Raw genomic sequence first — 57,671 nt, forward strand, 5'->3', positions numbered from 1 at the left:
CCAACGAATACCTCACCTCTCATGCCATTCAGGAGATATATGAGGTGTCTAACCCAGCTAAAATCAGCATCCGCGAAACAAAGCTGCGCATACTGGACGAGGACATGAAAGCCTCCGACGCCGTGCGTATTAAATATGCAGCCAAATATGCCAGCATCGCCAATTACTGGAAAAAGTGGATTGGGGAGAACCGGGGCCTGCGCAAAGCCAATACCATAGAAAAGAAAAAGGAGCTGGAGAAGCAGTTTGAGCAATGGGTTAACGCAGATGCCACAAGAAAACAACAGTATGGAAACCTGCTTCACCAGTTTGAGCAGAGCTACCAACAGCTAGATGGCATTACCATTGCCCGCGACTACGTAACGGAGGCAGCCATGGGGGTAGAACTGATCAAGCATGCCGTTGATTACATCCGGCTGGTAGAACTGGTGGAGAGCAAAGCCCCTGCCTCCGAGATCAATGCCTTAGCCGACAGGCTGGAAAAGGCAGCTCCCGGCTTTTACAAGAACTATAATGCCCCTACCGATAAAAAAGTGTTTGCCGCCCTGTTAGACATGTACTACCAGAACATAAATCCCAGCTATCATCCGGAGGCATTTACAAACATTGCCAAACAAAAATACCAAGGCAACTTCGGCAAATACGCCGAAGACGTGTACAGCAAATCGTTTTTCACGAAAGAAGCAGGTCTGAAAGAGGCTATGGCAGAACTTCGGGCAGGTAAAACCCAGGTTTTCCGCAACGATCCTGCTTTTGTACTTGCTAACAGTATTTTCGCTCACTACCGCTCCCAGGTGCTGCCCGTGTATACCAAGGTTAACGACAACCTGAACCTATTGTACCGCACTTACCTCACCGCCCTGCGCGACATGCAAAAAGACCGCAAGTTTTACCCGGATGCTAACTCAACACTTCGGGTAGCTTATGGCAATGTAGCCACCTACGAGCCGGTAGACGGGGTAAAATATAAGCACTACACTACATTGGAGGGTGTAATAGAAAAAGCTGCCATGGGTGGTGTAGAAGATTATGTGCTGCTACCTAAATTAAAAGAGTTATACGAACAGAAAGATTACGGACCTTATGCCGTAGATGGACAGATGCCGGTTTGCTTTATCGCCTCTAACCACACGACTGGCGGTAACTCCGGTAGCCCGGTTATAAATGCCAATGGTCAATTAATCGGCCTCAATTTCGACAGGAACTGGGAAGGCACCATGAGCGATATCTCCTATAACCCGGATCAGGTACGTAACATTTCAATGGATGTTCGCTACATGCTTTTCATAGTTGATAAGTTTGCCGGAGCCGGCCATTTGGTAAAAGAAATGACCTTGGTTACAGATGATACTTCTGGTTTATCGCACGTAGATAGCAAGTCAGTAGCACCTGCCAGGAAGAGCAAGCGGCAGAAGAAAAGAGAGGCTGCTAAGCAGTAATAACACACACTAAAGCAAAACGCCCCCCTGGTTAGGTGGGGCGTTTTGCTTTAGTGTGTGTTTCCTAATCAGACTTCGTGAAAGACTCAAGATTTCACCTACCAAACCATTAATAACCGTATCTGCCAGCCGCAGAATGGACTGAAAAGTTGTACTGTTTATATCACAGAATAAATATTCACCTATCCATTCTTATTGCCCTCAATCACCCAAGCAGTATGGAGGCTGGAGCTATTATTCCGGATTCAATTTTCCTCACCGCCATCATGCTAATTAATATAAATATGAATGCGACGAGAACAATTGCATTAGTAATTGGTTTAGGGTTTACAACAGTTAAACCTTTCCAAAACTAAATCTACGCATGGTTGAAAGGCAAAGGTTGTAGCAGAGATATTTGGAAGCATCAAAACCTAAGGGTTCGGTTTCTCCTTTGTGCCCTTTTAAATCTCTCACCAATGTTGGTTTATTCAACATTAGCCTGGACAGGGAACACCGAGAAGCAGATGCCACTATGGAAGCAGCCTATGAATGATTGCTTTGCCCTTTTTTAATGATACACCGGACAAGAGAACATTTGCGGGTCAGGCTCTTGAGCGAAAGAGGTTCAGAACAGCTCCAGAAGGCCATTTTTATTAGCAAAATTGGCTGACTCCCCTCTATATATTAGACCAAATGTTAGGGTAATACTTCTTCAGCTAAAGGCTGGTAAAAAATTTGTTTATCGAAACATTCCGAAATATTGATGTATTAAATCAAAACATTACTTAACTTTGAAACAATGTTGTAACATGTATTTAATGTTATAACATGCTATTCATCACATTTACTTCTTATTTATCACTTTAATGAAGTGAAAAATAAGATTTTACACAAAAAAAGCACAACGAATTCCATGAAATTACCCACACGTTTAAGGCCTATTCTTCTGGGGGTACTGCTCTTCCCTACCCTCCTGTTGGCCCAACAAAATAATACCGGCTCCACTCAACCGCTCACCTTGCAGCAGTGCCTGGACTATGCCTTGGCTAACGAGCCAAACGTTAAACAGGCTGCCATAGACGAGGCGATCGGGGATCGTGAGATTGCCGTCAACCTTTCAGGATGGTTACCTCAGATCTCTGCCCAGTTTGCAGCAACACACAATATTCAGCGGCCTGTCTTTGTAATAGACAACAATGTGAATCGTGTTGGCCAGAACTATACTTCCAATGTGCTGTTGCAGGCGGAGCAAACGCTGTATAGCAATAACCTGCTCCTGTCCTCCCGTGCGGCCCGCTACACCCGGCTGCAGCTAGACCAGAACACGGTTGACAATAAGATTACCACAGTTGTGCAGGTAAGCAAGGCGTTTTACGATATTCTGCTGACCCAGGAGCAGCTGCGCATTCTGGATGAGAACATATCACGGCAGGAAAAGCAGTATAACGATGCCCGCAGCCGTTTTGAGGTAGGCCTGGTAGATAAAACCGATTACCAGCGAGCCAGCATTTCGCTTTCTAACTCTCGCAGCGATCGCAAACGCACGCAAGAGTCAATAAAAGCTAAAACGGCTTTGCTGAAGCAGCTCATGGGCTATAACGTGGAATCAGACCTGCAAATAACCTCCGACTACGAACAGATGGAACTGGAGGCGCTTCTGGATACAACCCAGCAACTGAACATAGCCACCCGCATTGAATTCCAGCAGCTACAAACCCAAAAGCAGTTCCTGAAACTAAATACCAGTTTCTACAAATGGAATTTCATACCGAATGTTTCGGCTTTTATTAACTATAACCCTCAGTTTTTCAGCAGTAACCTGGGCGACCTTTATAATCAGAAATTTCCGACCTCTGCAGTAGGTTTGCAGGCTTCTATTCCTATTTTCCAGGGAACACAGCGACTTCAGAATCTGAAAATTGCTAGGCTCCAGGAAGAACGGCTGGAGGTAGATGAAGAAAACATCCGCAAGGTCATTAACACAGAATACCAAACAGCCCTTGCTAATTACAAAAGCGAGTACACCGATTGGATCACGCTAAGGCAAAATGCGGCTGTGGCAGAAGAAGTCTATAATATTATAAAGCTACAATACGATGAAGGCGTGAAAGCCTATGTAGATCTTGTAGTGGCAGAAACCGATCTTAAATCGGCTCAACTAAATTATTACAATGCGCTATTTCGGGTACTTGCCAGCAAGCTGGACTACCAGAGAGCCCTTGGAACCATTAATATCAATCAATAATCAATTCGCATAGCAATAGCATGAAGCGTCCCATATCTTGGCTTTTAACAGCCACACTTTGCCCCGGCTTACTCATCTCCTGCGGAGGCAACCAAAACGCCCAGCAGCCGGCAGGCCCTGCTGCTGTTCCGGTTAACACCCTTCAGGTAACCCAAGAGAGTGTAACCGGCGTTGATGCTTACCCAGGCACCGTAGTACCTCTAAACGAAGTAGAGCTACGGCCGCAGGTGTCGGGCTACATCACCAATATTTATGTGCAAGATGGCCAGCAGGTAACAAAAGGCCAGCGCCTTTACGAAATCGACCAGAGCAAGTACCAAGCATCTTTTCAGCAGGCACAAGCTAACCTGCAAAGCGCTAAAGCCAATTTGCAGCGCGTACAGCAGGATGTAAAGCGCTATGAGCGCCTGAGCGAACAGGAAGCAATAGCCCGGCAGCAGGTAGACTATGCCCGCGCCGACCTGGCCACAGCACAGGCCCAGGTGGCAGCTGCTGAGGCACAGGTAAGAAGTGCATCCACCGACTTAGGTTATGCCATTATTACGGCTCCTTTTGCCGGTACCATCGGTATTTCTCAGGTGCGAATCGGAACGCAGGTATCGCCAGGCCAACCCTTGTTGAACACCATCTCCTCGGTAGATCCCATTGCCGTAGATTTTGTAATAAATGAGCGTGAGATTGGTCGTTTCAACCAACTGCAGCGTGGCAACCAGCCTGATTCGCTGTTCACAATCAGGCTGAACAATGCAACCACCTATTCTAAACCAGGCAAAATCATAGCCATAGACCGTGCCATTGGTCGGCAAACTGGTACCACCACAGTAAGAGTACAGTTCCCGAACCAGGAGCGACAGCTGGTACCTGGCATGACAGTAGATCTGCAGGTTCTGAACCAGGATATAGGCGAGCAGCTGGTTATTCCTTATAAAGCCGTTACAGAACAGCTCGGAGAGTACTACGTGTATGTGGTGCAGGCCGACTCTGTAGTACAGCAAAACGTGCAGCTCGGAACCCGGTTTGGCAGCAACATTGTGGTGCGAGATGGGCTTCAGGAAGGCAGCACGATAGTGGTAGATGGCATCCAGAAGCTGCGTCAGGGAGCCAAAGTGCAGGTTGGCACTCCTCAGGCCTCACAGGCTCAACCTGCTGCTATAAGATAATTTAAAAATTGACTTTCTAGTAGAAACATGATATCAGATGTATTTATAAGACGGCCCGTCACCGCCATTGTGGTCTCTATTGTGATCGTACTGGTAGGGGTGCTGGCCATGATGAACCTGCCCGTTACACAATACCCGGATATTTCTCCTCCTGTGGTATCTGTTTCGGCAACCTACACCGGTGCCGATGCGCAAACCGTAGAGCAAACGGTGGCTACTCCCGTGGAAACACAAATAAACGGTACTCCGGGCATGGCCTACATTACGTCCACCAACACGAGTACCGGGCAAATGAACATGAGCGTGACCTTTGAAGTAGGGACCGACATAGACATTGCCACCCTGGATGTGCAGAACCGTGCCAGCATTGCCGAGCCAAGCTTGCCGGAAGAGGTAAGAAGGCTGGGGGTAACGGTGCGTAAGCGTAACCCAAGTATTATGATGGTTGTCGGCATTTACTCACCGAACAGAACTCATAATATCCAGTACCTCGACAACTACACCAACATATTCGTGCGCGATGCCTTGCTTCGTGTAAACGGTGTAGGCGACATTAACGCCCTCGGGCAGGACTTCAGTATGCGTGTGTGGCTGAAGCCGGATAAACTGGCCCAGTACAGCATCAGCACAAACGAGGTTACGGCCGCCATTCAGGAGCAGAACCTGCAGGTGGCACCGGGTACAGTAGGTGCTATGCCACAGTACGATACGCAGGCGTTCCAGTACCCGATTACAGTACAAGGCCGCTTACAAAATCAGGAAGAATTTGGGAACATTGTGGTGCGCACCAACCCTGCCGATGGTTCGCTGGTGTACCTCCGCGACGTTGCCAGACTTGAATTTGGAAGGTTCGACTACGGACGTTCGTCTACTATCAACGGAAATCCTTCGGCCATGCTCCTGCTCTACCAGGCACCAGGCTCCAATGCCCTCGCAACAGCCGATGGTATTTATGCCACCCTGGATGAGCTCAAAAAATCTTTCCCGGCTGACGTGGATTATATCGTTTCTTTTGAGTCGGTATCGGTAGTAGAGGTATCCATAGGTGAGGTAGTGAGCACTCTTATTGAAGCACTTATTCTGGTTATTCTGGTAGTGTTCCTTTTCCTGCAGAGCTGGCGAGCTACATTGGTTTGTATCCTGGCTATTCCGGTTTCGATCATTGGTACCTTTGTATTCTTTATTCCACTCGATTTCACGATCAACACACTTACCTTGTTTGGTTTCGTACTTGCCATTGGTATTGTGGTGGATGATGCCATTGTGGTAGTGGAGGCAGTGCAGCATTATATAGACCACGAGCGCTTATCAGCGAAGGAAGCAACCCGCAAGGCCATGAAAGAGATAACAGCTCCGGTTATTGCCATTGCCCTTATTCTGGCGGCGGTATTTATTCCGGTAGGCTTTATTCCAGGAATCGTGGGTCGCTTGTATCAGCAGTTTGCTATTACCATAGCCATTTCGGTGCTCATTTCTGCTTTTGTGGCCCTTACCCTTACCCCTGCCCTCTGCTCTATCATGCTCCGGCCAATGAACGTGAATGAGAACTCCAGAGGTTTGAATAAGTTCTTTTTCCACTTCAATAATTGGTTTGGAAGAACAACCAACTCTTACTCCCGTGGTGTTCGCAGCAGCATCCGGTATGCGCCGCTGGTGCTTATTATATTGGCTTGTATATATGCCGGCACCATCGGTTTGTTTAGCGCTAAACCTACAGGCTTTATTCCTACCGAAGACGAAGGCCGTGTATTCGTATCGATTGAGCTTCCGGAAGGATCCTCCGCTAACCGAACCAAAGCAGTGTTGGAAAAAATGGGTAAAATCATGTCTGAAGAACCGGCTATCAAGAACTACACCGCCATTGCCGGCCTTAACGCGATTAACTTCTCCTTTAAGTCTAACAGCGGTACTTTCTTCGTGCAGATGAAGCCCTGGAAAGAGCGTAAAGACCCTGCCCTGCAACTACAAGGTGTTATGGCATCGCTAAACCAAAAGTTTGCGGCCATTAAAGAAGCCAATGTTATTGTAGTAGCGCCGCCTGCTATACCTGGTCTGGGCCAATCTGGTGGTTTCAGCTTTATGCTGGAGCAACGTGCCGGTGGTGGCAACCTGAAGGAATTTGAAGGAGTAATGCAGCAGTTTTTAGGAGCCGCAAACCAACGCCCTGAAATTGCCATGGCCTATAGCTTCTTTAACACCCGAACTCCTGGTTACCATGTAGACGTAGATCGTGAAAAAGCCAAACAATTAGGCGTGTCTATTTCGGATGTGTACAATACCATGTCTTCGCTGATGGGTAGCCGATATGTGAATGATTTCACGCGTTACGGACGAAACTTTAGGGTTGTTGCCCAGGCGGACACAGCTTATCGGATGGATATCGAAAGTCTGAAACAATACTACGTGATGAACCGCCAGGGGCAGTCTGTGCCGCTAAGTGCGCTGGTAACCTCGCGTGTTGTGGAGAACGCTTCTGTTATATCGCACTACAACCTGTTCCGCTCGGCCGAGATAAGCGGCAGTGCCGCCCCTGGCTATAGCTCCGGGCAGGCCCTGCAGGCGCTGCAAGAGGTTGCCGCCGAGGTGCTGCCAACAGGTTATGGTTACGACTTCTCAGGCCTCAGCCGCGAAGAGCTTGCCGCTGGCGACAGCACCATTTACATTTTCTCGCTTTCTATTTTGCTGGTGCTCTTATTGCTGGCCGCACTTTACGAAAGCTGGTCGGTACCATTCTCTATTCTGTTTGCCATTCCGTTGGGTATGTTCGGTGCTATTCTGGCGCTTACTTTCCTGCCGAAACTCGACAACAACGTGTACGCGCAAATTGGTATGATTACCCTGATCGGTTTGGCCGCTAAAAACGCTATTCTGATTGTAGAATTTGCCAAAGAAAGGGTAGACTCGGGAATGGAATTGATTGCGGCTACCATTGAAGCTGTAAAACTACGCCTCCGCCCTATTATCATGACTTCGGCTGCTTTCATTCTGGGTGTGGTACCGTTAGCCATGGCCTCTGGTGCAGGTGCGGTTTCGAGGCAGACTATTGGCTGGACTGTAATAGGCGGTATGTTAGCGGCTACTTTCCTGGCCATATTTGCTGTGCCCGTACTGTATGTGGTTATTACAAAGCTTGCTTATGGTAAAAAGAAGCTGGCAGAACTCGAAGATCTTCGTAGAGTAGATGACGGTGAAGGTTTAGACCCCACTGCGGTCGGCCATCATTAAAATATAAGTCATTTAAAGTAAAAAGCGACCTGGCTCTTAGAGTCAGGTCGCTTTTTTATTGGTGGGTAGGGCAATTTATTTTTTTATGTAAATTCTACTACCTTTCGTGAATGAATGAATAGCCATCATCTTCGGCGTTCAGTTTACACACCCCTACTGTAAATTCTGATGTTCTGGAAAAGTAAAAGATTAGAAGAAGCCTTACAGAACCTAATGGTTCCACTACCTGCCGGTACGGTTGAGTTAAGAGATGATCGCATAAAACAGCAATGGGAAGAAATCATTCAGCCTTTCTGGCTAGCCAAATTTCCGGTAACGCAGGAATTGTTCAAAATGGTGACGGATTCAAACCCAAGCACTTTTTTGGGAGACCAGCGGCCAGTGGAAACACTCAGCTGGAAAGAAGCTGCTGACTTCTGTAACCTCTTGTCGGAACAAGCTGGCTTAGCGTCTTACTATGTAGTTAGTAAGACCAGCGAAGCCATAAAGTTTGATGCAAAGGCAAATGGATTCAGACTGCCAACAGAAGCAGAGTGGGTATACGCCTGCAAAGCCGGAACAACCGGCATCAGATACGGAGAGCTAAACGATATTGGCTGGTATAAACAAAACTCCCAAAAACAGACACAGCCCGTAGGGCTAAAAGAGCCGAACTCGTGGGGGCTCTACGATATGTTAGGCAATGTGTGGGAATGGTGCTCCGATGTTTACGACCAGACCGTTTACGGCTCCTACCGAATAATAAAAGGAGGAGGCTGGTGCGACGAAGAAAGAGGCTGTATGGCAACTAACCGGAGAAGGAGCCATCCGACCTCCTTTAGAATTGACGACCTTGGTTTTAGACTTGCCAGAAATAGAGAAGAGAATGAAAATGCCGGAACAAATTCTGCCAAAACATTTTCATTTTAGGGAAGCAGCGGCAAAAGAAAGAAAGCAGTTTTAACTGTTAAAATCACTTGGATATAAAAGAGCAGGAGGTTAGAAGTTATTCCTTTAGCCACTTGTGGTAACATTTAGGAGCGTTTTCAGTATTAGAGTTAGCTGCAGAAAAAAGGTTTATCGCCTTGCTTTCCGACTTCACCTATTTCTCCTGATGCAGCGCTACCATTCTCAGGATTAAAAACCTATATGAACCCTTACCTAAGCTATAAACTAAAGATTCTTTCTTTATTTGCCATTCTGCTGGTTGTCTATATTCATGCCTACACCTTCGACCTAGCACTCGACACAGGCGCTCTAACCGACCAGAAGAACTACAACAGCTTCATACAAGATTTTATTTCGCAAGGAGTGGCACGCATTGCGGTTCCGCTTTTTTTTGCCATCTCGGGCTATCTGTTCTTCCTTAATTTTAAGCCTACAGTAGCAGATTTTTTAAAGAAATACAGGAAGCGGTTTCAGTCTTTGGTTATTCCATTTCTGCTTTGGTCGCTGTACGGGATAGTACTTTATTTTGTGCTGCAGTTGGCACCGAACAGTGAGCTGTTTTTCAAGAACCGCCTCATCCGGAACTTCGACCTGTCGCAGTTTTTCTCGACCTTACTAAACCACCCCATTCCCTACCAGCTCTGGTTTCTTCACGACCTGATTTTTCTGGTGCTGCTCTCGCCCCTGGTGTGGTTATATGTGCGGTACCTGCGGGTACCTGGCATTTTGTTACTGGTGGGGCTGTGGGTATGGCTGTTCAATGTCAATTTATTTCAGACAGAGTCTCTGCTCTTTTTTTCGGTGGGCGCTTATCTTTCGCTTAAACCGGAGGTGCTGCTAAAGGTGCATCAGGGACCTGCTGCATCCATTATATTTTTGGGCTGGCTGCTCCTGATCCTCCTGAAAACCTATTTAAGCCACATCGATTTTGAACCAGTACTGGCAGTGCAGCTGCTGCATAAAGCAGTAATTCTATTCGGATTGGTAGCTAGCTGGATGGCTTTCGACAAGGTATTTGTGCACCAGGAAAAAACGCAGGAAAGTAGGCTTCTTACCTTGGCTTCTTTCTCCTTTTTTATCTACGCCTTCCACGAGCCGGTGCTTACCATTTTCAAAAAAGGCTTGTTTTACCTTTTAGGTACAAGCGATTTCCTGACTCTGCTTGTTTACCTTATAGCTCCTATTTTTATAATAGCTTTAAGTGTGACAGTAGGCATGTTGCTGAAAAAAATACTGCCTGGCTTGTTTGCCTTGTTGACTGGGGGAAGATAACAATTCGCCACTGTAGGAAAGTACCTTCTTCTTTCTTTATTAAGAGGACACACAGGGTGGTCATTCCGAGCTTGTCGAGGAACTATATAGTATATAGCGGTAATAAGTAGTTTCCTCGACTGGCTCGGAATAACAATATATCTTTTGTTTATATATTTAGTCTCCTGCCGCATTTCATTATGAAATGCAGCTACCTAATTATTCTAATGAATTTGGCCTTCCGGAGGCGAAAAAGAAATGCGGAACCTAAGGCTTTCGTAGTGAAGTGCTCCTGCACCACATTATCCATAATTTCAAATTTTGAATTGGGCGAAGCTTACTCCTTCCCTCTCATCTTCTTTTCCATGGCATCCCACAGCTCCTTCGGCACCTGGTCAAAAGAATTAAACTCTCCGGCTCCATACAACCATTCACCACCGTCGATAGTGATAACCTCTCCATTTACAAACCCGGCGTAATCCGATACCAGGTAAGCTGCCAGGTTCGCCAGCTCCTGATGCTCCCCAAACCGACCCACCGGGATACGCTTTAAGGGATCTATCTGCTCCGCCAGTTGCTTTGGAAATAACCGGGTCCACGCACCTTCTGTAGGAAACGGACCTGGTGCAATGGCATTAGAACGAATTCCGTATTTCGCCCACTCAGAAGCAAGCGAGCGGGTAAGGGCAAGCACTCCGGCTTTGGCACAGGCCGAAGGCACCACATAGCCGGAGCCGGTCCAGGCGTAGGTGGTTACAATGTTGAGCACGGAGGCGGGCTGTTGTTTCTCAATCCAGTGTTTACCTAAGGCCAGCGTGCAGTTGTAGCTGCCTTTCAGCACAATGTCGGTTACTACATCAAAAGCCTTGTTGGTGAGCCTTTCGGTAGGGCTTACAAAATTACCTGCAGCGTTGTTTACCAGTACATCCACCTGCCCAAACTGGGCCAAGCTTTTTTCCAGCATCGCCTCTACCTCCAGGTATTTCCGCACATCGCAGGCAACGGGCAGTACTTTGCCTCCAGTTTCCTGCATCAGCTCCGCTGCAGCCTGCTCCAGCACTTCCTGTTTGCGGCTGGCGATAACGGCATTAGCACCCAATTCCAAAAAGTATTTTACCATGGAGCGGCCCAAACCTGTGCCTCCACCGGTTACCAGAATTGTTTTACCTGCGAGGGCACCCTCTTTTAACATTGGTTCTGCTTTCATCGTACGGTTTGTTTATGTAACTTTTGCTGCCGGAAACTTCTTTGGCCTGTTCCTGTACACATACCTAATTCCTACTGAAACTGTTGTCATATTCAATTCATGAATCTAATGTAGCTTGTATGGACAAATCTCAATACGAAAAAGAGCTGAAAGATGCAGCTGATGGCCTTTTAATGTTAAGCGAAACCGAGACGCCTCTCGAATTTTTCTGGCAGGAGCTCCCTGATAATGAGGTCTCTGACACCGCAATGGTTGCCCGATGGGGCGGAAAGGCATCTGGGAAGGATGTACACGTGGAGGAACTTGATTATTTCTTCCGAAACATGACCAACCCGCACCCCGATGCAGGAGATGCCATGCACCAAATTTCGGCAAGATACAAGCAACTTGTTGCCAAGCTGAAAGACTTGCTGGAAGACGTGAAAGTATATAAAATGGAAAACCAGGGATTTGATGTTTTTATTATCGGAAAAACGCCCAGTGGGGAATATGCCGGCTACAGAACGCTTGTGGTGGAAACCTGAAGCAAACCACAACTGCTTTCTTTCAGGAAGTAATTCTTCTAATGAAAAAGACCTTCCGGAGGTAAAAACCTAGGATTAAGACTTAGGGTATTGCAAATGGTAAGCGTCTATCATCCCATTAATCAACCTTAATATTAAAAAAGAACCGCCCCCTAGCTAAATGCCAGGAGGGCGGTTCTTTTTTATAGTAACCAGCGGTTATTGCGTTGGCCCTTCATCTACCCGGGCTTCTATAACTGCCTGCACTGCTACCGAAACATTGGAGAGCAGGTCGTAGCCTGTTTTTGCCTCTATAGCATCTACGGTAGTGCGGTAGTTGGCCCAGGAGGAGTTCACAGTATTAAAATTTGGTGTATCTACGGCAATTACACGCGTTTCGGTGGTGACACGGTTTACATCGTCTATGCCTATTGGTAGCACCACTATCACCTTCCAGATTCGGTTTGGCACTGTAATTTTACCATTGGCAATGGTTTGTTTAAAGCCATTGCTACCTTCTCCGCCCTTGCCATAACTTCCCATAATGATGTAAAGCTCATTCCCCTCATCCACTAGCTTTCGGCAGTAGCTCTCGAGGCTGGCCCAGGTCCGTTGGTTGTTATTAGGTGCCTGAGGCATCATGTTCGTCATCAGGAAGGTGCTGGAATTATCTTCGGCAGTTAAGGTACGGTCGGCAGACGGACAGTTATGCCCCCTGTCGAAGCCACTCCCAGTGTAATCGGTAGTAACAACTTTATAGAAATTGGCGGGCAAGGTATTGTCTGCTCTGAAATTATCTTGTCGGGGGGCATCGCCAATCCAGGCACTGCTCAAATGCCAGCTTACCCAGTTTGGAGTGCCCCGGTAGTTGTTGTAAGACAGGCTGTACTGTGGCTTCTCAAGAAGGTAATTCTCAAAGGAGGTACCTGCGCCACTGGGATTTCCGAGTGCCAGGTGTGCATCCTGGGTAGGCTTATTAGGTGCGGTGGCAATCTTTTCGGCGCAACCAGACAGCACCGTAAGTACCACAAAAAAGAGTTTGACGAACTGTAATTTTGGAAACATAAAGTAAGCTAAAAATGAATTTTAACCGAAACTACGGTATCTGCGGCACCAAAACAAAAAAACCTTGCTGCGCTATTGCGGCACCATGCGGGCTAAAACTCTAAATCTCCACAAGTTCCTCCACAACAAGCAGTCTTTGCTGTTTCTGACTTTTTTACCGCACTAAAAATTTTCAGACAAAGCAGAAGCCACCAAATGGTTTAAAAAACTCAGGGGATTTGTTCCCAAGTCCACCATAAGTTCAAAAGGTAATATACTTCAGGAAAGTTAAAACCTTAGAAATGGTCCTGCAACAGCTTATGCGCCGCCAGAATACCACTCAGGCAGGTACCCGAAATTCCCTGGCCCGGATACACCGTATCCCCGCAAACATAGGCACCTTTCTGATCCAGGCGGGCGTCTTTCATTTGCCAGGGCTTAATGTTGCGGTACTGCGGGTAACCACCTACCATGCCAAAAGCCCGCTCCGTCCAAAACTGCCAGGCACCTGGCGTAGCGGATTGCCTGTACACAATGTTCTCCGCTTTAATCAAGCCTGCTGCAACAAGCACCTCAATAATGGCATCCTCCAGCACCTTTTTATCGCGGATTATCTGGCGCTCCGGGTCCTGAATATGAGTACTAATTGAGGCAACGATTTGCTTCTCCGGCGCCCTTAGCGTGTCTTTCGGGTGACTGAAACTAACAAAAACGCTTTTGCTTTTTATTTGTGGCAGCCCCTCCGGCACATGTACCTGGTGGTGCAGCACTTGCTGGGGCGGAAGGCCTTGTAATACAAGTCCCATGGTAAAGGCCCCATTCAGTTTAGCCGAAGGAAGCAGGTACGGCGCCAGCTTTTGCTGCACCTTTGAGTCGCTGAACAAAGCCTGCGTGTTGTTCAGCGGCAGCCCACTAATTATAAAGCGGCTTCTGAAGCTTTTGGTGTTAGTTTGTACTTGGTAGCCATCCTGATCTGGCAGCACCTGGCGCACGGTTTGGCGGTAGAGCACTGCAGAACCCTCTCCAGTAATATAATTTACGAGCGGAGTCACAAGGTTAATTAAGCCGCCATCCAGGTAATAATTTCCAAACAAAGTATAGCATAAGGCGGTGGCACCAAAGAGCACATTCACCTCCCCCATATAATTTTGCGCCGTTATCAGCAATTGCTCGTTCACAAAATCGACAAAGAGCTGGTTCTCGAGCAAACCATACTGCTTTAGCAACTGCTCCACCGTCTGGAAAGCAACAGGTAACAACCGGACCTGGCCAGGCCGGATGTGCGGCAGGGAATGCCATACATCGCGGAAGTTAGAAAACGGGAAGCTTTTTTGCTGCAACGAGACCTGCCACACCTGCTTGCTAATACGGAGGCAGTGTTCCCAGAACGCACGCTGCTGGTGCTTGCCAAAGACTCTCTCCGCCTCCCGTACCCACTCTGGCAACGACTGGTACCGCATTAGCGTCTGCCCATTGGGTAAGTGCACCTGCATCGGAATGTCTAACTTACGCACCGGTATTTCCAGCTCCAGCTTATCGAGGAGGTAACGCAGCGGCATGTGCTCATCTAACCCCACCAACGTGGTAGCTCCTGTTTCAAACATGTAACCCTTGCGGTAGTAGGAACTGGCACAGCCACCCGGGTAATTGGCCTGCTCCAGCACACATACCTGTAGCCCTTGCTTTACCAACAGCGCCGCCGCCGACAACGAACCAAATCCAGAACCAATTAGAATTACATCATAAGTCATGTTTATTCCTTTTGATAGGTAGAACCGAATTCTACTGGTTTTGTTACCATTTGCGGCCCTTCCACCAGCTTACGAATAAATTTCAGCAATTTTAGCCTGTTCATTTTTAGAAGGATAACCGCAAAGGGCAGTGAAGCAGATAAATTCTGGTAATTTTGCAATAGATTGAAGAAAGCACTTTATTTCTTCGCTTAATTGAAAATGAGAACAACGGCTGATATAAGTATAATGGGGTGTGGCTGGCTTGGCTTGCCTCTGGCTGAACGAATGGTGCAAAGTGGCTATCGGGTAAACGGCTCTACCACCACGCCTGCTAAAGTGCAAGTGCTAGAAGAAAAACAAATTGCGCCCTTCCTGCTCAACTTAGACGAAGAGCCGCTACCGCAGGATGCATTAGCTAGTTTTCTGAACACTAAGGTTCTGGTTATAAATATTCCGCCTCGCATACGTGCCGGCCAGGGCGACCAGCTACTACCGAAGCTTCATGTACTGCGTAGGGCCATGCTTCAGTCTCCTGTAAGCCGGGTTTTATTTATTAGTTCTACAGCAGTGTACCCTGACCTGAACCGCATTGTAACCGAAGAAGATATTTTGCATACCGAAACACAGGAACCGGAAAACGTATTGCTGCAGGCGGAGAAGTTGTTTCAGGACCGGGAAGACTGGGTTACTACCATCGTGCGCTTTGGCGGACTGGTTGGTGGCTCCAGGCAGCCGGGCCGCTTTATGGCTGGCAAAGAAAATCTGCCAGATGGCGATGCTCCTGTGAACCTGATTCACCAGGAGGATTGTGTAGCTGTGTTGCATCGCATTGTAGCACAGGACAAATGGGGAGCCGTTTACAACGCCTGTGCCGATGAGCATCCAAGCCGGCAGGATTTTTATACAGCCGCAGCACTGGCCATAGGGGCCATCCCTCCTACTTTCCAGGCCATGCAGAAAACAAAGTTCAAGCGCATTAACAGCGAGAAATTAAAAAAGGACCTGGCTTATCACTTTCTGCACCCAGACCCCATGCAGTTCTTTTAAATGTGGCCATAGGAGAAAATTAGAAAATTTACCTCCAGAAGGCAATTTTTATTAGAATAATTGGGTAGTGATAGTAAGATTGAAGTTAAACTAAAGCAAGTAATTGGGAATGAACATAGTGGTGATAGGCGGAGGAGCTGCCGGTTTTTTTGGAGCAATAGCCTGTGCTGAGGCAAATAAAGGGGCCCATGTAGTCTTGCTCGAAAAAACGCAGAAGTTACTCTCCAAGGTGCGGGTATCGGGTGGTGGGCGTTGCAATGTAACACATAACTGTTTTGTGCCCTCTCTCTTCTCGCAGCACTATCCTCGCGGGGCCAAGCCACTGAAAGAAACTTTTAAAACTTTTGGAGCAAAAGAAACAATAGCCTGGTTTGAGCAGCGTGGCGTAAAACTGAAAACCGAATCGGACGGCCGCATGTTCCCCACAACAGATAATTCTGAAACAATTGTGGAGTGCCTGCAACAGGCAGCCCAGGACGCAGGAGTAAAAATTAAGACTGGCGCTGGCGTAGAGAAAATTGAGGTGCTACCAGACCAGCCGCCCAACAAACCTCAATTTGAGTTGCACCTAGGTAATGGTCACAAAATGCAGGTTCATAAGGTATTGGTGTGCACTGGTGGCAGTCCTAAAGAAACCAGTTATGACTGGCTAAAAGCCTTGGGGCATACTATACAGCACCCGGTGCCTTCGCTGTTTACATTCAATGTGCCGACTTCTCCGCTTAAAGATCTGCAAGGTATATCTGTGCCAAAGGCAAAGGTTCGGGTGGCAGGGCAAAAGCTAGAGTACGAGGGACCACTCCTGATTACCCACTGGGGCTATAGTGGCCCGGCAGTCCTCAAACTCTCGGCATGGGGGGCACGGCTTTTTCATGAGCAGCAATATCATTTCACGGTGCTCATCAACTGGATTCCGGAGTTTACTGAAGAAACACTGCGCGAGCACCTGGCGCAGTACCGGCAGGCGCATCCTAAAAAAGTGGTCGCCACCAATCCGCTTTTTGGTCTGCCGCAGCGCCTCTGGAAAGCCCTAATTGTATTGGCTGATATTCCTGCTGAAGTAAGGTGGGCCGAGCTTCCGGCAAAAAATACGAATAAACTGGTGGAGGCACTGCTTCGGGCAGAGTTCGAAGTGAAAGGCAAAACCACTTTTAAGGAAGAGTTTGTAACCTGCGGCGGCATAGACCTGAGCCAGGTAAACATGCGTACTATGGAGAGTCGCCTGCAGCCTGGTTTGTTTTTCGCAGGCGAGGTGCTGGACATTGATGGCATTACAGGAGGCTTTAATTTTCAGGCTGCCTGGACCACCGGTTACCTGGCCGGAACAGCCATGGCGAAGGATACAATTTCAGCAAAATAGCACTGCTCCTGGTGGAAACAAAAAGTTTGTAATACGAGTACAACAGGTTTACAAACTATTAATGTAAACAAAACTATGGAAATCAATAAAGAAATTGTTTCGACAGTACACCACCTTATAGAGCGATGCAAAGACGGAGCAAAAGGCTTTAAAACAGCATCTGAAGATATAGAAGATAAAAATTTAAAGGACCTTTTCAGAAAATATGCTGTACAACGCGACAGCATGATTACTGAGCTTCAGGACCAGCTCCACAAGTTCGGCAAATCCGATGATGAGTCCAGCTCCATTGAAGGAACCATTCACCGTGCCTGGATTGATTTGAAATCTGCCTTAACTTCTAAAGACACCAAACGTGTGCTGGAAGAGTGCGAGCGCGGCGAAGATTACGCCCTCAAAGCTTACCAGGAAGCGCTGAACGCAGATCTGCCAACGGAGCTAAAAGCTGTGGTAGAGCAACAGTACAAAGATGTTAAAAATGCCCACGACCACATCCGCGATCTGCGCGATAATGCTTAATTTTGTGGCGCATAAATTAGTGAAAGAGAGGAGCTTCGGCTCCTTTTTTATTTTCTGCCTGCCACGCCCTCTTGTACCAGGCCTCAAATGGACAAGACCTCGAAACTCATTTTTTGCCTCTGGAAGGCCTTTTTCATTAGAATAATTTAATTTATTAGCCCCTAAAATGCGAGAAGCCTGGTATCCGTCTGATACCAAGCTTCTCATTTAACTGCGTAAACAGTTAAAAATCTTCCAACCTTTTTATTATACTTTCTTTACGCCTGCTACCTGAATAAAGTTAAGTCTAGGGCTAAAAAAAGAGGCCAGGAAATAACCTGGCCTCTAACTTATTGATTTATAAAGCTATTTATTGTAGCCTTAGAATCTTTTTCTTCTGAAGCCACGGCTGTCGCCATCTCTGTCGCCACCACTACGTTCGTTGCGGCCACCTTTGCCACCGAAACGGCTACCGCCGCCGCCACCATAGTTGCCACGGCTGCCACGGTCTCTGTCGCCACCGAAGCCACCGCGGTCACCACCGCTAAATCCGCCTCGGCCACCTTCAGCGGCACCGGAACCTTTTTTCTGGGCTTTCTCGATGCTCACCATGCGGCCTTCTACTTCTATGCGGCCCATGCTTTGCACGATATCGGCTGTGTACTCACTAGGTACTTCCACAAAGCTGAACTTATCGTACAGGTCGATGTCGCCAACTTTACCGGCTGGTATGCTGCTGTTGTTGGAAAGAAGCTCGATGAGGTCGCGTGGGTGCACACGATCTTTTTTACCAATGGTGATAAATAAACGATCGAAGCCATCTTTCGATTTGCCAAGACCTTTTTCAGCTTCCATGCCCTGTTCTTTTGTTTTGGCTTCTTTCATGCTCATTTTAAGCAAAGCAGCTGCCACCTCAAGAGAAGTAAATTCTTCGTTCTCAGCAATAAAGCGCTCTATACGGCTCAGGTGTTTAGTAAGTGAGCCTTTGGCAAGTACTTCTTTTACTTTACCGAAAAATACGTTGGTGCGAATTTCGTTTACGTCTTCATAAGTAGGCACCTGCTGCATCACGATTTTAGCTTTCGTGTAGCGCATGATGTCCTTCAGTTTATAAACGTCTGTTCTACCGCCTACAAAAGAGAAGGCTTTACCTGATTTACCGGCACGGCCTGTACGGCCAATACGGTGCACATAAGCTTCTTCGTCTTGCGGCAGATCGTAGTTAAATACAGCTTCTACGTTGTCAACGTCCAGTCCACGGGCAGCCACGTCGGTAGCTACCAGTATCTCAAGGGTGGTGTTGCGGAATTTTTGCATCACGTTAGAACGCTGGTTCTGGTTCATGTCGCCATGCAAACCATCGGCAAAGTAGCCACGAGCCTGCAGGTTCGATACCAGTTCATCCACCATGCGTTTGGTATTACAAAACACAATGGCAGATTTCAGGTTGTACATATCGAGCAAGCGAGAAAGCACTTCACCTTTCATGCTGCTGCGCACTTCAAAGTAAACCTGCTCAATATTCTCTACTGTCAGCTCCGTGTGTACTACCTTTACTACCACCGGGTCGGTCTGGTAAGCTTTGGTAAGCTCCATGATCGGCTTAGACATGGTAGCAGAGAAGAATATCGTCTGGCGATCTTCTGGGATCTGCTTCAGCACAAACTCAATGTCTTCACGGAAACCCATGTCGAGCATTTCGTCTGCTTCATCCAGAATTATTTTTTTAACATTGTCCAGTACCAGGGTACCGCGCTCGATATGGTCCATTACACGACCTGGCGTTCCGATTACAATTTGTACACCCTGCTTAAGGGCACGCAACTGGCGCTCGTATGGCTGACCACCGTAGATCGGCACCACGCTAATGCCTGGCTTGTACTTGGCTAATTTCTGAATTTCGCCCGAAACTTGGATAGCAAGTTCGCGGGTAGGGCACAAAATAAGCGCCTGCACACTGCGATTGCTTTCATCTATTCCCTCAATAGTCGGGATGCCAAAGGCGGCAGTTTTACCGGTTCCTGTTTGAGCCTGCCCAATAATATCGCGGCCTTCTAAAACAATGGGAATGGCTTGTGTCTGAATGGGAGAGGCTTCTTCGAAGCCCATGTCAGCGACAGCGCGCTGTACTTCCGGCGAAAGCGGAAGCTCATCAAATCTGATTTTGTTCATCTGGTTTATTTTACCTTTTTTAACTATCTGGAGGCAGCCTGCTTTTAACCTTTCTCTTACGTAAAATTATAAGAGCGAAACGAAGAAATAAAAACAACTAGTCATGCCAAACAGTGGGTATTCCAGTTATACAGTACTTTCAGACCGAATCCAAATCTGGCGCAAAGGTACGGATTTAATCTGAGCAAAGCTAATAACACGTTTTAATATATCAGTTTGGGCATTTGAAGAATATCTAACTTAATATTTTTCACTTAATAAGTTGTATTTTAATTATAGTTCCAACATCAATAAAGTTTTGTTTCTTTTTCACCACCTAAAAGCTTCTTTTCACCCAACCTATTCAGAATCTGGCGTTTTATTTTCGAATCATAACATATTTTTAGAATAGGCTACGTAATACTAAGCAGGGAAGCCCGCTATATAGTGGTCTGTTAATGATGGATACTGCGCACTGAGATTTCTTAAAGAAAAGCAAAATAATCTTCAGACTGGCTTACCTGCTATCCTCTCTGGTACAACGCGTGCAGGAGGCTAGATAGCACCCTGGATGTGCAGTACTTTCCCGACAGTACTGTTTCACTGATTCCATTTTATGTAGAACCCTTTTTACTAACTATACTCATGTTACATTTCTCTAAAATTTCGTTCAAGGGTAAAGATTTTAATATCATCGCGTCTGGTGCGCTGGCTTTTAAGATTCATAATAAAATTTTGAAAGAAGATTGCTTTCAGCAGGACACACAAATAAGCCGCCACATGTTGCTAGGCAACAGTTCTATGCCAGCTTCTACCCCAGGTCAGAAAAAGATTTTTTACGTTATCATCTCCGATTTAGACAAAATTAACACAGCATCGCTTTGCCGCATGATAGCCAAAGAGCGTGCAAATGGCGGATACGCTGTGTGCCAGATTATTCCTATGCTCTACAACGAGCCCTCGTTCAGAGCCCTTAAAATGCTTCGGCAGACTTTCGACGAAGTGCTTGAGCTGAGCAAGTTTAACATAAACACCAGCAAAGCGCTTATAAACACCGAACAGCAGAATTGCATCATTACCGACTACAGCCTCTCCATGGCACGCATTATGTACCAGGTTTGTGTGAAAGATTTTTCTTCCGCTGCCACAGAAGCCTCTCCTAAAGAAAGCGTGTATGTAGGTGTGTAACGTCATCTTAATTTACAGGGCCTTATGCTCCAAAAGCTGATTCTGGCTCCCGGAGCCCGTTTTCATTAGCATAATTTCTGAATTAGTTTGTGGCGTTAAAATAAACAGTCACAACAGCTTTGCCACGATGTAAAAAGTGGTGATCGAAAGCTGTGCAAATAAATTATGCTAATGAAAAGAGGCTCCCGGAGCTGTAGAATCAGTTTGTAACCTTTGCCTTTTTCCAGCAAAGAAAAGAGCTCTTGGCTTGCCCGAGCCGCTGATTCGCTTGTATCTTTAGGGTACAAATGAACCAGATGCTTCACAATGCCTTCTACTTTTAAAATTTACTCTTCCTCTGCAGGGTCCGGTAAAACCTACCACCTGACAATGGAATACCTGAAGCTGGCGCTCCACACGCCGGACCCTGATTACTATCGCTCCATTTTGGCTATCACGTTTACCAACGATGCGGCAGCCGAAATGAAAGACCGTATTCTGGCGGCACTGCGCGGGTTTAACGATGCATCGGCTTCAGAAAAAGAGATGGCAAAAAGTGAGTTTTTACTGGAGGCGATAACAACAGACCTCCAGCAAGAAAGCCCGGAAGAAAGGCTGGATAAGGAAGAGGTGCGCCTGCGCGCAGCCAAAGTATTTCGGCAAATTCTCTACAACTACAGCGACTTTAGTGTAAGCACCATCGATAGTTTTGTGAACAAGATTGTGCAGGCTTTTACGCGCGAGCTTAATATTCCGCACAACTTCGAAGTAGACCTCGATTCGCAAACGCTCGTGGACACTGCTGTGCAGCTCCTGCTCGACAAGGTAACCAGCAATAAAGGCGACCTGCTATCGGAGACGCTGGAGCAGTATGCCCTCGAAAAAGCGCGCGAAGGCCGCAGCTGGAACACACTGCCCGACGACCTGTCTGATTTCGCTAAAAACCTGCTGAACGAGCAGGTATACGAAGCCGTAACAGACCTGCAGGAACTGACGCTGGAAGACTTTAAAACAATTCGGGGAGAACTGCTCCAGACAAAACAACAAATAGAAGAAGCTGTGCAGGAAGCAGCTAGTCAAGGCTTGGCCGCCATAGAACAAGCTGGCCTTACTCCTGCCAATTTTTACCAGAGCACCCGTGGCATAGTGGGGTACTTCAGCAAATTTGCGAGGGAGGCAGACCTGAGCTACGGCAACAACTACGCCCGGCAAACCGTGGAAGACAACAAATGGTATGCAGGTAAAGCCACAACCGCCACAAAAGCCCAAATCGATAGCATAAGTGGGCAACTGACGGAGCTGTACGAGCACATTGAGGGAATAAAAGAAAATTTTGCCGGCACTGCCGCCCTAATCAAAGCCGTAGTGCCGCACCTCTACAAAATCTCGGTGCTAAACGAGCTGGAGAAGTGTCTGCAGGAAATAAAGCTCGATAAAAACACAGTGCACATCTCGGAGTTTAACAAGCGAATAATCGACATTGTGCTGCAGGAGCCGGTACCGTTTATTTATGAGCGACTAGGGGAGAAATACAATCACATTCTGATAGATGAATTTCAGGACACCTCTGTTTTACAGTGGAACAACCTGCTGCCCCTCGTAGACAATGCACTGGCATCAGGGCACTTCAGTATGGTGGTAGGTGATGCCAAGCAGGCGATTTACCGTTGGCGAGGAGGCGAAATGGAGCAGATTCTGCACCTGTATAAAGGTAGCACCGAGCGCCTGTACCAGAACCGCAGGCACGGCCAACTGGTGCGGGAGCGGTATGAGTCCGTCAACCATTCGCTCGCTCCTGCCGACCTAAACACCAATTACCGGAGCCGCGCCGAAATCATCGACTTCAACAACGAGCTGTTTACCTTTGTAAGCCGGGAGCACAAAGAGTACCAGATGTTCGGGGCCATTTACGACGACAACTTTCGGCAGCAAGTGCCGGTGGGCAGCGATAAAAAAGGTGGGCACATTCAGGTCATGTTTACCTATCCGGAAGATTCGAATTACAAATACGACCTGGGCTCCTGCTCCCGTACCGAAGAATTGTATGAAGGCTACACCCGGCCGGAGATACTAAGTTATGATGAGAGCATGCTCAACATGGTGCTACAGCTTGTGCAGCAGGGCCTGCACGATGGGTATAACCTGAAGGACATGGCCATTTTGTGCCGCACCAACAGCAAAAGCAAGCTCATTGCTAATTTTTTGAAAGAACGGCGCTACGACATTATTTCACAAGACTCGCTCTCGCTGCAGTTTGCCGAAGTCGTGAACCTGATCATTGCCCTGTTCCGGGTTTTTAACCGCCCTAACGATTCGCTGGCGAAGTCGGAGGCACTGTACCTGGTTTGTGCCGTGGCTTTGGAGGTTATTCCGGACACCTCTATGACGCAGCGTATTGCTGAAATTGCTAAAAAACCAGACCCGCAGGCATTCTTCGACCAGCTACGCGTGTTTGGTTTTGATGTAAAGGAACGGGAAACAGGCAACCTGTCTATCTACGAACTTACCGAGCAGCTGATCCGCATTTTTAGGCTGCTCGACTACAACAACGAGTGCGAATACCTGTTCCGCTTCCTGGACCTGGTGCTGGAGTACAGCCTCAAAAACAGTAACAACCTGAACAACTTTCTTGGTTATTGGGAGGTGCAGAAAGAGAGGCTAAGTATTAACACCCCTAAAGACCGCAATGCCATCACCATTACCAGCATTCATAAGTCAAAGGGCCTCGCCTACCCTATCGTTATCATTCCGTTTGCCGACTGGAGTACAGAACCTATGACGCGTGCCCTCATGTGGAGCCAGTTGCCGGAGGAGGTAAGCGTAACCGGCAAGTTGCGCAGTGTGGCAGTTAACATAAGTTCTAAACTGGAGACAACAGTGCTGGGGTCGCAGTACCAAACAGAAATAGAAAAGACCTTTATCGAAAACCTGAACATGCTCTACGTGGCCCTCACCCGCCCCATAGACCGCCTCTACCTGATTGGCAATGGCAAAGACCTGCTGGACAATAAGAAGGCCGCCAGAGCCCTGGAAGGTTCAGTTAAAAACATTAGCCACCTGCTTTACCGGTTCCTGGTGCACAAGGAGTTGTGGCAACCAGAGCAGTTCTGTTACCAATTGGCCCGCGGCAACCAGTCGCAACAGCCGCACTCGGCATCCGGAGAGGATCAAACCTTTCAGTTGGTGCACCTGGTTACCTCCGACTGGGCTTCCAGGCTACAGCTAAAGCAGCACGCCAACAACGTCTTCGACTTTGAGACACAGACAAAGCAGCGCGCGCTGAACAAGAAACTACATTACGCGCTCTCCCGCCTGCTAACAGCAAAACAACTAGACCAGGTGCTGCGGCAAATGGTGTACGAAGGCCTTATAAGCGAACGCGAAAAACCAAACCTTCTCAAACGCCTGAAACCTATTATTCAGCACCCTAAACTGCAGCACTATTTTTCGGAGAAAGTAGTGGTAGAGCACGAAAAGGAGCTGCTCGATGCGCGAGCTTATCTTTACAAGCCGGATCGTGTGGTGTTTGATGGGGCACAGGTAGTGCTAGTCGAGTTTAAGTTGCCCCCACCGGAGCCGGAGCACCGGAACAAGCTTGATCATTATGCCGTGCGGTTCAAGCAGCTTGGCTACGAAAAGGTACATTGCGTGCTGTATTACTTCGATACGGAGCAGGTGCTGGAGTGGGGCTATGGCAGCAAATCGAACCAGATCGGGCTGGCGCTGTAGGTGGATGCCTTAAATCTGGGACTCCGGATCTTAAATTCTTTAATGAGGAACATACCCATTAGGTTTTGAAAAGCTGCCAGTCCAGCACTAATCAAACATTGCCTTTAAAATGCTCTGAAAGGCTCTTTTTATTAGAATAATTTGAATCTGCAGAGGCTCAATAATTTAAAAAGCAAAAGTTAAGTAAGATTGGACTGTAGCCGTTTTTCTAAGGCACAGAGTCAGTAGGTGTAGTACGCCTTCCCTCCTGTTTTGCCTTAAACGAGATTATGCTAATGAAAAATGCCTTCCAGAGATAATTCCTATATAAACGGCTTGAGGCTTGTGCTACCACCATCCGTGATTAAACAACTAGCTAAAGAAATTTTTAACAGTATTAATCATCCGTTTACCCGAAATTGAAGAGTTAGTTTAAGCTGAATTTTTATTTTTCATATAATTATGAAACTTGATCAGTTATTTTTCTAAAATCACGTAATAAACCTGTTTGGCATCTTGATCTAACAGCAACTTAGAGTCATCATGCCCGATCAAGTTTCAAGCTTGACTTGGACCGAATTCATCTGTACTAAAATATCTATTGTAAGAAGGCTATGCCGTTCTCAGCTGCTTGTGAACGGATGAGGCGTATCATAACATATGCAGAATTATCAGAATCACACAGTTAACCTATCTAACTGCGATACAGAACCAATACATTTAATTGGACAAATACAACCTCACGGATTTATGGTCGTGATGGATAGCAATACTTTTAGAGTAGAACAAGTTAGCCAGAACCTGGGCAATTTTATACTCGGTCTGGAACCTGAGCTGTTGATCGGAGCATTGCCCGATGCACTTTGCAACCTTGGTGAGTATCCGGTACTGGAGGCGCAACTGCAGGCATCAACTGTGTTAAATCCACAATTGCTTACCCTGAAGGGGAAGCAATTTTTTGGTTTTCTACATGAATCGGCCGGCAAGCTTGTGCTGGAATGTGAACCATACGAACAAACGACCGACCAGAAACGGTTTGAGAGGACCTTTAATTTCGAAGAGTTTCAAACAGCCCTAAACAACCTGGAGCCACTAGACCAACTGGCGCAGATTCTGGTTTCCTACGTGCAACGCCTGCTCGATTATGATCGGGTGATGATGTACGTGTTTGATGAGGATTGGCATGGCGAAGTGATTGCCGAAAAAGTAAAGCCGGGCGTGAAATCTTACCTTCACCATCATTTCCCTTCAACAGATATTCCGGAGCCAGCCAGAGCCTTACTTCAGAAAAAACATGTGCGGCAGATTCCTGACATCAAGGCGCAAGCCGTAAAAATTGTGCCCTACCTGAACCCGGTTACCGGCGAGCCCTCCAATATTATATTGTCCGAACTCCGGAACCCTTCTGAGATACACCTGGAGTATCTGCACAATATGGAAGCCTTTGCCACACTTTCTGTCTCTATTCTGGTAAAAGGCAAACTGTGGGGTATAATCGCATGTCAGCACAGGCAGCCAAAGTTTATTAATTACTGGTTGCGGCAAAATTGCAATGTGGCTGCAAAATCTTTTGCCAATGCAGTGCTGGCCTCCCAGGAAATGCGTGATGTTACAGAACTGGATCAGTACAAGAAAATAGAAGAGGCGCTTATTAACCAGATGATAGAAACCGAAAGCATCGAAAAAGGCCTGTTTAAAGGCCAATACTCGCTGCTCGACATCACAACTTGTTCAGGTGCCGCTATTTTCACAAACAACAATCTTTCCACTGTTGGAATAGTGCCGGAGCAGGAGCAAATCATGCAATTGGTGAACTGGTTATCCAAGCATAACAACGAACGCATATTTTACACAAGGGAACTGGCTAAGCAATATCCTGCAGCAACAGACTTTCAGACCATTGCCAGTGGCCTACTTGCCCTCGAAATTTCTAAATATAATAAAGAGTACATCCTTTACTTTAAGCCAGAAATAAGAGAAAGTATTGTGTGGGCCGGCAGGCCTGACAAGCCGGAATTAGACGAAACCGATACCAAGCTAATACCGCGTAAGTCCTTTGAAACCTGGGTGGAGATTGTTAAAGGAAAATCGCTTGCCTGGACCTTAAACGAGCTCGAAGTTGCCCAACTGCTGCTGAAAGACGTTATTGCGCTAATTCTGCGTAACCAGACAAACCAACTCAAGCAGCTCAACAAAGATCTTTTGGAATCTTCGGATGACCTGAGAAGAAAAAATGAGCGCCTAGAAGATTTTGCCTACATCATAACGCATAACCTGCGCTCACCAATGAGCAACATCAAAGGCTTGTACAACCTCTATGAAGCAGAACCCAACCAGGAAACCGGTGAGGAAGTGATGCAACACATGAACAGAGTCATTGACAATATGGCGGCAACCATAGACGACCTGAACATGATCTTGCAGACTACCCTGGACCAGCAGTTAACCCAGGTTGAGGTACAGATTGCTGAGTTGATCGACAAAGAAAAGCAGAACCTGGAAGCAGCTATAAAGGGGAAAGGTGCCCGGATATTCACGGAGCTGGAAGTGCCACAGGTGCGTATGTCTAAAGTATACATGGAAAGCCTGCTGCACAACCTGCTGTCTAATGCCATAAAATACAGCTCGCCTGAGAGACCGCCGCAGGTGCATATCCGTACCTGGTGCCAGGGCGGGAGCTTTTGCTTGTCTGTTTCCGACAATGGCCTGGGGTTAGATATGAAGCGTTTTGGAGAAAAGATTTTTGGCTTGTATAAAACCTTCCATGAAAACAAAGACGCCAAGGGTCTGGGCTTGTATATGACACGCATGCAGATAGAGGCGCTGGGAGGAACTATAGAGGTGGAAAGTCAACCCGACAGAGGCACAACCTTTACAGTACGCTTCGCGGCTCAGACGTAAGTTATTCCCCTTTTAGACTTTTGGCCCACAAGAAGATAAAATCAATCGCGTTCCTGGGTTAAAAGTGCTTTCTTTGCCGTTGGTAACAACAAAACGAATATTGGCGATGGAACAGCGGATTACCCTCATTACTCTTGGAGTAAAGAACCTGCAGCGGTCAAGAGATTTTTACAAGAACGTATTTGGTTGGGAGCAAACCGCAGCCAGCACCGACGGCATTATTTTTATGCAGCTGAATGGCATACAGCTGGCGCTTTTCCCGCAGGAGTCTTTGGCCGACGATGCGGGTGTGGCAGCAGACGGCAAAGGCTTCAGAGGCTTTTCGCTGGCGCATAATGTGCGGTCGGAGAAGGAAGTAGATGAGCTGGTAGCACAGCTGGAGCACAAAGGTGCACGCGTTCTGAAACGACCGGAGAAAGTATTTTGGGGCGGCTACAGCAGCTACATTGCCGACCCGGATGACAACCTGTGGGAAATTGCCTACAACCCGTTTTTGCCTTTAGACGAAGGAGACAAACAGAGATAAGGTTAAGCAGTATCGTTGGTTTTCTTGCCTTTGCTCTGCTACTGTTGCGGCAGCGTAAGCCTGCTGGCTTGCCAGAAGGAGAGAGAAAATGCTGCAGCCATCATTACCGAATGCCTGCACAGGCAAGAAAAAATTTTCTTGCCTGTGCACACCAATTATTCTAATGAAACAGCCCTCCCTGAGACGAAATTAAAGTAAGGACGCCTCCTCCTTTCTCAGGTTTTCCTTAAGAAAACTCATTTAAAATAGTTCTCATTTTCGCCTTTCCGCTAACTTCGTACTCATCTTATAACTTCTTTATCTTCCTATACCGGTGCAGACTTTCCTGGAGCTTACGGCCAAATACGTTTATGAAAAGTACAAAGAGAACATCAGCGAACTTTGTATTATTCTGCCTTCGCGCAGGGCCAGCTTCTTTTTCAAAAATGCCCTTGCCCAGGCGGCACCGGAGCCCATCTGGTCGCCTGAAGTGGCCGGTATGGAAGACTTTATCTGCAAGCTGGCAAATGTGGATGTGCTGGAGCCGATTAACCTGCAGCTGGAGCTATACGACCTGATGCGCGAGCAGGACCCTACTCTCGATTTTGATCAGTTTGTAACCTGGGGCGGCACGCTGCTAGACGATTTCAGCCGTATAGATCAGAATCTGGTAGACACCACCAAGCTGTTTGATTATTTGTCAGAAGCCAAGGCGCTGGAGCGTTGGGACCCTAAATTCCTGGGCAAGTCGATGTCGCCACGCATGAAAAAATACTTCAGCCTCTGGGACAACATTGAAAAAACGTACCAGAACCTGCAGAAGCGACTGCACCGCAACAAGCAGGCTTATACAGGAATGGCCTTCCGGAAAGTTGCTGAAAACATAAACCGTATTGCCAAGGAACCCTCCTGTTTCCAATATATCTTCATAGGATTGAATGCCCTGACTCAGTCAGAAGAAGTCATTATAAAGTCGCTGCTGAAGCATAACAAAGCAGAGGTGCTTTTCGACAGCGATGATTTTTACATGGAGCCGGATTCCCCGAATCGTGCCGGCAGCTTTTTGCGCAAGTACAAGAGCAGCTGGAATTTGCCGGAGTGGCGCTGGCAGCAAAACCTGCTTTTAACCAGTCAAAAAGAAATAAACGTAATTGGCGTGGCTAACGCCAGTATGCAGGGAAAGCTGGCCGGGCAACTGTTGCAGGAAATAAGGCAGCAGGATAAGCACTCTCAAACGGCCATCATTCTGCCAGACGAAACCTTGCTACTGCCTGTACTGCACTCCATACCAGATGAGGTGCCGAACTATAACGTAACCATGGGTTTGAGCTTTAAAGGCACTCCCCTGTTCAACCTGATCGACCTGTTGTTTGAGGTGCACCTGACAGGAGTTACGCAACTGCAGGATGTTGGCTACAAAGTGTACCAGTACCACCACCAGTCGGTGACGAAGCTTCTCACCCATCCTTTTATAAGGCGGTACGAACTGTACCTGAACGAGCAGCCGGAGCAGAAAAAGCACCATGGTTTTATTCAGAAGGTAGTAGATAAAATTGTGGCTGATAACCGTGTGCTGATCACGGCACAGGATCTGCTGGAGATGGGGCAGCATCAACCTTTATTTGAGACCCTCTTCAAGACTTGGCGCGACTGCGACGATATTGTGTCGGCTATGTACAGCCTGATCGATTTGCTGCGTGAAGTATATAGTCACCAGCCAAACACCATCGAAACAGAATACCTCTACATTTTTTATACGCTGGTGAAGCGGCTGGACACGATATTCGATTGCCGGGAGCACAAAATCGGGGTGCGCAGCTTCCGAAAATTCCTATACGAACTCATTTCTTCTACCCGCTTGCCTTTTAGCGGAGAACCGGTTTCAGAAGTGCAGATTATGGGTATGCTCGAAACACGTGCGCTCGACTTTGAGAACGTCATCATTTTATCGGTAAACGAAAACACGCTGCCGGCTCCCAAACGGCATGAGTCGCTGATGCCTTACGATGTGCTGCGGCAATTTGGCCTGCCTACCTATTCTGAAACAGAGGGCGCTATGGCCTATAACTTTTACCGGCTGCTGCAGCGTGCCAAACGCGTAAACTTACTCTACGTGCTCCCCTCCGACACCTACGGCTCTGGCGAGAAAAGCCGTTTTATACTGCAACTGCAGAACGACCTGGCCCTGCGTAACCCGCTCCTTAAATTCAGGGACCTGACTGCGGTGGTAGAGCAGCAGCAAACTAAAAAGTACAACGAAGACATCCGGATAGAGAAAGATCTGCAGACACTGGAGCAACTAAAGCTAGAGCTTAAAAAAGGGCTCTACCCGTCGCACCTGAACATGTACATTAACTGTTCCCTACAATATTACTTTAGTCGCATTGCCAAAATTCAGGAAATAGATGAGGTTGAGGAACAGCTTGGCACCGATAAGTTTGGCACACTGGTGCACCAGGTGCTCGAAGACTTTTTTAAACCCTTTGTAGAAAGTGGCCTGCCAATTACCGGGCCTGACGTAGCGCACATGTTGCAGCAATTGCCTGCACAAGTGCGCAAAGAGTTTGTGGCAGCTACCAGAGGGGCTACTCCAGACCGGGGCATGAACTACCTCCTCTTTAAAGTGGCGGTTGAGGTGCTGGAAAAATACCTGACGAACCTGCAGGAGTCGCCTGAATTGCCACTCTATGTGCTCAAACTTGAAGATACTTTGTCTGCCTTGCTTCCGGTGCAGGTTGGTGAGGAGGAAATTATGGTTCGGGTGGCAGGCAAGGCCGACCGCATTGACCTGACAGGTCAGGAGCTTCGCATTATCGACTATAAAACTGGAAAGGTAGAACGGAATCAATTAGTGGTAAAGCCAGAAGAAGTGGAACTGCATTTTACCACAGATCCGAAATACGACAAGGCCCGCCAGCTCTGGCTGTACCAGTACATTCTGCAACGGACACTACAGCAGGACCCTGGTTCCATTCTACCCTTCGGGCTGCAGGTTAAGCCAGCGGATCTTCTCCCTAAATCCGGCATTCTATCTTTCCGGAATTTAGATGCAGGAGTTCTTTCGTCGGAGTTTAATTTTACAGAAGCGGATGGCACCACTCCTGCTAACTTTATGGAGACTTCAGAAACTTTGCTATCTAATTTTGTGCGCCGCATGCTAGACCCCGGAGAGCCTATCCGAAAAACCAATGACTTGGATGTTTGCCAATGGTGTGCTTACAAAGGAATTTGCGCCAGATAAAAAGCCTTAGTTTTATAGATTCTGCCTCGCCTACTCCCTTGCTTCTGATGTTTCTGATTCTGAAAAAATCAGCTTCCACTCTTCGTTGCTGAGGGTATGCTTCTCATGGGTCGAGTAGTTTTTTACCATGCCTGCAGGTAGCGCAGCACGCGTAAGCCGATACAGCAAGCTCCCCAAAAATGGCAGGTGCAGATTTCTTAAGGCAGCAAAAGTTTTTAAATAGACCTGCAACCGCTTTACCTGCTGTTCCTGTAATAGATTTTGTTCTTTTATTGGTTCTAAGGCAGCATTATAGGAAAAAGGAAGCTTGTGCAGTATTATTTGCTCAGCAAAGAGCAAGCACAAATACGCAAATTTTAACCTGTGAGAATGCTTCAGTTCACCTGCCTGTATAGCTAGCGCAGTTAATTTATGAACAGCGTAAATCTTAGATTTTACTTGCTCCAGCGTTACAGCTTGGGTACTAATGCGATTAACTTTTCTATTCCTCCTCACAAAAACATCAGGAAGAAAATCGTACTTTTGGTAGCTGATCTTCAACAATAAGGCTCTGATGTGGATGTCCCAGTCTGTTAAGCTCAGGATAGCTTCATCCCACCCATTCAACATTTTTAAAGTTTCTTTTCTCCAAAGAACAGAAGGAGTTCCCCATGGAATATCAAGCAGAAAAAATCTTTCGAGATCGTTTTGTGTGGTGAAGTTGCTCAGTAAAATTTTAGAATCTCCTGGCACCTCCTGAAAGGCTAACAGTTTAAAGACATAATATCCCAGATCAAGGTCTGCCATAGCTGCCTTTACTCGTTTCTCCAAACAAAATGGCGCAAGCAAATCATCGGAATCCAGAAAAAGGATGAATTTTCCTTCTGCTTTTTCTAAACCAAGATTGCGGCAAGTAGATACTCCCTTAGGCTCCCGATGACGGGCTAAAAAACGAATTCTTTTGTCAGTTGCAATCAGGTTGGTAAGCTTTTCTACAGATTGGGTGGTAGAACCATCGTCTACCACAAGTGCCTCCCAATGCTGGTAAGTTTGCTTTTGAATAGAGGCCAGCGTTTCCGCTATCAGGTGCTCTCTGTTATAATGCGGGATAATGATGCTAATGAGAGGGCAAAACATGTAAAGGCGTTCGGAACAAGTATGTCTTAAACTTGCTCTTTATTTTTACTTTAACAATTTAGGGGAGTAGCTAAAATAGTGGCGGTAAGACCTTTGCAGCCCATTCGCTGGATCTTACCGCCACTATTTTATCAGAACTTTATAAGAACAGGTGCAGGCAAACGGTTAATCATAACTGTTTTTTTTCTTTTCCTGCTTCAGCGCCTTTTTCTCTTTTGTCGTTTTTGCAGGCTGCTTCTTTACTTCTTTTTTAGTGTCTTTAGACTTTGCCATGACCATTCAATTGATTGTTTGAATAAATATAACGCATTTTTGTCTGGGAGCCGCATGTGGTTCTCCAGATATTTTTGGAGTGCCGGTTTTGTGATTCATTTGCTTGTAATTATGCCGAACCCTCTGTTAACAAATCTAAAAACACCTCCGGAAGGCCAAATTCATTAGAAGAATTTAGTGGAGCAGTACCTTACTTTGAGTAATCTGTTCAGGCATAAAAAAGAAGTGCAGCCTAATATGAAGCCAAAGCAGAAGTGAACTTTAACTGCTAAATTTTGGAGATTTTCTCCTAAGTTACTTTTTGAGTATGAAAGGGATAGAAAGAAAAAGAAAAAGATAAACCTAGCTTTCTTTCCTAAGCTTAAGTCGAGACAAGCTGAAACCAACTCCTACCTCTGCACCAGTAGGCTGCTCCTGCTGATGCATAACCCATTTTCCAGCTTCTCGTAATTTCACATGCTAAACCAGTCTGCTTGTTAATCCGAACTCAAGATTTTATCTCTCCTATTCATACTCAGATAGTTCCAAATTTCTTAACTTAGGATTATTCAAAAATAAGCATAACCCTGATAGTATGAAACGTTTTGTTACATCCGATAGCCATGGTGGCTACAAAGCATTGGGGCAATGCCTGGAAAGATGCGGGTTTGATAAAGAGCACGACCAACTAATTTATCTGGGCGATGTAGTAGATGGCTGGCCTGAGACAAAGGCTAGCATTGATTTGTTGTTAAGCATTAAAAACCTGGTGTACCTGCTGGGAAACCACGATCAGTGGGCAATATATTATTATGACACCAGCCTTACAATGAAGGAAAACGAACTGGAACTATGGCTCCTGCAGGGAGGCTCCAGTACGATAAAATCATATGGGATAGGCAAACCAATGGATAAAGCACATCTAGCTTTTTTGAAGGGGGCAAAATGTTATCATATTTCTGAAGACAACCAGCTGTTTGTGCATGCCGGCTTCGATACCGCTAAACCCATTGCCGAAACAGAAGAATCGTTCCTGATCTGGAACCGAGACTTTCTGACCCGCCACTATACCATGCACATGCAGAAAACTGCTTTCCAGATTGAAACCTACAAAGAGATTTACATTGGCCACACCCCCACCATTGCCCTGGACAGAGAGCAGACACAGCCGCTTAAAATGGGAAACATTACCTTGATCGATACAGGTGCCGCCTTTACCGGATGCCTCTCTATTGTAGACATCGACACTAAAGAGGTGTGGCAATCTGACAAGCTCATGACGCTATATCCTGAACATGAAGGACGAAATGGCATGAGTTGGCAAAACATGCAGCGAGATCTTTCCGTTTAAGAGCCCACGTTCTTTCTGGAGCAAATCAACTGCAGAAAACCATTTTTTTACTGAAGTTTTAGTCTGCCTATACTATTTGGCGGGCTTCTGCGTGTTTATAGTGGGCGGTGCAGAACAGGAAATATATTATAAAATTTTAACATACTAATTACTAATAACTTAACTCTATGATCAACCGTTTCTGCCTGTCAGCAGACGTTCACTCAAATAATTAAACTCGTAATCCTTTCGCCTACTAAGCGTTTTTATATAATTTTATCCTCCGGATTTTTAAATTAAAATCTGCACAAGCCACATCTGTTGTTAAATTCATTCGCCTTGAAAACTATTTTATCTCTGTTTCTATTTTTTTGTGTTTTACTGCAGGCAACGGGCCAGCAAAATTATCAGAAAGTGGAAGCAAAGGCTGGTGATGGTGTCTATTCCTTGCTGAGGCGGCATGGTCTAAATTACTCAGAATACCTTTCGGAGTTTCTGGAGCTTAACCGCGCAAATTTAGGTAAAGACAATAGCCTTTATGTTGGCAGAACTTATCTGTTACCAACCAAGTCTGCTTCACAAAAAAATGCAGGGGCAGCCTCCGAAACGGCCCCTCCTGCCGGCCCTGCCACTACTTCGCGTATTTTAAACGTGCCGCTCTTCGGTCCCAAATATGCCCGCGTAGAAGTAAAGGACCAACAATTAAACGGAGCTGTATATTATATTTCAGCAGGCCATGGCGGCCCAGACCCTGGCGCAATAGGAAAATATGGATCGCACTCGCTGGCTGAAGACGAGTATGCTTATGATGTTTCTATTCGCCTGGCCCGCAACCTAATGGAGCATGGCGCTACTGTTTACATGATTGTTCAGGACCCAGACGATGGCATCCGGGATGAAAGTATTCTGAAGATGGACCGGGACGAAGTGCATTATCCGGATAAACCCATTCCGCTTAACCACAACCAACGCCTGCGTGAACGCACGGATGTAGTAAATAGCTTACATGCGAAGCACAAGGGGGCTTACCAACGCATGCTGGCCATACACGTAGACAGCCGCAGTAAGAGTCAGAAAATAGATGTTTTCTTTTATCATCATGAGAACAGCAGCCAGGGCAAAAAGCTGGCTGAAACCATACACCAAACGTTCACATCTAAATACAAACGTTACCAACCCAACCGCGATTACTCAGGCAGTGTATCGGAGCGTAGTTCTTTGTATGTGGTAAAAAACAGCCTACCACCAACTGTGTTTATTGAGCTGGGCAACATCCGAAACGACCTCGATCAAAGGCGATTTGTGATTCCAAGCAACCGGCAGGCGCTTGCGAATTGGATAAGCGATGGCATTGTAACGGACTACAAAAACAAGGGCAAATAAATTGCTAAAGTGAAGTAAACCTCTGCTAAATCCCGCTAATGTTTTTGGCCTTCCAGAAGGTTTTTAGATCCTTCTGAGGCTAGGCCTGTTTAATTGCTTTTGAATTATTCAGGCTTAACCTCAGAGGATATCAATGGTTTTGCGGATGGAGTAAACTGGCTGTTTTTTGGAGCGGCTATTATTGGGTAAGAACTCCCACCAGGTTCAGATTTATAAGCAGCATATTTGTTTCTGACCGAGTTAAATGATAGTCAGGAAAACCATCTAGCAGCACCCTTACATCTCCTTTTTTTACATAATTTGTAAAAGGGCTTTGCAGGTACGTTACCCTCAGATCGGTATAAGCCGTTTTTGATTTGTTTCCCCAAAAACGCAAGCCTGCTCCCACTCCAAAACTGATCACGGTGGTCCTGTACCTGTCCAACACCACTGCCTCATGGTCGTCGCGCATAAAATCAAAAATGTCTTCTTTGAGCTTAGTACGTGTGTTAAAGATGGTAATGCCTGCTAAACCTTCTATGTAAGGCATAATGCGCATCTCTTTCAGAGGCTTTACCCGCGCCACCAGATGCAGTGGTACCTGGCTGTGTGAAGTTTTTAGAATGGGATAGGCTGAACTATAACTCGACCGATTCTTGTCGATGCCCTGGCTCAGGTAGCTAACCTGCAGACCAACTTCTAAGGGAGAAGGGTATTTTCGTGGGTTTAGTAATAATCCGAACGTGCCTCCAAGAGCATTGGCGTGCGGGTAGGCCTGCCGATAATCACCGATTGGCACAGTGTAAGTCGGTCCAATATAAACAGAGCCAACCACTCTCTCTGCTACTTCTTCAGCCTGCCCATAAGCGCCAAAGGTTATCATCCAACAAAATAAAAAGAAGGACCAATACCGACGTTTCATTTTCGCAAAATTAAACTAAAACCACATTTTCCTGAAGTTCAATATTCACAAAAATTCAGCCAATAATTAAATAGACTGCATTTAATATTTCTGGCTTCACATCATGGTTTATAATTGGGGAGGGGCTCTATTAGCTAAAACCTGAAAAGTAACGCTGGAAGGGGAAAATCATTAGAATAATCTAGCCAGGATGATGTCACCACTCAAAAAGGCCAGCTCTTGCCACCAGGTGAATTGGTAGCGAGAGCTGGCCTTGTATGCTATGAAGAAGTGTATTCCTTTATTTGCTGGCGCTCACACGCCAAATAGTATTGGCTTCGTCGTCGGCCACAAGTATGGAACCGTCCTGTAAAACGGCAACTCCTACAGGTCTTCCGTACACTTCATCTTTGTCACCGTCAGAAATAAAGCCGGTCAGGAAATCTTCGGGAGGACCTGATGGCTTGCCATTCTGAAAAGGAACAAATACTACTTTATATCCTGAAAATTCGCTGCGGTTCCAGGAGCCATGCTGCCCTATAAAAGCTCCATTCCGATACTTTTCCGGGAAAGCTTGTCCAGTATAAAAGGCTAACCCTAGCGATGAGGTATGAGAGCCTAAAGGCACCTCGGGAACAACAGTTTTCTGTACCAGATCGGGTCTTTTGCCCTTCATGCGCGGATCTTCGTTTGCTCCGAAATAGGCGTAAGGCCATCCGTAAAAAGCTCCAGGCTGCACACTGGTCAGGTAATCCGGCACCAGATCATCGCCCAGGTAATCTCTTTCGTTTACGGCAGTCCAGAGTACATTGGAACCCGGAGCCCAGCCTATGCCTACCGGGTTTCGCAAGCCGCTGGCATAAACACGTTCACCGGTACCGTCAGGGTTAATCTCCAGAATATTAGCCCGCCTTTTTTCTTCCTCCATCCCGTATTCGCCTACATTGCTGGCAGAACCTACCGAGACATAAATTTTGGAGTTGTCTTTATTGGCAATCATGTTACGGGTCCAGTGATGGTTGTAGCCACCTGCAGGCAGTTCCAGTATCTTTTGGCCTTGCCCACTGATTTTATTCTGACCTGGCTTATAAGGGTAGCGTACAATGCCATCGGTGTTACCAACATAAAAGTAATTGTTGATGATCAGCATGCCGTAAGGCTGTTTCAAATCCGACATAAACACTTCCTGCTGATCTGGTTTTCCATCCTGATTGGTATCTCGGAACACCGTGATGCGATTTGCACTTTTCTCTTCATCGTCCGATTCGGCTACAAAGATATCGTTGTTGGGAGCCACGTAAATATTTCGGGGGTGCTTAAGCCCATCGGCAAATTTACTCACCGTAAAGCCATTAGGAGCAGTAGGCATGCGGCCATCTTTCCAACCAATGGCCTCACTGCGCTTTTCTGCATTATGGGTAGTATCGGGTGCAGGTAATTCAACGCCTAATCCAGCCGGCGTTTCAATTGTTTTGGCGTTACCTTGTGCTGCACTACCCTCCCCGGCCTCTTGTTGTTTTTGCTCCGTGTTACAACCAGCTATGGTTAGTGCTGCTGCAATACCCCACACAGGTATTGTATTAAAAAAGTTTTTCATAGTTACTGGTAATTGAGTTTGTTTAAGATAGATTATCTATACGGCAAGGTGAGCAGGTTGATATGTTTGCCTTAAACTCATGCTTCATATTTATAGGAGACTGCAGCTTTTACACTTTTGACATCAAGATTAGGCCGTCCATCTGTAATCATAGGAAACAGGCATCTCTTTCTCTGTTTCCCCTAATTCAACCTACCTCAAAAGACTAACAAGCTAGTATAATGATATGTATCATAAATATTTATATAAATAAAATGAACTAACAGAAGCCTCAGGAAGTTTACATGAAAATCTGGTTAAAATCTCATTTTTACTTTCCTTAATTCGTGAAAAAAATTGTACTGTTTAGGCTTATTGGCAACTGCCCTATGTTGCTGCTTTTATTTTTAATCCTGCTTCAGCCAGTTGCTACAAAAGCTCAAGTTAGTATTGAAGCCGGCGCCACCATAACCCAACGATTTAATGATATAGGCTCCTCCGCGACTGCTGCTCTGCCTACAGGTTGGCGTGCCGATAATCTCACGGCAGTAAGAACTGTGAGCTCCTATGGTTCAGCGCGTACCACCACCCTACAGGCTGGCAGCTCAGCCATGACCGTACATGGCATCTATAACTTCGGATCTACATTAGACGCATCAGACAGAGCCATCGGGGGTTTATCTTCCAGCACCGACTCCAGAAGTGTCAACCTTTATGTGGAACTACAGAATACAGGCAACTCTCAAATCAGAGATTTTACGGTAAGCTACCAGATAGAGAAGTTTCGAAACGGCACCAACGCGGCAGGCTTTACTATTCAACTGTTCTATTCTGCAACAGGTGAGCCAGGCACCTGGATTCCAGCCGGCGATGAATTTAAAACCAGTTTTGCCGGATCCGACCCTTCTAATGCAGGAAGCGGAACAACCGGTAACGCTCCTTTGCAAATAGTACCCATTGTAGAGAAAAAGTTAGCCCGCACTCTTGCCACGCAGGAGAAGTTGTACCTGGCCTGGAACTACTCCGTGACCAGCGGCTCTATTACCTCCAATGCTCAAGCATTAGGCGTAGACGACATATTTCTTACTGCCCACCATGAGAATGAACTGATTCCAACTGTAGCTACTCCTACGATTCAACCCAATGCGCCATTTTGTGCTGGCACTAACGTTTCTGTTTCATTTAACACTACCGGCACCTTTAATAGGAGCAATGTTTTTACGGCTCAACTGTCTGATGCCAACGGGAGCTTTAACAGCCCAATAGCCACAGTACCCGGTGTATCGCCTGTCATACTGCCTATTCCGGCAAGTGCAGTACAGAGCAGCAATTATAAGGTGCGGGTTATTTCTTCCAGCCCGGCCAGCAACAGCCCTGATTCAGCTCCTTTTATCATAAATGCTTCACCAGCTATAAACCAGGTTTCCTTAAGTTCAGACAATGATCAAATTATATCCACTTCGGGTTCCGGTACTGCTCTTACCGCCACCGCATCTGCAGCATCTCATATCATCTGGATGAAAAGCACCAACCCGGAAAGCGGCTATTCACCTATAACAGGTGCAAGCGGTGCTGTTTATACACCAACTAGTGCTCATTTTGGTCCAGTAGGAGTGTACTTTCTAAAGGCACAGGCAACTACTATTTGCGGTAATGTAATTGGGTTAAGTCAGCCAGTAAAAATTAGTGTCTCCGCACCTGTACTTATTACAACACCAGAATCTTATGATTTTGGATATGCCGACACGAATTTGCCTTCCTCCTTTCCTATTTTTAGCATGCAGGTTAATGCACATTATTTAACCGATAATCTTACTCTTACAGTACCGCCTAACACAGGTTTCCGAATTCGACTGGGTAGCACTGCTAATTTTGTTCAAAGCCTTACCATTCCTGCTGTAAACGGGGCAGTAGCGGGCACTACAGTTCAAATCAGATTTGAGCCTACAGCTGCTGTAACTTACAAAACCAACATGATTATTAGCACAGCCGGTACAGCTGATAAGCTATTCAGTTTAGTTGGAGCAGGTTCTGAGCGGCCTGCTGTCACTTCCTCTCCTGTTACCAATGTGCTGGCCGTTAGCGCCATTACAGGAGGAGAAGTTAGCACCAAACCTGGCGATGCCCCAGTAGTAGCCAGAGGTGTTGTATATGGCACCACCAACAACAACCTGACGGCTAACTGGTCTGCGCACACGACCACGACAGATGGCACAGGGCTCGGAAAGTTTACCAGTCAATTAAACAACCTGGTACCAGCCACTACCTATTATGTGCGAGCTTATGCCACGAACGGAGCCGGCACCTCCTATGGCACCACCCAATCCTTTACTACTCCTGCCGTTGAACTTGCCTCTAGACCAACTGAACCGGCACAACTCACCATAACCAATACCAGTTACAACCGCATTACCTTGGCTATGGCCGGCGGAGACGGATCTAAGCGGCTTGTTATGGTCCGGGCAGGTAGTCCAGTCCAAACTGTTCCTACAAATGGGGTAACTTACAGGGCCAATGCTGTTTTTGGAAACGGAACTCAGGTAGGCAGTGGTACATTTGTTGTATATACCGGCAATGGCCGGGAAACTACCATCTCCGGACTGGCACCTAATACTAGTTACTTTATTGCCGCTTTTGAATATAATGATAATGATTCGCCATACGCCGAGCATTATTTGAGCGACTTACCAGCAGGAGCAGAACAGCTTACTGCACCTGCGCCTGGCCAGTTACTTTTAGAAGACAATTTCGAAGTACCTATCAGCACTCCACTTACTGCCAATGGGTGGCAGGTACATAGTGGGGCCGAAACAAATGCCATTAAGGTAGCAGCTCCTGCTTTTAGGTACGCCAGTTATGGCTCTAGCGGTATTGGGCATGCTGCGTCTTTAACTACCTCAGGGCAGGATCTTAACAAAACCTTTGAGGCAGTTCCGCCAAACACCTCTGTTTACTCCTCCTTTTTGGTGCAGGTATCTAGTGCAGCCGCTACAGGAGATTTTTTTCTGCACTTTGGCAACATAAACACGCAGTTTAGAGCCAGGGTGTTTGCAAAAAGTGGTACTGCCCCCAACACCGTCAACTTTGGGATAAGCGGGAGCACAAATACGGCAGCTTACGCACCCGAAAATTATTCGCTAGGAACAACCTTGCTACTTGTTGTTCGTTTCGATTTCGACGGAATTGGCCACAGCACCACCACGCTGTATGTTAATCCAAAAAATCTGTATCAGGAGGACGAGCAAACAGGCTTGTCAGTTTCAGAAGTACCTGCCTCAGGCAATGCCACAGCCAGCATTAACAGTATTGCCCTTCGGCAGGGGACCGCTAGTCTGGCTCCTCGCCTATCAGTTTCAGGTTTACGTGTGGCTACATCGTATGAAATGGCGCTGGGTAACCCAACTTTTAGCGGCACCGACCAAACTCTGGCAACAGGTAATTATCACTCACTCCACGTTAACGGTGAAGAAAATGCGCTCATCTTAACTGGTCCGGTTATGGTGCATGGCACCCTCACGCTCTCTAGAGGCCGAATCGTAACCAGCATGGATAGTAGACTCACCTTGAGCGCTAGCGCTAAAGTGGCTGGAGGAAATACCAACAGCTTTGTGCAGGGTCCTTTGCAAATCGTATCTGCAAGAACAGAAGACGAATTATATTTCCCTCTTGGGCAAGACAAAGAATTTAAGCCAGTGCGTCTAAAAGTCAAACATGCTGTTGCTGTGCCTACTGGCTATAATGCAGCGTACGCACCTTCTGCGCCTTCAGTGCGCATTCTGCCAGGTACCATAACTGATATTGTAGGAAATGGACACTTTAATATTACGTCAGATAATCCGAAAAATGTGGTAGAAGCCTTTGTTACGTTACCTTTCGAGGGAATAACTGAACCTTGGAAACTGAAAATAGCGAAATCAAATGGCAACGAATGGCTGGATCTGGGTGGTACGCTAAGCGATGAAACAGCCTCATCCGGGTACATCACCTCCGCCATTCCATTTAATACCTTCAGTGATTTTGTTTTGGGTACAAACTCTGGAATGTCGCTAAGAAGTATGCCCGTAGAATTGATCTCTTTCAAAGGAAAGCGAACAGGCAAAACAATAGAATTAACCTGGCAAACAGCGCTTGAAAAGAACAACAAGCATTTTGAAATTGAAAGGAGCTCCAACGGCAAGGACTATATTACTGTCGGCCAGGAAAGTGGGCATGGAAATATAAGTCAGCTTACCACCTATACATTCGAAGATGTAAACCCTCCTCACCAGACATTGTACTACCGCCTGAAGCAGATTGACTTTGACGGCGCATACGCTTACTCAACCGTTATAGCCGTTCCGTTGGCAGCTTATGAAGCTTCTTTGGAAATCTATCCTAACCCAACCTCTAACATGCTTTACCTTAAACCGGAACCAAATCAGGAGTTCGATATACTTGAGGTTACGGATTTGATGGGACAGACTATAATCAGAAAAAGCCTCCAAAAGAATGCTGCTCTTTTACCACTAGATGTAAGTACCTTACCTAATGGCAGCTACGTCCTCTCCCTCAGGTCCGCAACACATGCAGCCAGAGCCAAGTTTGTAAAGGTGCGATAATCGGCAATCTAATAAGAATGGCAGGTAGAGGTTGCTAAAACTCCTCAGAAACCTAAAAGGCCTTCCGGATAAAATAGCTCCGGAAGGCCTTTTTCATTAGAAAAATTGCACTGTTTTATCCAGATAATAATTCCTTAAGGGTTCGTAGACCAGAGGCTGGCTTCTTTTATTAATATTCTTCTGTTCAGTTTAAGCTGCGCAATAAGTAACTCGGCCAGGTCCTCGGGCTGCATAACTTTGTCTGGGTTGCCATCTGTCAGCTTGTTTTCATAAGCCAGCTCTGTTGCAACGGTGCTTGGTGTCCATGCGCTAACCCGAATATTGTGTTTCCGCACCTCTTGCATCAGCGACTCCGACAGCCCCATCACCGCAAACTTCGAGGCGCTATAGGCACTGGTAAGGGCTGTACCTCTAAGACCAGCCGTAGAAGAAATATTAATAATATCGCCCGTCTTCCGTTCGATCATGCTGGGAAGTACAGCACGTGTAGTGTAGTACACACCCATTAGGTTCACCCTGATTATTTTTTCCCACTCATGTGGGCCTAGCTCCAAAAACTTGCCAAAAGAGGCAATTCCTGCGTTGTTAATAAGAATATCAATCGGTCCCAGGTCCAGCTGCACCTGCTCAATAGCGGCCTGTACTGCGGCCATATCGCCCACATCAGCTTTCACTACACTCGTCTCCACTCCTAATTCCTCCAGCGAGGCAGCCACCTGTTTCAATTGATTTTCGTTGCGGGCCAGCAAGCCTATATTCACCCCTTCTTTAGCCAGTGCTATAGCCATAGCTTTACCTATTCCCTTGCCGGCTCCTGTAATCAGGGCAATCTTCCCAGCTAATGATTCCATAAATAATCTAATTAAATTTAATTCAACAATGATTTAATGTCTTACCGCCACAATTTAAGCGAACACCCACATCTGCCTGCACCTGTCTTAAGGTTGTACAGCAGTATTTTCTCGAATACTAGGTAACCCTATATTCAGGTTCCTTAACTTTAGTACGGCGTTACTTCCGCCCTGTTATAATTTTGGAACAAGAATACCAGCTACTCAGCGTTTTCATAGGTTTTAGGTAGCGCGGCTTCTGAACGTAATACTGCAGAAAATTACCTTTTCTCACTTTTCTGCAACCAAGTCCTTCTTACCTTTGCGCATCCAACAGCAAAAAACCTCCGGAAGGGCAATTTCATTAGAATAATTTTGCCACAGTTAACATAGCTTTATAGGCTGGGGCTAGTAAAACACCGGATGAATACGCTGTGATATATAAGAAGCAATCATAATGAAAGGAGCAGAAATTCTAAAAAAGACAGGCTTAACCTCTCAGATAATCAAAACTGCTCTAGCTGCAGCGATATCCTGGTTTCTGGCCACTTCGCTTCTGCAGGACGAATACCCCTTTTTTGCTCCTCTGGCAGCCGTTCTAACAGTGCAGGTAACGGTAGTCGACTCCCTGGAAAAAGCTTCTCATCGGCTTGTGGGTATCATTATGGGCGTGGTACTGAGTATGCTTATTGGGCATTGGTTCAACATTAGCGCCTATTCCATCTTTTTTGTAATATTGATTGGTATGGCATTGGCTAATGCCTTGCGCATGAACCCACAGATTGTATCGCAGGTGGGGGTAAGTTCGCTGTTGGTGCTGGCATTTGGGCACAGCCACGGATATGCTGCCGGCAGAATAATAGAAACGGTGGTAGGTTCGGCTGTTGCCATTGCCATTAACGCTCTTATTGTTCCGCGTAATGCCATACCGGATGTGGAGCAGGCTATCGTGCGGCTAAGTCAGAAATCTGCTCAAACACTGAACTGGTTGGCCCTGTCACTCAAAGAGGAGGTAAAAAGTTCACAACTTGGAAAGCCGGTGGTAGATGAACTGGTGGTGCAAACAGAACAGACCATCCAGACGCTGCGTCTGGCGGAGCAGAGCCTTAAATACAATCCTTTTCTGGTTCATAAAAGAACCCGATTGGCCAGATTATCAATTGGGATTCGTCATCTGGAGCACATAACGGTGCAGATAAGGGGCATACGCAGAGGGCTGGCAGACCTTAGCACTATTGAATCGTTCAGAAAGGATTTTCCGCACCTTGGGAATCTGGCTAATGCCATTGCCGCTACCTCATCCTGTATTCCTGTATTTGGTGGCATGGTGGCCTCCCCTTCCGCAGCCTTAGCAGCACAACTACATGCGCTGGTAGAAACGGCAAAGACACAGCAAACACTTTGCCTGGCAGATCTGAAAGAAGCAGGCTCGCTGATGGTACTCCGGGACATGGGTAGCATCCTGACAGATTTAAGCCGTATTCTGAAAGAAGTGGAAAGATAAAAGGAGCTTACTGAGGGAGCCTAGCATAATACCAACTTTAAACTGTTCTGAAAGAAAGCTGACATAGATTATAGTTGCCAGTTCTTCCAGATACAATTTAAAAGGTAAAACCTTCGCGATCATTTTTGGCTAAGTAGCCAACAGAATACGAGTGAGCTATAATTCGGAGCAGGTGCTGGTTTAGCTTTACTCCTCGTCCTGCTTCGAAAGGCCGTTCAGCAGAATTGTAATAATGGTTTCTTCCAGCGCTTTGGCAGACACACCGCGATTCGGACGGTACCATAACTCCACCCATCTTACAGCCGATAGTATGGTAAAGAGAGATACAGAGATATTTACGTTGTGAAACTCACCTGCAGCTACACCTTGTTCCAGAATGGCAGCAAATCTTTTCTCGTATCCTCTTCTGATTTCTTTAAACTCCTTCAGTTTATCTTCTGGCAGAAACTTCCAGTCGTTGTTAGCCACAGACACAGCAGCACCATCTTCGATCATCATTTTGATGTGAAGTTTGATGAGGGCTTTAAGTTTATCTGTAAATGTATCTTCGCTGGCTTCGATGCGTGTAAGCTGCGATACATAGGAATTGGCGATATGGAAACAGATAATTTCCAGGATCTCATCCTTTGAGCGAATGTGGTTGTACATACTTGGAGCTTCCATGCCTACCTTTTCGGCTAGGTCTCTCATAGAAGTGCCACCGTAACCTCTTTCCTTGAACAATTTTGCTGCTTCTTCAAGAATGACGTCCCGCTTACTTTTCTTAAATTTTTTAGACATTTGAGATCGTTGTTATACCTTTTATTTATTAAATCGGCTTATTATCAATAAATCAGAATATAGATGGAATATTTAGATAATCTTCTATATAGTGATTCAAAATTAAAAAAGTTTTGCAATGTTATAACGTAAATTGCTACGAAAGCACCATATTTTTATCACTTTTAATGAAAAAAACGGCCTTTTTAACAAATTCCGGGTTAGCTGCTACCTATTACTTCCCAACTCATGTTCGTTTCTTATTTTTCTTCCTTTAGTAGTCTATGACCTTAGCTGGAATAGAAAAATTATAATTTGATTATTCTGCTCTTTAAATCTAAAAAATTTAGATACAGATATTTTAAATACAATAAAATTCAGCAACCACCCCCATACAAAACTAACACATGGCACAAAAATAGTTTATTTTTAATTAATACCCCCTTTTTTTTAAAGGGCAAATTTATCTTTTTCAAAAATTCAACCTGATTATCTATTCTATTTTCCCTGTTTACTTCTTTACACCTTCTTATGCTCTTCCTTTTAAGAACTTAGCCCCTTAGACCAATAGTTTAAGGGGCTACCTATCAGAACAAATCAATACTCATCCTTTTTCAGCTACTTATTTTTTATATATAAATTGTGAATTCTTATTTTTAAACGTTAAAAGCTTTTAATATATCTTTATCTGAAGCATCTTTAGAGCTGGAAAATCGAACGATAATGATAATAGAATCCCGTGCCTATGCCCGAGCAGCTATTCTTGGGAACCCCTCGGATGGTTATTTTGGTAAAACCATTTCACTGATCGTTAAAAACTTTGGTGCTCACATTCTGCTTTATGAATCTCCGGAACTGGTAATTGAGCCACAGGCACAAGACATCAACCAGTTTAAGAACATTTATGAGTTACACGACCAGATCGTACTGACAGGTTATCATGGAGGTGTTCCTTTGGTTAAAGCATCAATTAAAAAGTTTTGCGAATTCTGCACCAAGCAAGGCATTACACTGCCAAACCGAAACTTTACAGCTCGCTACAGTGCTTCTATTCCGCGACAGGTAGGCTTATCCGGTTCCAGTGCCATTATTATTGCCACCTTAAGAGCCTTATCGGAGTTTTATAAAATAGATATTCCTAAGGTTATGTTCCCCAGCTTGGCGTTATCAGTGGAGGCCGAGGAGCTTGGAATTACCGCTGGCCTACAGGATAGGGTAATACAGGTGTACGAAGGCGTTGTGTACATGGACTTTGAGAAAGAATATCTCCAAAAAAACGGACATGGCATTTACGAAGAAATTGATCCGGCCCTTCTTCCGAACCTGTTTATCGCTTATAAAACAGAGTTAGGTAAAGTTTCTGGCACGGTGCTAAACAACGTGCGCAGCCGTTACGACAAAGGTGAAGAGTTTGTAATCAATACTCTGGCATCTATAGCAGACCTGGCAGAGCAAGGAAAAAAGGCTCTGCAAAATGGCGATCGCAAACTCCTGCACGAACTCATGGATGAGAACTTTGAGCTGCGTTGCAAAATCATGAACATCAGCGACAGCAACAAAGAGCTCGTTAAAACAGCGCGCTCGCTTGGTGCTTCTGCTAAGTTTACAGGCTCCGGAGGATCCATTATTGGCATCTACTATGGCAACGAAATGCTGAATAACCTGGTAACGGCCTTCAAGAGAATTAATGCCAGGGTAATACGGCCCACCATTGTGTAGACTCAGTACCTGACGGTTTAACAGCTTTCAAAGCCTCTGGAAGGCCAATTTTATTTAAATAATTGTGCTAAAAGAGCTAAGAAAGATAAGTTGCTATATACTTTGGCTCTTCTTATCTATTGTTAAAACCAATAAGCCAGTTCTGGGTATATCTTTAAAGGAGTACCAATTTTATTACTATTAAATGACAGCCCGCTTTTGCGAGCCATATTGAATACAATATTATAATTTATTTCCCCCGATAGAAATGATAAAAAAAGCTGTAATACCTGCCGCTGGTCTTGGTACCCGCTTTCTGCCTGCAACTAAAGCGCAACCAAAAGAAATGCTGCCTATTATCGATGCTCCAACCATACAATATGTGGTGCAGGAGGCGGTAAACTCTGGAATCGAAGATATTCTGATTATATCAGGAAAAGGCAAAAGAGCCATAGAAGACCATTTCGATCGTAATTTTGAGCTGGAGGAGCGCCTGCAACAGAAAGATGAGGAGCTGTATAAGGAAATGCGGAAACTCTCCGACATGGCCAACATCTATTTTATCCGCCAGAAAGAAATTGTAGGTCTGGGCGACGCTATTTCTTATGCGCGCCAGCACACGGGCGATGAGCCTTTTGCCGTTCTGCTCGGCGACACCATTGTGGATTCGGTTATTCCGGTAACGCAGCAGCTCATGGATATGTATGACCAGTACCACTCCTCTATCATTGCCGTAGAAACAGTTCCGACAGACAAAGTGGACCGTTATGGCATAGTGGGTGGCAAAAAAATTAGCGACTCCATCCTACAGCTAGACCGTTTCGTAGAAAAACCATCTATTGAAATGGCACCTTCTAACCTGGCTATTGCTGGTCGTTATATTTTAACTCCAGAAATATTCAAGGCTATAGAAGAAACTCCTAAAGGCAAAAACAACGAGATACAGCTTACCGATGCACTGGAGAACCTCCTGAAACGCGAAAAAATCTATTCGCACACTTTTGAAGGAACCCGATATGACATTGGCAACAAACTTGATTTCCTGAAAACAACAGTAGAATTTGCTCTGAAACGCCAGGAATTCTCCAATCCGTTCTTCAGCTTCCTGAAGGAAATAGTAGCCTCTCACCAGGCAACCTTAGATAAAAACAAATCGTTATAAAGATTAAAGGCGGCTGAACTTACAGCCGCCTTTTTTGTGCAATTCCCCCCTACCACTTATATAGCATAAATCTTTTTTATTTTGAAAAAGAGTATTCGCATGTTGAACAGGTAACATTTAAATTACCTTATATTCAATTATTTTAGCTGGCAAACGTCTCTGAAAGCAACCATTCTCCGTCAGAAAGCTGTAAAAGAAGATACATTAACACAATAAATAACTAGACTGACTTTCGTGCTATGCCTCCTAATCCACCAGATAGTGCCGGATCGTACTTTCATCTTAAAATTGCTCGCATAAAAGAAGAAGTGAAAGGGTTTAAGACCTTTTATTTTGAGCAGGCGGAGCATCAGAACCTGGTCTATAGAGCGGGGCAGTACCTTACCTTAATCCATAAACTCCAGGGGAAAGAAATAAGACGTTCTTATTCTATTCTTTCCAGCCCGGCTTTTCAGGAACCGCTGGCTATTGGAGTGAAACGAATTGAGAATGGTTTTTTTTCACGCAAACTGGTGGACCAAGCTAAACCGGGTGATGTAGTGATCACGACAGGTGCTGCCGGATTTTTTACTCTGCCGGAAGACACGAGCTCTTATCGACAAGTTTTTCTGCTGGCCGCCGGAAGTGGAATTACGCCGGTTTATTCTATTTTGCGTACGGTGCTACAGGCACACCCCATGTTACAGGTTGTGTTAATTTACAGCAACAGCAGCCCACAAGCCACTGCACTCCGCAATGAGCTGCTGCAACTGAAGCATCAGTACCAGGAAAGGCTTCAACTGGAGCTGCTATACAGTAATGTCGAAGACCTGACAAGGGCACGGCTGCACCGGGAATTGTTGCATACCTTTCTAAGGCAGTATGGTACCCAACCGCTGGAACAGGTGCTGTTTTTTATTTGCGGCCCTTTGAATTATATGCGCATGTGCCAGTATACATTAAGGCAAGCAAGGGTACCCTATGCTAATATCAGAAAAGAAAGTTTTAACCTCGACAAAACACCGCCTCCGCCAGTTCGCCCGCCAGACTCTGATCCTCATTCTGTTGCCCTGTTATTCAACAAAAACAGGCACGAGTTACAGGTGCAATACCCGGAAAGTATTTTAAAGGCTGCCCGAAAGGCAGGTATAACACTACCCTACAGTTGCGAGGCAGGTCGCTGTGGCAATTGCGTGGCCAAGTGTGTTCGCGGTGAGGTTTGGATGTCTTACAATGAGGTACTCACAGAGAAAGAACTGGCGAAAGGATTGGTTTTAACTTGTACAGGGTATCCTGTAAGAGGCGATGTGGAACTCGAAATTTTATAAAATCTTCTGAAACAAGACAAAACCAAACTATTAAATTGCGAGATTTTGATAGCTTAATACACTTCAAAAGACCTGAGATCTTCAGTATTTTAAAGGGATTTGGAGAAATCAGGCTTAAGTAAAAAAGCCAAACTCGTAGATTGCTCAAATTATACTAATGTATTTGCCCTCCCGGAGCCTCAAATCCAATTTTAAGCTAAAGGGCAAATCTATATCAGATTGGCTGAACTACTACTTCTGGTGAAGCAGCCTTGTATCGCTGCTATTGTTCTGAGACGCAGCATAATTAGGAGCCCCGGCCCAAGAGCCGGGGCCACAGGATCATCCTTCTTGTTTTACAAGTTGCACCTCGCAAAGCAACCTGATATCGTCGCTTACCACTACACTTCCAGCCTCCGTTACAGCATTCCACATCAGGCCAAACTCTTTCCTGCTGATTTTACCGTTTACCGTAAAACCAGCTTTTGTTTGTCCGTAAGGATCCACTACTATGCCAGCAAACACTACGTTTACAGTAACTGGTTTCGTAATACCTCTTATAGTAAGATCGCCGTGAAGTTTAGCCGATTCCTCGTCTGTTTTCTCATATTGCTTGCCAACAAATCGGATCTGACCGTGGTTTTCTGCATCAAAAAAATCTGCTGATTTTAAGTGAGTATCCCGCTGCTCGTTGTTCGTGCTAATGGAATTTACATCGGCTGTAAATTCTATTCGATCTGCGTTCTCAAAATCGTCACCTTCTGTTTCCACCTCAATGTTAAAGGTGCTGAAATAACCAGTAACAGTCGTGATCATAAGGTGTTTTACCTTAAACTGAATTTCACTGTGCGCTGGGTCTACAACCCATTTTGTCTTTGCCATAGTTTTAGTTTTAAGTAAATAAAAATTACCTGATAGTTTAACCTAAAACAGGTATACGCAAACAATGTAACTACATTTATTTAATACGGTTTTTTTCATACAATTTAGATTAGAGCTGTTCATCAATTTATGTTCAGAGAATTATTTTGAAGCAATTTTTAGCAATGCACATGGTGCACATTTTTCTGATAAAAAGGCCCACTTAACAAATTAGAATGCCCTAGCTATAATCTAAAGAAAAAGGCCGCTTTCTGGTTGAAAGCGACCTTTGTTTGCAAAGCCCTTACTTGTAGAGTTCTGTGTAATATTCATGTGCCATACGGTTAGCATCGAACATTGGCACCACATCGTTCATACTTTTCTTTACAATACTAAGCCATTTTGGCCTGTTGCGGTAGTAGGTTGGTATAATCTCCTGCTCCAGCACATTCATCATGTTTAGATAATCAGCATCGTCCTGTAGGGTGTCGGGCAAAGAAGTGTCTACTATAGGCAACAGGAAGCTATTCTCGCCATGCTCCCCGAATTCCGGTATCCAACCATCCTGTACCGAAAAGTTGATCGACCCGTTCATAGCTGCTGTCATGCCACTGGTACCAGATGCCTCTCTTGGTCGGCGCGGTGTGTTCAACCATATATCAGAACCTTGCTTTAGCTTGCGCGAGAGTTCTATTTCGTACCCCGTTAGCACCGCCATGTTGTTGCGCTTGTAAGAGAAATTAACGAGTTTATTAAACACTTCTACAGCACCGTAATCGTATGGATATGGTTTACCGGCCCATATAACCTGAATCGGCTCATCTACCTTGCTCAGTAGATCAAAGAAGCGATTCATGTCGCGCATAAGCAGATCTGCCCTTTTGTATGCAGCAAACCTTCTGGCCCATACAATAGTCAGTACGTTAGGATCAAATAACTTACCTGTTTGGTCGGCTACTACTTCAAACAGAGTCATCTTCATTTGACGCTTACGCAGGGCCAGCAGTTCGTCGTTATCATTCTTGCAGGCATGCATCATTACACTGTCCATCCAGAAAGGTACGTTCTGCGCATTAGTAATGGCCTTTATTTCGCAAATGCCCTCGTTTTCGTACCACATGTGCTGCGCCACCTTGCCGTGCAACTGCGATACTCCATTCGATATTTTCGACAGCCGTAGTGCCGCCAGCGTGTGGTTGAACATAGCCCCCTGCATGCCTGTCAGCTTGCGGGCTTCTTCCAACGGAATATTTCCAAAAAAGCTCATTCTGTTGAGCAAATGTATATCATGTTCTTCGTTGCCTGCCTTTTCCGGAGTGTGCGTAGTAAATACAATACGCTTCTGCAGTTCTTTTACATCACCTTTAAATTGGTCGAGCAGGTGAAAAGCCAGCGGCAAAGCATGCCCTTCGTTCATGTGGTAAATATCAGTCCCGCCCAGGGCATCCACTACCTTTGCACCACCTATGCCCAATACAATGCTTTGGGAAATTCTGGCATTAGTTTCTACATCGTAAAGTTTATGGGTAATGGTACGGGCCAGGTAATCGTTTTCGGGAATATCGGTAGTCAGGAAATACATCGGAACAGTGCCAAACGTTTCAGGCTTCAGCACCATGGCTTTTACAAACACAGGATGGCCATTTACTACAACCTTCACCGTAATACCCGAGTCTTCCAGAAACGAGTAGAACTTTTTCTGAAACACAACCCGCATGGTCTGGTCTTCGTTACGCATCTGGTCGTAATAGCCAAACTTCCAGAGAATGCCTATTCCGATCAGGTTCTGCCTTAGATCGTGCGCGCTACGCATGTGTGAACCAGCCAGAAAACCAAGCCCACCAGAATACGTCTTTAGCGCCTGGTGAATTCCAAATTCCATACTAAAATAAGCTACCCGCTTATTGTATTTCTCATCAATGTCATAAGGATGATACCATCTATCGTACTTTGTCATAAGCTTATTGTAATTTGTAAATTAAACAAGATTGGTTTTAGGTGGTGCTCGGTTAAATTTTGTACATAGTACTATGGAGTAGCAACAGCAGTTTTACTCCTGATTACCTTAAATGAACTTGATCTTTATTTCAATCTTAGATATTATGCCTTCTGAAGGTCTTTAGGGAAAAGTAAGTAGTTTCTACTGCTTTTTTTTATAAGAATGTAGTGGAAAGCCTCTTTGTAAATATAATAAATTTTGAATATTTTACTAGGGAAATTAAAATAATTTAGTAGGATTAGCTGGGTCTATTTTGTAGCGCATTAAATGTTAGGACACACTGCTGCTGGCCGCTCAGTTACCTTTGATTACTTTATTCCCACGCTTACTTCTGCAGCGAAATAAAAAACGTGGTGCCCTTACCTTCTTTGCTTTCGAACCAGATTTGCCCTCCCTGAATATCAACCAGGTTTTTTACTATAGATAAGCCAATGCCGACAGATTTCTCTCCTGAAAGTCCTTCTCGGGCAGCTTTTGTAAATCTGTCGAAAATATAAGGTTGATCTTTTTCCGGAATGCCCACTCCATCGTCGTGATGAGCCACAAGCACATGGTTTGCTTCGTCTTTAATGGTGATAGTAATTTTGCCATCAGGTTTGGTAAACTTTATGGAATTGGCAATCAGATTATTCATAATCTGGTCGAATTTCACAATATCGATTATAGCAAAGGCTCTGGAAGGCGCAATTACTTCAAACGTCTGACTTATGCTTTCGCTGGAGGCGTAAGGTTCTATCACCTCCCGCACTTTCTGTACTATTTCCACACGATCAAAATTCACATTGATAGTGTGCGACTTCAGGTGCTCTTCGTTAAGCACATCCGATATCAGGTTCACACACGATTCGCAAGCCTGCTTAATAAAACGTGTATAGTTAGTAATTTCATCATACACCTGCTCCTGATGATCTTTTTCAAGAGAGTCGGCAATGCTCCTTACAATGGCCAAGGGTCCTCTAAGGTCATGCGATACAATTTCGAGCGCTGTGTTCTTTTTGCGTGTAAATTCTATCAGGTAGTCCAGGTACTGAGTCTGCAGCGTAATATCTTCTACCATACCACTTATGGCAGTTACTTGATCTCCCTCATCCATAATGGGATAGGCATCTAACCGAACCTTTTTGTCAAATGAATCTGGGAAGTAAAGCCTGAATTCAAAATTGCAGGCGTGGCCCTGAAGCAGTCTTTCATATTTATTTAATAATAAAGGCGCGTCATCTGGATGAACCATTTCCATCAATAGCTCTGGTTTGTTCAGGTAGCCTTCGAGACTTCCTTTCCAGATTTCTTCCACAGCTCGATTTAAATACAGAAACTGATTATCTTCTAAGTTAAACCAGAAAAAAATCTTATGGCTGGATTTTCCAATCTTTTCAAGAATGCTAATATCCATGTTTGGTTTATAATTGATTGGTATACTATTGACTTTTGCTTGAGGTAAACTGTTTTTTCTTACGCAAGAGTATAGTAACAGTTCTATAAATAAATAAGTGGGTATGATGACCGTTTCAGTTTTCCTAGGCTTTAGTTGTTAGGGGCCATAACAACACATTTCTATATTTTTCAAAAGAAGAAGGATATACCTGTTCTATACAAGGTTCTATAAAAAAAGCATTCCGATGGCAAGCTAAATCGCCTGCCATCGGAATGCTTTTTAAATGAAAGTATTCGCTCTTATTTAAAAGTTAGTGCTGTAGAATTGGTGTAAGACTTTATGTACTTGAAAAGAGCCCATATAAGCACAACAATCCCGGTCATTTCCAATCCTTCTTCTACTGTAGTAATCAGAGCGTAGGTTAGGTTCTCTTCGCCATAAGCACTTGAATAAGCTCCTCCTATCAGTTCTACTCCTAATGCACCACCAATAAATAATGCAGCAGCTGCAGCAAACCTGATTTTGTATTTGGTAGATAAGGCTAAGAAGAATTTCAGAAAGTAAATACCGAATCCTGCCACGAATATTAAACCAACTATAACCCAGGAGAAATAAAAAATGCCTGTAAGTTCAAAAGTGTCTCGGAGCGGGTTGATCATTCGTTCGTGAGTGCCAGTAGCCTCATCAAAGGCTAAGTACATGAACAGGAACCCTAAAATAGTCCAGTGTCTGGAAAAAGGGTCGTTAACCTTTTTCTTATGCAGGGATATTATGCGAAATAAAAATCCTGAAAAAAGCAGAATTAAAGCAGAAAAATAAGATGGTACGTTGCCTTCTGTATCTAAATTGAAGTTAGGTACAAATCCATAGGCAGAATCGTAACCTCCCACGTGCAAAAGAAAGGAGCCTATTGTACTCAGTACCACTAATAAGGCAGCCACTGCGGCAAGCGTTTTAACAATGGCTGAAGTATTGATGCCTACATTTATAGCTGATTTCTGTTGTAAACCAGGCTCGTTAACAGCCACAGCATCTTCGTTAAATGCAATTTTGTTTAATATGGTTGCTTCGCTTCTGATTGTAGAATCTTTCATATGTGATATTTTTAGTAACACATTTTTAAACGACACTTTGCGTCTAATGTTAAGCTTTCATTAACATTTTTCTTAAAAATTATATGAGAAGACCTGTATATTCATATTAACAGATAAACCAAAACATTAATAATCAATAATTTAATCCGACTATTATTTCACAAATTCATCAATATAAAATTTATTAATGAATAGCTTTATCCACAAAGAAACCCTAATCTCAATCTAAGAAGAAATAAAAAGTTATAATTCGAATACAGGTTTTTGGTGGTAATGTTAAGAATTTGTTAAGCGGAATACCAATTCTTTACTCAAGGTTTTAAATAACTGCAGCTGTTTCTTAAACTAATAAAAAGTTTGCAATCATTAAAAATATCCATAAATTTTACCCTACTTGGCAGTATAGTTTATAAATATACAAAAGCCACCTGAAGTCTTTACTCCAGGTGGCTTTTGTATGACAAAGGAATCATTTTTAATTAACGAAGCCTTGACTCCAGCTCCTCTACTTCTTCCATCAGCTTCTCCCATTTTTGGTTCGTGCTTGCCAGTTCTTTCTGCACCGCCTCAAATTTCTGAGATGCCTCCTGAAGCAGGCTAACATTGCCATAGATTTTCGGATCGGCCAACTGCGATTCATACTGAGCCAACTCCCCCTCCAGTTTCTGCACTTGCTTCTCTACTTCATTTAATTGTCTATTTGCCTGCTTTAGCTGGCTGTTCAAGGCGTTAAACTCGGTATTATCTCGCTGTTTCTTTTCTTCTTTTTTAACGGGAGCCGGTGTGGCAGCTGCCAATTTTTTATCTTCCTTTTCACGCCTTTCCATCCACTCCTCATATTCATGGTAGGTACCAGGGTACTCTTTTAGCTGATAATCGTCTATGTACCAGATTTTGGTTGCTACATTCTCTACAAAGTACCTATCGTGCGATATTACAATAAAAGTACCTTCATATTGCTCCAACGCCTGAATCAGGATGTTCACAGACATCATGTCGAGGTGGTTAGTTGGTTCATCCAGCATCAGGAAGTTTGCTTCAGAGATAAGCGTTTTGGCTAATGCTACCCGCGATTTCTCTCCTCCAGACAAGACTTTAATTTTTTTGAAAACAGTTTCGCCAGTAAACAGAAAGGAGCCCAGTAAGGTCCGTAGTTCTACCTCTGTTTTCTTTGATCCTGCCTGCTGCAGTTCCTGTAAGATCTCGTTCTCCACATGCAACGACTCTAACTGGTGCTGCGCATAGAAAGACATGATAACATTATGTCCTAATTCGCGATTACCTTTTATAGGCTCGGTACCAGCAATAATTCGCAAAAGCGTAGATTTACCTTTACCGTTAGCACCTACCAATGCAATTTTATCACCACGCTCCACATGCACGTGTGTATCCTTGAAAATTACTTTATCGCCATAGCTTTTGCTCATGTGCTCCAAGCGCAGAACGTGCCTGCCCGGCTGTACCTCAAACTTAAAGCTGAAATTAACGCGAGCCGCCTCCGGTGCCACATCTTCTATGCGGTCCAGGCGATCAAGTTGTTTCATTCGGCTTTGTGCCTGCTTGGCCTTAGAGGCCTTGGCCTTGAACCGCTCTATAAAGCGTTCCGCCTGCCGTATTTGTGCCTGCTGGTTTTCGTATGCGCCTTTTTGAATTTCGTTGCGCATAGCCTTTTCTTCTTCGTAATAGCTGTAGTTGCCGGCATACACGTTTAGTTTACTGTTAGATACCTCCACAGTGGTGTTGGTTGTCCTGTCGAGAAACTCGCGGTCGTGCGACACGATGACTACGGCACCTTCGTATCGCTCCAGGTAAGTTTCGAGCCATTTAATAGAAGGTAAGTCCAGGTGGTTGGTAGGCTCATCGAGTAACAGCAGCGAGGGCTGTTGCAGGAGTATTTTGGCCAACATTACGCGCATGCGCCAGCCTCCCGAAAAAGAAGCCAGTGGCTGCTGTAGTTCTTCAGTAGAAAAACCTAATCCTTCCAGAATGGCCTCGGCATTGGCTTGCATCGTATAACCACCCAATGTTTCGAACCGCTCCTGCAGGTTTGCTAACCTGTCTACCAGGTCATCGTGGAAATTATTTTCGAATTCCACTAGAATCTTATCAATCTCGGCCTGCAGCGACAAAGCCTCTTCAAAGGCTTGCATGGCCACCGACAGTATACTCTCGTGGGTCTGATAGCTCAGCAGATCCTGGTTCAGGAAGCCGATGGTGGTTTCCTTGCTCATCTGAATACTGCCCCCATCTGGCTTGTATTCCCCTACTATAATGCGCAGCAAAGTAGATTTTCCTGTACCGTTTAGCCCTATCAGCCCGATTTTGTCCTTAGGTTTTATGTGGAGGTTGGCATCCTCATACATCGGGCGGCTACCAAAATGAAAGTTTAAATTATTGATAGAGATCATGTGCTTGCTAGCTAATTAAACCGTAAAGTTACTTAATTTTTTAAGAAAAATTTTTCCTGTCCCCATCCCCATGTTGGCTTTCTTGCCTTCTTTTACCAATTATAAGGCTATCTCTTAACTCCTGTTGTGTCTGCAACTGATTAGGAAAATTACCGTAAATATGTATTTTCTGTGAAAGTCTAAGAAAAAATTTTGGATTATGGCTGGCTTTATTTCTACCTCTGCCCCTTAAAAATTTGCTAGAGCGAACCTTCCATATAAGAAGC

36 protein-coding genes (1 of these 36 only partly in view) are annotated in these 57,671 nt (G+C 45.4%); 22 read left to right on the forward strand and 14 right to left on the reverse strand.

Features of this window, described 5'->3' with window-relative positions; genetic code table 11:
* The 6 genes from ACMA1I_RS03095 to ACMA1I_RS03120 form a co-directional block, all read left to right on the forward strand.
* A protein-coding gene (locus tag ACMA1I_RS03095; protein ID WP_337066790.1) for a S46 family peptidase crosses the window boundary here: on the forward strand, positions 1-1,439 show its 3' portion. It extends 829 nt beyond the left edge of the window; the window shows 1,439 of its 2,268 coding nt (coding positions 830-2,268); its start codon lies beyond the left edge, outside the window; its stop codon occupies positions 1,437-1,439.
* A gap of 895 nt (positions 1,440-2,334) precedes the next feature.
* Complete coding sequence (locus ACMA1I_RS03100; protein WP_337066792.1) at positions 2,335-3,666, forward strand: TolC family protein; 1,332 nt, start codon at positions 2,335-2,337, stop codon at positions 3,664-3,666.
* Between the two features lie 20 nt (positions 3,667-3,686).
* Entirely contained in the window at positions 3,687-4,826 is a 1,140-nt protein-coding gene (locus ACMA1I_RS03105) for an efflux RND transporter periplasmic adaptor subunit (RefSeq protein WP_337066794.1), read from the forward strand.
* 27 nt (positions 4,827-4,853) lie between these two features.
* Positions 4,854-8,051 carry a multidrug efflux RND transporter permease subunit gene (locus ACMA1I_RS03110; RefSeq protein ID WP_337066795.1) on the forward strand — a complete coding sequence of 1,066 codons (3,198 nt, stop codon included), beginning with the start codon at positions 4,854-4,856 and terminating at the stop codon, positions 8,049-8,051.
* Positions 8,052-8,219: 168 nt separating this feature from the next.
* Entirely contained in the window at positions 8,220-8,960 is a 741-nt protein-coding gene (locus ACMA1I_RS03115; protein ID WP_337066796.1) for a formylglycine-generating enzyme family protein, read from the forward strand.
* Between the two features lie 219 nt (positions 8,961-9,179).
* A complete protein-coding gene (locus ACMA1I_RS03120; RefSeq protein WP_337066797.1) occupies positions 9,180-10,250 on the forward strand; it encodes an acyltransferase in 1,071 nt (356 codons plus the stop codon).
* Between the two features lie 316 nt (positions 10,251-10,566).
* Here the strand turns inward: ACMA1I_RS03120 and ACMA1I_RS03125 are convergent, their stop codons facing one another.
* Positions 10,567-11,436, reverse strand: a complete 870-nt coding sequence (locus tag ACMA1I_RS03125) for an SDR family oxidoreductase (RefSeq protein WP_337066798.1) — start codon at positions 11,434-11,436, stop codon at positions 10,567-10,569.
* A gap of 119 nt (positions 11,437-11,555) precedes the next feature.
* On the opposite strand from ACMA1I_RS03125, the gene ACMA1I_RS03130 reads away from it, so the two are divergent.
* Positions 11,556-11,960, forward strand: a complete 405-nt coding sequence (locus ACMA1I_RS03130) for a nuclease A inhibitor family protein (protein ID WP_337066799.1) — start codon at positions 11,556-11,558, stop codon at positions 11,958-11,960.
* A 198-nt stretch (positions 11,961-12,158) separates the two neighbouring features.
* Here the strand turns inward: ACMA1I_RS03130 and ACMA1I_RS03135 are convergent, their stop codons facing one another.
* Both ACMA1I_RS03135 and ACMA1I_RS03140 read right to left on the reverse strand, forming a co-directional pair.
* Positions 12,159-13,004 (reverse strand): DNA/RNA non-specific endonuclease, encoded by an 846-nt coding sequence (locus ACMA1I_RS03135; protein WP_337066800.1) that lies wholly within the window; start codon positions 13,002-13,004, stop codon positions 12,159-12,161.
* 275 nt (positions 13,005-13,279) lie between these two features.
* Complete coding sequence (locus tag ACMA1I_RS03140; protein ID WP_337066801.1) at positions 13,280-14,734, reverse strand: NAD(P)/FAD-dependent oxidoreductase; 1,455 nt, start codon at positions 14,732-14,734, stop codon at positions 13,280-13,282.
* 201 nt (positions 14,735-14,935) lie between these two features.
* Between ACMA1I_RS03140 and ACMA1I_RS03145 the strand changes: the two genes are divergently transcribed.
* From ACMA1I_RS03145 to ACMA1I_RS03155, 3 genes are all read left to right on the forward strand, one after another.
* Positions 14,936-15,763, forward strand: a complete 828-nt coding sequence (locus ACMA1I_RS03145; RefSeq protein ID WP_337066802.1) for an SDR family oxidoreductase — start codon at positions 14,936-14,938, stop codon at positions 15,761-15,763.
* Between the two features lie 109 nt (positions 15,764-15,872).
* Entirely contained in the window at positions 15,873-17,123 is a 1,251-nt protein-coding gene (locus ACMA1I_RS03150; RefSeq protein ID WP_337067097.1) for an NAD(P)/FAD-dependent oxidoreductase, read from the forward strand.
* A gap of 75 nt (positions 17,124-17,198) precedes the next feature.
* Positions 17,199-17,642, forward strand: a complete 444-nt coding sequence (locus tag ACMA1I_RS03155; protein ID WP_337066803.1) for a PA2169 family four-helix-bundle protein — start codon at positions 17,199-17,201, stop codon at positions 17,640-17,642.
* A gap of 360 nt (positions 17,643-18,002) precedes the next feature.
* On the opposite strand, the gene ACMA1I_RS03160 is transcribed toward ACMA1I_RS03155, so the two are convergent.
* Positions 18,003-19,793, reverse strand: a complete 1,791-nt coding sequence (locus ACMA1I_RS03160) for a DEAD/DEAH box helicase (RefSeq protein ID WP_337066804.1) — start codon at positions 19,791-19,793, stop codon at positions 18,003-18,005.
* A 624-nt stretch (positions 19,794-20,417) separates the two neighbouring features.
* Here ACMA1I_RS03160 and ACMA1I_RS03165 point away from each other — a divergent pair.
* The 5 genes from ACMA1I_RS03165 to ACMA1I_RS03185 all read left to right on the forward strand — a co-directional run bounded on the left by ACMA1I_RS03165 (position 20,418) and on the right by ACMA1I_RS03185 (position 31,294).
* Positions 20,418-20,960 (forward strand): hypothetical protein, encoded by a 543-nt coding sequence (locus tag ACMA1I_RS03165; RefSeq protein WP_337066805.1) that lies wholly within the window; start codon positions 20,418-20,420, stop codon positions 20,958-20,960.
* 306 nt (positions 20,961-21,266) lie between these two features.
* On the forward strand, positions 21,267-24,668 hold the full coding sequence (locus tag ACMA1I_RS03170) for a UvrD-helicase domain-containing protein (protein ID WP_337066806.1): 3,402 nt from the start codon (positions 21,267-21,269) through the stop codon (positions 24,666-24,668).
* Between the two features lie 639 nt (positions 24,669-25,307).
* The gene (locus ACMA1I_RS03175) at positions 25,308-27,548 is read left to right on the forward strand and encodes an ATP-binding protein (RefSeq protein WP_337066807.1); all 2,241 of its coding nucleotides are present in this window, start codon (positions 25,308-25,310) and stop codon (positions 27,546-27,548) included.
* Between the two features lie 106 nt (positions 27,549-27,654).
* On the forward strand, positions 27,655-28,074 hold the full coding sequence (locus tag ACMA1I_RS03180; RefSeq protein WP_337066808.1) for a VOC family protein: 420 nt from the start codon (positions 27,655-27,657) through the stop codon (positions 28,072-28,074).
* Positions 28,075-28,387: 313 nt separating this feature from the next.
* Positions 28,388-31,294 carry a PD-(D/E)XK nuclease family protein gene (locus ACMA1I_RS03185; RefSeq protein ID WP_337066809.1) on the forward strand — a complete coding sequence of 969 codons (2,907 nt, stop codon included), beginning with the start codon at positions 28,388-28,390 and terminating at the stop codon, positions 31,292-31,294.
* 30 nt (positions 31,295-31,324) lie between these two features.
* Here the strand turns inward: ACMA1I_RS03185 and ACMA1I_RS03190 are convergent, their stop codons facing one another.
* Positions 31,325-32,410, reverse strand: a complete 1,086-nt coding sequence (locus tag ACMA1I_RS03190; protein WP_337066810.1) for a glycosyltransferase family 2 protein — start codon at positions 32,408-32,410, stop codon at positions 31,325-31,327.
* Positions 32,411-33,257: 847 nt separating this feature from the next.
* Here ACMA1I_RS03190 and ACMA1I_RS03195 point away from each other — a divergent pair.
* Both ACMA1I_RS03195 and ACMA1I_RS03200 read left to right on the forward strand, forming a co-directional pair.
* On the forward strand, positions 33,258-34,013 hold the full coding sequence (locus ACMA1I_RS03195) for a metallophosphoesterase (protein ID WP_337066811.1): 756 nt from the start codon (positions 33,258-33,260) through the stop codon (positions 34,011-34,013).
* A gap of 318 nt (positions 34,014-34,331) precedes the next feature.
* Positions 34,332-35,375 carry an N-acetylmuramoyl-L-alanine amidase gene (locus ACMA1I_RS03200; RefSeq protein WP_337066812.1) on the forward strand — a complete coding sequence of 348 codons (1,044 nt, stop codon included), beginning with the start codon at positions 34,332-34,334 and terminating at the stop codon, positions 35,373-35,375.
* Between the two features lie 178 nt (positions 35,376-35,553).
* Here ACMA1I_RS03200 and ACMA1I_RS03205 read toward each other — a convergent pair whose 3' ends face one another.
* Together ACMA1I_RS03205 and ACMA1I_RS03210 are read right to left on the reverse strand one after the other, a co-directional pair.
* Positions 35,554-36,237, reverse strand: a complete 684-nt coding sequence (locus ACMA1I_RS03205) for a hypothetical protein (RefSeq protein WP_337066813.1) — start codon at positions 36,235-36,237, stop codon at positions 35,554-35,556.
* A 319-nt stretch (positions 36,238-36,556) separates the two neighbouring features.
* Positions 36,557-37,852: a sorbosone dehydrogenase family protein gene (locus tag ACMA1I_RS03210; RefSeq protein WP_337066814.1), complete on the reverse strand. Its 1,296-nt coding sequence runs from the start codon at positions 37,850-37,852 to the stop codon at positions 36,557-36,559.
* Between the two features lie 326 nt (positions 37,853-38,178).
* Between ACMA1I_RS03210 and ACMA1I_RS03215 the strand changes: the two genes are divergently transcribed.
* Positions 38,179-42,429 (forward strand): T9SS type A sorting domain-containing protein, encoded by a 4,251-nt coding sequence (locus ACMA1I_RS03215; protein ID WP_337066815.1) that lies wholly within the window; start codon positions 38,179-38,181, stop codon positions 42,427-42,429.
* Positions 42,430-42,563: 134 nt separating this feature from the next.
* Here the strand turns inward: ACMA1I_RS03215 and ACMA1I_RS03220 are convergent, their stop codons facing one another.
* Positions 42,564-43,280 carry a 3-ketoacyl-ACP reductase gene (locus ACMA1I_RS03220; protein WP_337066816.1) on the reverse strand — a complete coding sequence of 239 codons (717 nt, stop codon included), beginning with the start codon at positions 43,278-43,280 and terminating at the stop codon, positions 42,564-42,566.
* A gap of 436 nt (positions 43,281-43,716) precedes the next feature.
* On the opposite strand from ACMA1I_RS03220, the gene ACMA1I_RS03225 reads away from it, so the two are divergent.
* Positions 43,717-44,763 carry an FUSC family protein gene (locus tag ACMA1I_RS03225; RefSeq protein ID WP_337066817.1) on the forward strand — a complete coding sequence of 349 codons (1,047 nt, stop codon included), beginning with the start codon at positions 43,717-43,719 and terminating at the stop codon, positions 44,761-44,763.
* 186 nt (positions 44,764-44,949) lie between these two features.
* Here ACMA1I_RS03225 and ACMA1I_RS03230 read toward each other — a convergent pair whose 3' ends face one another.
* Positions 44,950-45,543 carry a TetR/AcrR family transcriptional regulator gene (locus ACMA1I_RS03230; protein ID WP_337066818.1) on the reverse strand — a complete coding sequence of 198 codons (594 nt, stop codon included), beginning with the start codon at positions 45,541-45,543 and terminating at the stop codon, positions 44,950-44,952.
* Between the two features lie 702 nt (positions 45,544-46,245).
* Between ACMA1I_RS03230 and ACMA1I_RS03235 the strand changes: the two genes are divergently transcribed.
* The 3 genes from ACMA1I_RS03235 (at position 46,246) to ACMA1I_RS03245 (ending at position 49,689) form a co-directional block, all read left to right on the forward strand.
* Positions 46,246-47,241 carry a GHMP kinase gene (locus tag ACMA1I_RS03235; RefSeq protein WP_337066819.1) on the forward strand — a complete coding sequence of 332 codons (996 nt, stop codon included), beginning with the start codon at positions 46,246-46,248 and terminating at the stop codon, positions 47,239-47,241.
* Positions 47,242-47,488: 247 nt separating this feature from the next.
* The gene (gene galU / locus ACMA1I_RS03240) at positions 47,489-48,382 is read left to right on the forward strand and encodes a UTP--glucose-1-phosphate uridylyltransferase GalU (protein WP_337066820.1); all 894 of its coding nucleotides are present in this window, start codon (positions 47,489-47,491) and stop codon (positions 48,380-48,382) included.
* A gap of 239 nt (positions 48,383-48,621) precedes the next feature.
* Positions 48,622-49,689, forward strand: coding sequence for a ferredoxin--NADP reductase (locus ACMA1I_RS03245; protein WP_337066821.1), 1,068 nt, complete (start codon positions 48,622-48,624; stop codon positions 49,687-49,689).
* A gap of 321 nt (positions 49,690-50,010) precedes the next feature.
* On the opposite strand, the gene ACMA1I_RS03250 is transcribed toward ACMA1I_RS03245, so the two are convergent.
* From ACMA1I_RS03250 to ACMA1I_RS03270, 5 genes are all read right to left on the reverse strand, one after another.
* A complete protein-coding gene (locus ACMA1I_RS03250; RefSeq protein WP_337066822.1) occupies positions 50,011-50,550 on the reverse strand; it encodes a YceI family protein in 540 nt (179 codons plus the stop codon).
* Positions 50,551-50,833: 283 nt separating this feature from the next.
* On the reverse strand, positions 50,834-52,486 hold the full coding sequence (gene glgP, locus ACMA1I_RS03255) for an alpha-glucan family phosphorylase (protein ID WP_337066823.1): 1,653 nt from the start codon (positions 52,484-52,486) through the stop codon (positions 50,834-50,836).
* Between the two features lie 367 nt (positions 52,487-52,853).
* Positions 52,854-53,822 (reverse strand): PAS domain-containing sensor histidine kinase, encoded by a 969-nt coding sequence (locus ACMA1I_RS03260; protein ID WP_337066825.1) that lies wholly within the window; start codon positions 53,820-53,822, stop codon positions 52,854-52,856.
* Between the two features lie 380 nt (positions 53,823-54,202).
* A complete protein-coding gene (locus tag ACMA1I_RS03265; protein WP_337066826.1) occupies positions 54,203-54,997 on the reverse strand; it encodes a hypothetical protein in 795 nt (264 codons plus the stop codon).
* A gap of 479 nt (positions 54,998-55,476) precedes the next feature.
* Positions 55,477-57,405 (reverse strand): ABC-F family ATP-binding cassette domain-containing protein, encoded by a 1,929-nt coding sequence (locus ACMA1I_RS03270; protein WP_337066827.1) that lies wholly within the window; start codon positions 57,403-57,405, stop codon positions 55,477-55,479.
* Between the last annotated feature and the right edge of the window lie 266 nt (positions 57,406-57,671).

The organism is Pontibacter sp. 13R65, from assembly GCF_047525655.1.
Classification (GTDB): domain Bacteria; phylum Bacteroidota; class Bacteroidia; order Cytophagales; family Hymenobacteraceae; genus Pontibacter.

Excerpts from the sequence above, each read along its gene's own strand:
- ACMA1I_RS03100 (WP_337066792.1), top strand. The coding sequence starts at position 2,335 with ATGAAATTACCCACACGTTTAAGGCCTATTCTTCTGGGGGTACTGCTC.
- ACMA1I_RS03105 (WP_337066794.1), top strand. The coding sequence starts at position 3,687 with ATGAAGCGTCCCATATCTTGGCTTTTAACAGCCACACTTTGCCCCGGC.
- ACMA1I_RS03110 (WP_337066795.1), top strand. The coding sequence starts at position 4,854 with ATGATATCAGATGTATTTATAAGACGGCCCGTCACCGCCATTGTGGTC.
- ACMA1I_RS03115 (WP_337066796.1), top strand. The coding sequence starts at position 8,220 with ATGTTCTGGAAAAGTAAAAGATTAGAAGAAGCCTTACAGAACCTAATG.
- ACMA1I_RS03120 (WP_337066797.1), top strand. The coding sequence starts at position 9,180 with ATGAACCCTTACCTAAGCTATAAACTAAAGATTCTTTCTTTATTTGCC.
- ACMA1I_RS03125 (WP_337066798.1), bottom strand. The coding sequence starts at position 11,436 with ATGAAAGCAGAACCAATGTTAAAAGAGGGTGCCCTCGCAGGTAAAACA.
- ACMA1I_RS03130 (WP_337066799.1), top strand. The coding sequence starts at position 11,556 with ATGGACAAATCTCAATACGAAAAAGAGCTGAAAGATGCAGCTGATGGC.
- ACMA1I_RS03135 (WP_337066800.1), bottom strand. The coding sequence starts at position 13,004 with ATGTTTCCAAAATTACAGTTCGTCAAACTCTTTTTTGTGGTACTTACG.
- ACMA1I_RS03140 (WP_337066801.1), bottom strand. The coding sequence starts at position 14,734 with ATGACTTATGATGTAATTCTAATTGGTTCTGGATTTGGTTCGTTGTCG.
- ACMA1I_RS03145 (WP_337066802.1), top strand. The coding sequence starts at position 14,936 with ATGAGAACAACGGCTGATATAAGTATAATGGGGTGTGGCTGGCTTGGC.
- ACMA1I_RS03150 (WP_337067097.1), top strand. The coding sequence starts at position 15,873 with ATGAACATAGTGGTGATAGGCGGAGGAGCTGCCGGTTTTTTTGGAGCA.
- ACMA1I_RS03155 (WP_337066803.1), top strand. The coding sequence starts at position 17,199 with ATGGAAATCAATAAAGAAATTGTTTCGACAGTACACCACCTTATAGAG.
- ACMA1I_RS03160 (WP_337066804.1), bottom strand. The coding sequence starts at position 19,793 with ATGAACAAAATCAGATTTGATGAGCTTCCGCTTTCGCCGGAAGTACAG.
- ACMA1I_RS03165 (WP_337066805.1), top strand. The coding sequence starts at position 20,418 with ATGTTACATTTCTCTAAAATTTCGTTCAAGGGTAAAGATTTTAATATC.
- ACMA1I_RS03170 (WP_337066806.1), top strand. The coding sequence starts at position 21,267 with ATGCCTTCTACTTTTAAAATTTACTCTTCCTCTGCAGGGTCCGGTAAA.
- ACMA1I_RS03175 (WP_337066807.1), top strand. The coding sequence starts at position 25,308 with ATGCAGAATTATCAGAATCACACAGTTAACCTATCTAACTGCGATACA.
- ACMA1I_RS03180 (WP_337066808.1), top strand. The coding sequence starts at position 27,655 with ATGGAACAGCGGATTACCCTCATTACTCTTGGAGTAAAGAACCTGCAG.
- ACMA1I_RS03190 (WP_337066810.1), bottom strand. The coding sequence starts at position 32,410 with ATGTTTTGCCCTCTCATTAGCATCATTATCCCGCATTATAACAGAGAG.
- ACMA1I_RS03195 (WP_337066811.1), top strand. The coding sequence starts at position 33,258 with ATGAAACGTTTTGTTACATCCGATAGCCATGGTGGCTACAAAGCATTG.
- ACMA1I_RS03205 (WP_337066813.1), bottom strand. The coding sequence starts at position 36,237 with ATGATAACCTTTGGCGCTTATGGGCAGGCTGAAGAAGTAGCAGAGAGA.
- ACMA1I_RS03210 (WP_337066814.1), bottom strand. The coding sequence starts at position 37,852 with ATGAAAAACTTTTTTAATACAATACCTGTGTGGGGTATTGCAGCAGCA.
- ACMA1I_RS03220 (WP_337066816.1), bottom strand. The coding sequence starts at position 43,280 with ATGGAATCATTAGCTGGGAAGATTGCCCTGATTACAGGAGCCGGCAAG.
- ACMA1I_RS03225 (WP_337066817.1), top strand. The coding sequence starts at position 43,717 with ATGAAAGGAGCAGAAATTCTAAAAAAGACAGGCTTAACCTCTCAGATA.
- ACMA1I_RS03230 (WP_337066818.1), bottom strand. The coding sequence starts at position 45,543 with ATGTCTAAAAAATTTAAGAAAAGTAAGCGGGACGTCATTCTTGAAGAA.
- ACMA1I_RS03235 (WP_337066819.1), top strand. The coding sequence starts at position 46,246 with ATGATAATAGAATCCCGTGCCTATGCCCGAGCAGCTATTCTTGGGAAC.
- galU (WP_337066820.1), top strand. The coding sequence starts at position 47,489 with ATGATAAAAAAAGCTGTAATACCTGCCGCTGGTCTTGGTACCCGCTTT.
- ACMA1I_RS03245 (WP_337066821.1), top strand. The coding sequence starts at position 48,622 with ATGCCTCCTAATCCACCAGATAGTGCCGGATCGTACTTTCATCTTAAA.
- ACMA1I_RS03250 (WP_337066822.1), bottom strand. The coding sequence starts at position 50,550 with ATGGCAAAGACAAAATGGGTTGTAGACCCAGCGCACAGTGAAATTCAG.
- glgP (WP_337066823.1), bottom strand. The coding sequence starts at position 52,486 with ATGACAAAGTACGATAGATGGTATCATCCTTATGACATTGATGAGAAA.
- ACMA1I_RS03265 (WP_337066826.1), bottom strand. The coding sequence starts at position 54,997 with ATGAAAGATTCTACAATCAGAAGCGAAGCAACCATATTAAACAAAATT.
- ACMA1I_RS03270 (WP_337066827.1), bottom strand. The coding sequence starts at position 57,405 with ATGATCTCTATCAATAATTTAAACTTTCATTTTGGTAGCCGCCCGATG.